The organism is Acetobacterium tundrae (genome assembly GCF_008086615.1).
Taxonomy (GTDB): domain Bacteria; phylum Bacillota; class Clostridia; order Eubacteriales; family Eubacteriaceae; genus Acetobacterium; species Acetobacterium tundrae.
In genome coordinates this window covers 1-57,671 of the sequence record NZ_RXYB01000020.1, presented here as the reverse complement: position 1 = coordinate 57,671, position 57,671 = coordinate 1, and the positions used below count along the sequence as shown (strand labels likewise).

Sequence of the window (57,671 nt, the reverse complement as noted above, 5' to 3'; positions counted from 1 at the left end):
AGGTCATTGCACAAAGTTAATAGAATTTTTCAGATTCCCTAATAAATAAAGAAATGTCGATAATCGTGGATGCATCGGCTGTGAATCCAGCGACGGTTCATTGGCAGCACTCTAAGCGGAAATAAACAAGCCAATAGCCATCGCTCCAATTATCGTGAACGGCGGCGTTGGTGTGACAACTACCGCCGGCGATTCGCAAAAAAGATATCCTTCTTCATTTAAATGGGCTTGTTCGTGAGGGTTTTCAGCATTGGATTACTGATGATGATTGCCCATCGGTACACTGGGGGCTTTTTTCTATTAAAAACTTTCGTTTCAGGCAATTAAATGATACAATAATGCCATTCAAATCGAACACATTATTGCGTACTACCGAAACCTAAAGTATTAGGGGGCGGTGGCCTTATTCATTTGACGAGATCAAAAATGAGGAGCAACATGTTCCTGGCGGAGATTATCAGACTATTTTTGGTCTTGATGTGATACTAAATTAGCGTAATCAAGGAATTGCAGCACAGTTAAGCAATCATTTTTTTACTCAAAGAGAATTGCAGTTCTGGGACGATTCAGTCACAATGGTTTACATCCGCGTTAGAATCTGTTTCGCATCAAAGGACATTGCCGAAAATGTAGATGGCAGTATCACAACAAAACAGATTGAAGAATCAGAAATCAGCTGAACACGGATCAGGAAACTGGTAGAAAGGGGATTTTTGGTAAAATAATTTTGACATAAATTAAGCGTCAGGAAGGTGAATGAATGGGACATATTACAAGTAAAGATGCCTACAAGAATTTAGAAGAAAGAATTAACTGGTTTACCCAGGGTGCTCCGCCGACGGAGAGCCTGTATAAAATATTACAGGTTTTGTACACAGACCAGGAGGCCAAATGGGTTGCCTTGCTGCCGGTTCGTCCATTTACCGCTAAAAAAGCAGCTCAAATCTGGCATATCAATGAAGCCAAAGCGGAAACCTTTTTAGAGCATTTGTGCGAGAAGGCATTGCTGGTGGATTCCTTTTATGACGGAAAACGTGAATTTGTAATGCCGCCACCCATGGCCGGTTTTATTGAATTTGCCTTAATGCGGACAAGAGGCGATATTGATCAGAAGTATTTAAGTGAGTTGTACTATCAGTATATGAATGTCGAAGAAGATTTTGTCAAAGATCTTTTTTTTGCCACCGAAACATTTTTGGGACGCGTCTATGTTCAGGAGCCGGTTCTGACAAATGATAATACGGTTCATATTCTGGATTATGAAAGAGCTAGCCAGATGATCGCGGAAGCATCGCATATCGGACTGGGAACTTGTTATTGCCGGCATAAAATGTTGCATGTCGGACATCCCTGTCAGATCGATGCGCCTTTGGATGTTTGTCTGACCCTCGGAAACGTGGCCCGGTCCCTGGCAGAAAATGGTCAGCATGCCAGGTTAATTGACAAAAACGAGGCGATGGCGGTATTGGAACGTTCTTATGCAGCGAATTTGGTGCAAATTGGGGAAAATGTCCGGGAAAATCCGGCATTTATCTGTAATTGCTGCGGTTGCTGCTGTGAAGCCCTACAAGCTGCAAGAAAGTTCAGCCCCATGCAGCCAGTAGCGACAACGAATTATATCCCGGTTATCTCCGATGCGTGTATCGGGTGCGGTAAATGCGAAAAGGTCTGTCCGGTACTGGCTATTTCCATGAAAAATAAGCAGGCGGGCCAGGACGTCGCTGCAGTGGATCATCAGATATGTCTGGGATGTGGGGTCTGTGTCAGAAATTGTCCGACACATGCGATTCATTTGGAACGACGAGAAATCGAAGTGATCACCCCCGTGAACAGCACCCATCGGTTTGTCCTGCAGGCAATTGAAAAAGGGACGCTTCAGAACCTTGTCTTTGATAATCAGGCCTTTGCCAATCATCGTGCGATGGCCGCGGTATTTGGAGTTATTCTTAAATTACCTCCGGTTAAACAGATTTTGGCCAGTAAACAGTTTAAATCAATTTATCTGGATAAATTGTTGTCTGCTCCCAAGTGATGCTTGGTTTGCCAGCGAATTATAACTGCTAATTCTGTTCAGTATATCCCCTATAATTGCTTTAGCTTATTGTTTTTCATGAACACATTTAAGTGAGACAATCAACAGTTCCGCCGTTATTTAATGCTGTATTTGAATTTTAAATAAAAATACCTCGATATTGTCCCGTTAAGGACATACCGAGGTGAAGCATTAAAATCGATATTCACTTATATATTGCCACACTTTCCATTCCTTTCTCTTATTTTACAACAGGCATAAGCCCATCCTTGGTAAAAAACAATCAATATCTTATTCTATTCATTGGACTGCTTTCTCACTATATTTTCCACAAAGCCAATTTGATCTATTTCCATGCGAATGCAATCTCCATCTTTTAGTAAATAACTATTTTCAAGACCACTGCAATCCGGTATGATCCCGGTTCCCATGAATTCTTCCGGATATATTGTCTCTCCCTTAGAAGCGTAGGAGACAGCCTCACCAATACCATAAAGGAACTCATTCAATTGGCTAGTTGCCACTTTGTCAGATATCCTTAAACGACTTTCATCTCAGTTTCTTTTAAGACGTCAACACACCTGTTTTTACCACGTACCAAAGATAAAAAAAGAGCTACTAATGCACAACCGGCTGACACGATACATACTATCCCCATTGCCTGACTAAAGGCAGCCTGTTGGAGCGCTGCTCCTTCAAGCCCTGTTGCCGCAAAGATGGTCGTTGCATGATCGATATTGTATGACAACAAAGCTGCCGATGTGGCCTCTCCCAGAACCATACCGATATTACGCATTGTCCCCAGGGTGGCTCCGGCAACCCCTCGGCTGGAAGCCGGTACACTTCCCATCACGGCGCTGTTGTTGGGTGTATGAAACATTCCTGCTCCGATCCCGGTGACAGCAAAGACAATCAACAGCAATACCGTTGGTGTGTCCGGATGAAAAGTACTAAAAGCAATAACCGCGATTCCCAAAATTCCCAGTCCCGCACAACTGATGAAACGGCTATCATACTTATCCGAGATTGAACCGCTGATGGGTGCCATAATCATCATTGCCAATGACATTGGGAGCATCATCAATCCCGAAAATGAAACAGAGAGCATCCGCTGTTGTTGCAGATAATAAGGTGAAATAAAAACCAGCATGAATTCACACATATAAAAAAAGATGGCTGCGAAATTTGCCGTGGTAAATACTCTGTTTTTAAAAAGGTTTAAATCGAGAATGGGATGGTCACTTTTCATTTCATAAAGAATGAATGCTCCCAGTGCCACGATGCCTGTAATTAGCGAACCAAAAATCAAAATTGGATTAACTGTTGATTTACTGAGCATATCCAGTGGCAGTAAAATCAGCACCAAAGCCAGTATAATCAGTACGCTTCCAATCGGATCAAACTTTGATCCTGATTTCGGTCGATCTTTTTGAATGTTTCGCATTGCTAAGACCGTTCCTATGATACCAGTGGGAATATTGATAAAAAAGATACTGCTCCATCCCAACCAATCGGTCATGATTCCACCGATGGAAGGTCCGGCACAGGTGGCAACAGCAACGGCAATGGCGGTTACACTCAATGCTTTTCCGCGATTCTCAGGTGATACTGCATTAATAACAATGGCGCTGCCGGTTGACATCAGCATGGAACCGCACAATGCCTGAATGATTCGGAAAATTATTAACATCCCGATATTTGCTGATAGACCACACAACAGTGAACTGACAGTGAAACCGGCAAAACCAATGACATAGATTTTCTTTAAACCATACAGATCTGAAACTCGGCCAAAGGTCAGCTGAGTTGCGCAAAGTGTGAGCAAATAGGCAACTACGACCCACTGCACAATCGCTATGGTGGTATTGAATCCAGACTGGATTAAGGGCAATGCGACATTTGTCGCATTGATATCAAAACAAGTCATAAAGGTACCGAGAGCTACAGTCGCAACGGTTAAGCGGCTATTTTTTTTAATAAGATTCATATTCATCCTTCTTTCATCATAACATGAGTAATTACTCATATTATAAGTACCTTTGTTTTGCTTGTCAACAACAATATGAGTAAATGCTCGTATTATTTGACAAAAACACCCCATTACTTTAAAATAGGGTTAAAGGAGATGATGATATGGCTGAAAGTAAACCCGTGCGTAAACCACAGCAAAAAAGAAGCATCGAAACAAAAGAGAAGATCCTAAGCGCCGCCTACACACTTTTTTGTGAAAAAGGCTATTTCAGTACCACAACCAATGAAATTGCCAAGGTTGCCAAAGTTTCAATTGGCAGTCTTTACGCATATTATAAAGATAAAGACACCATCCTGCTTGATATCTTAGAACGATACAACAATTCATTTCTTAAAGTTCATGATGACTTATCCGCAGAAATTGAGATTTATAAAAACGATCCTAAAAAATGGATTCGTCTACTCATTGAGAACCTGATTGAAGTGCATCAATCGTCAAAAGCACTGAATCGCGAAATGGAAATTCTCTGTTTCACAATGCCAGCAGTTGCCTCGGTCATGGTCAAACAGCGGGAAAAAACATGGCAAACGACCCTCGATAGTTTTCATTCGTCCAGTGAATATATCACCGCGAAGGATCCCGAAGCTGCTGCGATCATCGCTTTCAATTTAATCAGTTCGATTGTCGATCAAATTGTTTTTTACAAAAATGAAATTGAAGTGGAACGTATTTTACAAACCGGTATTGACGCGGTTTATCACTTGTTAATGGGCTGAATCTGTTATTGGGTAAGAGACGGACTATTCTAATGTCGTTTTTTGAATTCTTTTATTTTTCCGCCAGATTTTCCAGCCTCTTTAAAAAACAGAGAGAAGAGAGACAACCTGAGTCCCGTAGAACTCGAATCGTCTCTCTTCTTTCTCTTCTCGCTGTTTCTTTACCCGCAATCTCAATAAGTTAAGTCGAGTAAGTTTCCCTGGCTCACTTTACTTTGTTTCTATTTAAAATCTTTCGTTTCAGGCAATTAAATGATACAATAATGCCATTCAAATCGAACACATTAACCAACTGAGGGGCGGTTCTATGAAATCTTACGATGCATTTTAAAAGGAGGAAATATCATGTCAAGAATTGGAATGATCGGCGGCTTCGGCCCCGAATCAACGCTGGATTATTATCGACTGTTGATAGAAACCCATCGCCAAAAGGTAAATGACGGGAACAACCCGGAAATAATAATCAACAGCATGAATATGAGTATTCTGATGAAACTAATGGAAAACCGGGACTGGGATCAGCTGGTGAAATGGCTGATTGAAGGCATCGATGATCTTTACCGAGGAGGGGCTGATTTTGGATTTATTTCTGCGAATACCCCACATATTGTGTTTGACCGCGTTAGCGAACGGTCACCCATTCCGTTGATCAGCATTGTCGATGAAACCTGCCGATACATAAAAAAAGCAGGGTGTCGCCGGGTGTCACTGCTGGGCACTAGTTTTACCATGCAAAGTGATTTTTATCAGAAAGCTTGTCACCGGGAGGGAATCGAGGCGGTGATTCCCAATGAAACGGAGCAGGCTTACATTCAGAATAAACTGATGACGGAGATCGAGTTGGGTATGTTTCGGGATGAAACCCGGCGGGGATTGCTTGGTATCATCAAACGGATGATGGCCGATGACACGATCGAAGGGGTCATCCTGGGCTGTACCGAGCTGCCGCTGATCCTGCCGGAAAGTCAACTGGGGATCCCGTTTTTTAACACCACCAAAATCCATGTCGAAAGCATTATTGCGTACTACCGAAACCTAAAGTATTAGGAAGCGGTGGCCTTATTCATTTGCCGAGATCAAAAAGGGAGAGCAAGATGTTCCTAACGGAGATTATCAGACTATTTTTAGTCTTAATGTGATACCAAATTAGCGTAATCAAGGAATTGCTGCACAGTTAAGCAATCATTTTTTTACTCAAAGAGGATTGCAGTTGTGGGACGATTCCGTCGCAACGCTCTACATCTGCGCTACCTGTTTCGCATCAAAACCATCCTTTTTAAAATTGAAATTCAGTATCTTAGGTTGACCGGTTGCCTGCTCCGTAACTTATTTCTGGTCTTATTAAGATATCACGAGCATTTCCTGAAAAAAAATTAAAGCATAAGTCTTGGGATCGTTCTGTTTGTCCGATGACAAGTTGTTAGTGTGGGAGATTACAATCGTCAACTTACTTGTCTGCCCACTATTATTCCTTACAAACACAAAAATACGGTTAAGAAGGGAAAGTCGATGTTTCAAAAATTTATATTGGAAACGGATGCGATTGATTTTGGGCATCCGAAAATGATACAAAAATCGCTCCAGCTATTCACACCAAAGATGTCGGATGCTGAAAAGGCAATAATTGCCTATGAATTTGTCAGAGATGAAATTCCTCATTCCTTTGACTGCAATGCCAAGGTCATTACGGCGAGAGCATCGGATGTACTCATCCACAAAACGGGAATTTGCCAGGCCAAAGCAAATTTGCTGGCAGCACTTCTTCGGTCTCAGAATATCCCAACGGGTTTCTGTTTTCAGCACATCACCCTTGCCGATGATGATTCTCTGGGATATTGTGTCCATGCTTATAATGCCGTTTTTTTGGAAGACCATTGGATTAGGCTGGATGCAAGAGGAAATAAGCCAGGTGTGCATGCACAATTTTCATTGAAAAAACCGGTTCTTGCTTTTTCGAATCGAACGGAATATGATGAATACTACTGGCCGGGTATTTATGCCAATCCTCACCGGGATACCATGCTGATGCTAAAAAAGGCTGGCTGTTTGCAGGATGTTCTTGATCACCTGCCAGAGTCGCTCAATGAAAAACCGGATGTTTCGGTTTAGTCTGATCAATCTATTTTTTAGGTAAATTATTACTTCAATAAAAGGAGAAAATCATGTATATCCTTTTATTGAAGTAAATCAATCCCTTGGAGGGGGTTGAATAGGCAATATCTGCCCATATCGTATATTTGGACAAATACTATGATCGGGGTCCCAAATAAAAAAAATCCGGCTGCTTGGGTTCTTTGAACAGGGTGTTCAATCGGATTGATGCATCATGTACCGGGCCGAGTTTGATGGTTCTGGCATGCTGGGGGCATTTTTTGATGCAGGCGCAGCAGGTGATGCATTTTTCTTGATCAATCTGGCGGCTGTTTTCCTTGAAAATCGCTCCCACTGGACAGACTTCAGCACAGATCTGGCATTGATTGCAGTCACTGCCAACGGTGATAAAATCGACATTCCAGAGCTTGGTTGCGCCGCGAAAGGGGAATTCACCAGGTACATTCAGCTTCCCAATTTCATCGACAGATAAAATTGCAGCCAGTTTTTCATTGATTTTGCAGCCAAATGCTTCCGCTTGACTCAAATCTTGAATATTTGGGCGACCGGCGGCAATGGGTATTTCAACACTGGAAAAGGAACGCTCGCCGATAAAAGCCCCTGAGGCAATGGGGAAGCATCCGTCAGCAACGAGAATTTCTGTAAGTTCAAGTAAGGCATCGTCATAGACACGGTTACCGTACACAATAATGCAGACCACGGGAGTTTTTTTGGCTTTAATGGATTGGAGCCATTCCCGGATCACCTCCGGCACCCTTCCCATATAAACAGGTACCCCAATAATCAGCAATTCGTCTTTTCCGGTATGCAATGGTTTTAACCGAGACTCCGGTTTGGTCAGATCAATCCGTTCCACTTCAATTGCATCAATGCCCTGTGCAACGCCTTCAACCACTGCTTTTGTGGTTCCTGTTGGCGAAAAATAAACCAGTTTTGTTGACTTTATTTTCATTTGAAAACCTCCATTATTCTATTTTCTAGAATAAGCATATTACAGATGTTATAATATTACCAGAAGTGTATTTATACTGGTATAAATTATAATAGAAAGAGGCATAACCCTATGCACAGTGAGCAGCAACGATATAAGGAACTTGGTGATTTTCTGAAAACCCGGAGAGCAAAAATACTGCCTTCTCAGGTTGGTCTCTCATCAGGCCAGCGACGGCGAACCCCTGGTTTGCGAAGGGAGGAAGTCGCCCAAATGGCTGGGATCAGTCTAACCTGGTATACCTGGCTTGAACAGGGTCGACCAATTCATGTTTCCACCCCGGTGGTGGAAAGTCTTTCCAGGGTATTGCAGCTTGACCGGGAAGAATGTCATCATCTTTACCGGCTGGCAAACCAGCCCCTGCCTGCCGATATTCCAGTGTCCCGGGAAACATCCACACGGACATCGATGAAAGGAACGAAAAGATGGATCTGTATTTAATGAAATTTATGGCGAAGTATACTGATTTTAATAAAGAAGCATTACAGGAAATAATGGGGCATATGGTGGTTGAAACCTATGAAAAAGGGACAATACTGCTTAGACAAGGGGACATATCCAGTAAGTGCTATCTGGTTTTGAATGGGTGTGTCAGACAATACAGCTATGGGGTGGAAGGCAAAGAAATTACAAATGATTTTTTTACCGAGGAACAATCCGTTACACTATTCAAAAGTTATAAGTTAAGACTGCCATCTGATTATTCGCTATCCTGTGTCGAAAAAACAACCTTGCTAATTGGCGATGCCGATACAGAAGAAAAGATGTATGTAGAATATCCAGCACTCCAAAACATCACAAGATCGATGTTAGAGTTGAATTTGGGGGAAACCCAGGATGCCAGTGCGCGGTTTATGTCGAAAACCCCAGAGGAACGTTACCGCAGCTTGGTAGAACAAAGACCGGGATTGATCAACCGGGTGCCGCAACATCAATTAGCAAGCTATCTTGGAATAACGCCAGAATCCTTGAGTAGAATTAAGAAGCGGTTATCCCAAGACAGTAGTGGTTAGAATTCAGTTGCTTTTTTGGGTCTCTTGCCACCCTTTATCAATAGCCAGATTCCAAAACCCAATTCACCCGCAGTCATCGGCAGGCTTAAGATCTTTTCGATTAGCATTGTTGTGGTTTCATATTGGGGCAGAAACACATACATCGAATGAATAAGAACGTAACTTAAAGCCGCAATGACTAAAAGGATACCCAGGAATTTTGGGATAAAGTCTGACTTTAAAATTAAATAAGCAATGATTAATAAATGGAGACCAAAAATAATCAAGCCCAGTGACCAGATGCTATTAAATGCACTGAGAGAGAACATGACTTGAGCACTCAATTGATCGGCCGGCAGGGATGCCGAATAATCATCGCCGCTGAGTAAAAGCGACACCATCACTAAATTGGAAATGGCAATGCCTAAAATCATTGCATAGATTAGTCGAAACCAGCCACCTAGTAATGACAGATGAGCATCAATCTGCTTCATGAAAATAGTTAAGGCCCCTGCAATAATAATATCGAAGACCAGAATCAGGAACCAACTGAATATTTCCGCCCGAAAGAGGGGGGTGTTTTGTTGGATCTGGCTCACGGTTGCCGCCGCATTCCCTGTGATAACCAGACTTGAGTGAATAAATCCATAGGCAAAACCGGCACATAGTGCGATCATAATCATCGCCACCCCAACGATGACAGCCGCTTTTCTTGGTGATATTCTTTCTGTTTCAAACACTAATATAATTACCTCCTGTTTGTTTGTAATTATGTTAGCATGGCGGATATGGTATTTCATTGACTTAAGTTAAGAACGAATAATATTTTAAAAGTTACAAACCAATAGTTCGGTGTTAACGTTTTTAGGCATTGAAAAATTGTGTCGCTGGAGCCAGGTACCACTTATCTTAACTCCATGGTTTTCTACACCGCCGGACTGGTGCGGGACGGTTCATCAAGAAGCGGTATGGGTTGATAAGGTGGCGAAAGATTTGCTGCTGAAGACTGCGCTGCGACAGGTCGAAGGGCGTATCATCGGTCATATTAAATAGGGTGCTAAATATTTCTGTCAAAAAATACTCTGCAACATACCTGAAAGGATGAGAAATGATAAATCGAATTAATATTATTTGTATGGGAGTCCGCGATATGGCAAGATCCATTCGTTTTTATCGCGATGGTCTTGGTTTTGAAACTGATGAAATGGCTGATAATCCGACAGTTATATTTTTTAATACCGCCGGGACTAAATTTGAACTATATCCGCTGATGCTGTTGGCCGAGGATATTAATCCTGACAATCCGCCGGCATTGAGCAATGGTTTTGCAGGAATCACATTAGCCATTAATGTGAAAGAAAAAAAAGAAGTTGATGAGACCATAAAGATGGCCAAAGCCGCCGGGGCAACGATAGTAAAAGAACCAACCAATGTATTTTGGGGCGGATATCATGCCTATTTTTCTGATCCGGATGGCTATTACTGGGAAGTTGCATGGGGGCCTGATTTTCAATACGATGAACAGAATATGATCGTTTTTTAAAATCTAAAACCGGCACATCTTAAAGACAAGGCAGCGAAGGGAAACTTGGATCAGAATCCGAGCCATTGATGCATCGACCTGTTATAATCGGCTGGGAATTTATGTTCTGGTTAAAGGAAATAAAAGACACTGACGGTGCCAGGTTCTAGGCACACTTAATATAAATCAGAATTTTTTGTTATGGGGTAAAAGATATGGCAAGAGGAATTATTATTTTTGGTTCAGCAGGTTCAGGAAAAACAACATTGGGGAAAATGGTCGCTGATAAGCTTGGCTTTCCATATTTCGACATAGATAATTATATATGGAGAAAAGATACTGATAAACCTTTCACAGTTATGTATACTCGTGAAAAGAAGATTAATAGATTAATGACAGATATATCGAAAAGAAGCTATTTTGTGATGGCTGGCTCAATGGATAGTTTTAATGCACCATTTGTTCCATTGTTCGATTTGGCAGCACATATTACAGCATCTGCCGAAACAAGAATTGTTCGGATTCATAAAAGAGAATATGAAATATTTGGAGAAAGAATCGTCAAAGGCGGAGATATGTATGAAGAACATTGTTGTTTTCTTGATAACTCAGCTAGATATGATTCGGATGGTTCTCCGTGTAAGAAGACACATGAGCAGTGGGCTAATTCATTACCTTGTAAAGTACTACGGTTGAATGGAGAGGAGAACTTAAATAAGAATGTTGATATCATAGTTCAAGAATATTTGAAAAAAGTTTGAAAAAAGATTTAAACTCTGACGGTGCCTGGCTCTCTTAACTTAATGATCTGATAACCTGCAAATATGGAAGGAGAAAAAAATGAAACCTTGTAAAAAATGGGACGAACTGATTGAAAAAACGGTTGAATCGATGCCAGGAACAACCCGGGATTATAAATCGGAATGGGATGCCATCCGATACTTTGTCGGCGATGTGATGTTTGCCATGCGTGGTGAAAACAAAGAAGGGGACGCTCTGCTGACCGTCAAGCTGCCCATTGGCGATGGTGAAATCCTCCGTTTGCACTATCCGGATATTATTCCCGGATATTACATGAACAAACAACACTGGAATTCGATCATCTTGAACGGCGATGTGCCCGAGCAGGTGCTGGTCGACTGCATCCAACTGGCTCATCACACCGTATTCGTCAAATTGACAAAAAAGAAACAGTGTGAAATTGAGGCAAGCATTCACGTTCCTGGAGAATAATTAAGAGGACTCTCCCTCGAAATAAAAATAACGAAGGAGAACTAAAATAGCCTTGGTGCCTGCCCCTTAACTTATTGACTTAACATAATCGATATAGCAAATTAATTTGAATGAGAGGTAGAATTGTGAAGTGGTTTTTTAATAAATTACCTGAATATGAAGATTTTGATCCAGCTAAGCAAGGCTATAAAGGAATTAATGAACCGAGTCGTATAAAGACAGTCACAATGGAAATATTAGTTGCGACTCTCGTTGTAATATTAGATGGATTTATTATAAAATTAATTATTGGGGTTAACTATAAATTTGCTATTTGGGATAACTACATGTGGGTTGTTATTTTGATTGGTATCATTCCAATTCATGAATTCTTGCATGTGATACTTTTCCCGGGAAAATTTACTTCACCTAATATATACATTGGATATTATGGCGGTTCATTTTATGTAGATTACGCAAATGATATAAAAAAAGCTAGATGCTTAATCGTTAGATTATTCCCATTCGTGGTATTGACTTTTTTACCAATCATATGTATTTTGATATTCAACTCATATATTGAAATATTGACGAAAATATCTCTAATAAATGGAATGCTCTCTTGCGGAGATATCTTTTCCTTTTTTGTTATTCTCAAGCAAATACCAAAAGGTGCTTCTGTCAGAAACAAGGGTGATGTTACATATTGGAGGTGAGTAGTTTAACAGAAGGAGAGCATTATTAAAAAGTATTTATCTAAACGATTGCTGTTTATCATACCTGGAGTTGTGGCATATATACTTAATAAATATGCTCAGAATCATCCGGATTGGGCGGAACAATACAGTAGGTCAGGTTATCCGGCATTGTCAAATGCCGTGGGATTTTTACCTTCTCTCGTAAAGTTTTCTGTTAGTGAATGGCTGGTTGTATTGGTTTTGTTGTTTTTGCTATTATATATTGTTTATTATGTGCGTAAGGTTATCATCAGTAAAGGGACTCGTAGGCTAGAATCTTATCGTGGTGTGATGGGAATAGTTGCGATGTGCAGCATGATATATTTTTGCTTTACTGTTTTGAGTGGATTAAACTATTATCGGTATTCTTTTTTGTCTTATACCGAATATCATGCGGAGACATACAGTGTGGAGGAACTGGAGGAATTGTGTCAGTCACTTGCCGATGACATGGGACTGGTAAGAGCGGAACTGGGAGAAGACACTGACCTTTTGGTCCAAGCCCCAGATGATTTTGATTATTATGCACAACACTCAGTGTTGGCGCTGCAAATGTTGTCAGAGAAGTATCCTATTTTGGAGAGATCTTTATATTCCACACCAAAACCAGTGGTGATGTCAAAACTGATGTCTCGTGCAGGTATACAAGGTAATTCTTGCCCTTTTACTTTGGAAGCTAATATCAATGTTGATATGCCAGTTTTCATGATACCTGCCGCGATGACCCATGAATTGGCACATCAGTGTGGTTTTATGCAAGAGGATGAGGCGGGTTTTATATCCTATCTGGCATGCACGCAGCAGGATGAACCAATGATACTTTATAGTGGACTTTTTCTAGCGTTTGATCATTCCATATCTTTGCTCGAGAAAGTTGATTCGGATAAGGCTTTGGTGATAAAGTCCAGTTTGTCCCAGAAGGTGCAGCATGACATGGTACAGAGTGAGCAGTATTGGGGCAAGTATGAAGGTATTATTTCAAATGTTTCAAGGAGTGTCAATGATGTCTATCTGAAGGCGAACAACCAGACAGAGGGTGTGAGTAGCTATGATAAAATGGTAAATCTGTTGCTGGCAGAGCAACGAGATAATCTTTCGAGAACGTCCGTAAGTTTGAGTAAAATAAATTAGAAACGAGAAATTATAATTGGAAAAATGTGATGTAAGAATAAACACACTATTTAATAGCATCAACACAGAAATTGCGGAGGAAATTATTTGAAAAATAAAGTGAGAAGTGTTTGTGACTTGGTCCTCGGTATTTTATTTATTGTCACAGTAATCTGGGGGTATTATACAGATATCAGCTATATGGGCTACATTTTCTAAACAAACTTGTATATAATAAATTATCAAGCCCCGGTGCCAGGCACCGTAAATTATATGTGAAAGGTCTTGCCAGCGGTAAGAATGATAGGGAAAAACAGTGAAAGTAGAAATTTGGTCAGATTATGGTTGTCCTTTTTGTTATATTGGAGAAAGAAAGCTTGCCTTAGCCCTTGAGCAAACAGGAATGACTGCAGACGTCGAGATTGTCTTTAATTCGTTTGAATTAGACCCGAACGCAAAAAAGAGTGTTGAAGAGAACATTAATCAACTGCTTGCCAAGAAGTATGGGATGAGCATGGATCAAGCCATAGCGGCCAATAATAATATTATCAATGCGGCGAAAGAAGTGGATCTGGTTTTCAATTTCGACAAATTGCAGTCAACCAATACCTTTGATGCCCACCGGTTGTCACATTATGCCAAGGATCAGGGTAAGCAGAAGACCTATACCGAAGCCGTGATGAAAAGCTATTTTACTGATTCGTTGAACATTTCAGATTTTGAAGTGTTAACGTCAATTGCCGTAGAAGTGGGATTAGATCGAGTTGAAGCATTACGCATTTTAGAATCATCAGCTTTCGCAGAAGCGGTCCGACAAGATGAGGCTAATGCCTATTCACGCCAGATAAATGGCGTGCCATATTTCTTGTTTAATGGAAAAGAGACAATAAATGGCGCACAAACAGTTGATACTTTTGTGGCAGTGATTGAAGGGTTAAAATAAGTATTGAATCATTCTCGCAGCGAAAATGCACTAAAAAACGCAAATTTACGGTTTTGTTCGTCATTTCAAAAACCAGAACCAAACCAATTAACAGTGAGAAAGGATGGGTAACGATGATTGATTAATGTTGTTAAAATATGCTTTAATTTGAGAGGTAACAATGAAAGATTATATTATTCGAGAAATAAAACAAGCAGAAATATCACTTCTTGGTGATTTTTTATACGAGGCCATTTTTCAGCGTGACGAACAGAATCGCTTGCCACGGGAGGTGATCAATCAGCCTGAACTCATGGTGTATATCGAAGATTTCGGTCGGAAAAATGATCAGTGCCTGGTCGTCGAATGCGATGGTAAAATCGTTGGCGCGGTCTGGACCCGAATACTGTCAGGAAAAATTAGCGGATTTGGAAATGTGGATGATCAAACACCGGAATTTGCCATCTCTCTGGTTCAGGAATACCGCAACAGAGGCATTGGTACCGAACTGATGAAGCAGATGCTCAAGCGATTGAAAACAGCGGGATACCGGCGGGCGTCGCTGGCCGTGCAGAAAGACAATTATGCCCTGAAAATGTATCAGACGGTAGGCTTTAGGGTGATTGATGAATTAGAACAGGAATATCTGATGATTTGTCAATTAGCGGATGACCTGATTTAAAGATATGTTAATCGCGATACACAAGATTGGATCGAAAAACAAGTAACTCACTATCTGAGAGAAAAGCGGATTGCCAAAAATGCAACGACGGTGAAAGTTATATTCTTGAATGAACATTCCAGTGAGAAGATAGATCATCACAAACTAAATTTATCGATAACAGCAGAACCCAACCCTGAAATATGAAAGCGAGGTAAAAATGGAAGCGGATGTATTTTATCAAAACAATGCCAAGGTCTATGATATCCTGGATCGGACCTACTTCAGAAAGCCGGCCACCAGTCCCCGTAATGCGGTCATTTCCGCAATAGGAAATGAATCCTTAACCGTTTTGGATTTATGCACCGGAACCGGGTCTAATGCCATCGCCCTTGCTAGGGCAAAAAGAAAGGTCAGCCTTGTCGGCATTGATATTTCTGGGGCAATGTTAGAAAGAGCTGCCATTAAACTAAAACAAGCGGGGGTAACCACGGTTGAACTGATGCAGATGGATGCTGCAAATCTGCAATTTCCTAATGGCAAATTTGATGTCGTCTTGATTTCGTTGGTTTTGCACGAGATCAAGACGGAGTTGGCGGGACAAATGATTGCCGAGGCTAGAAGAGTGTTAAAAACCGACGGAAAACTAATGATTCTGGAATGGGAAGAACCGGTGAACTGGCTTCAAAAAATTGCGTTTTATCTGGTTAAAAAAACCGAACCCAAAGGCTTTGAGGACTTTCTAAAATGTGATCAGGATCAATATTTCGCCCGATATGGTTTTCAGATAACCCAAACAATCCATTGTGATTACAGTAAAGTAATGATCTTAGCAAAAAATGAGCAGCGTAAACTGGGGGATGATATGGATAAAAATATGCAAATCTGACATTAATGGACATTGGGTTTACTGATTAAGTGGTGATTGTTTGTTGTAAGATAAGAATGCTGAAATAATGATCAAATAATTTAGAATATGGAAGGGGAAAATAATATGAGTATCAATAACGAAATCTTAACTTGCATCCATGAGCGGAGGAGTACCCGCCGATTTACCGACCAACAAGTATCAACTGAACAGTTGGAGGCAATCCTTGATGCTGCAATATGGGCACCTAGCGGTGGTAACAATCAAAGCTGGCTGTTTACGGCGATTCGCAAAAAAGATATCCTTCTTCATTTAAATGGGCTTGTTCGCGAGGGCTTTCAGCGTTGGATTCCGGATGACGATTACCCAGGGAAACTGAGGATAAAAGAACAGTCACAAAAAGAAACCTATAACTTTTATTACCAGGCGCCAACGCTGATCATTGCATCCAATCGGCCAAATTACGAAAATGCCATGGCAGACTGTTCTCTGGCCATGGAAAATATTTTTCTTGCGGCTCACTCTTTGGAATTGGGAAGTTGTTATATCAACCAACTTCATTGGTTGCGGGATGATCCGGATGTCCGGTCATATCTGTTTGAAATGGGAATCCCAATGGAATATACAATCTGTTCTGCGGCGGCGATCGGTTATAAAGGTGCAGCATCGCCGGTGCCTATTCGCAAAGAAAAAACGATAAACATTATTGGATAATGGGTTAGAGAAAGTGTCAGTTATCCGGAATTTTCGGATAACTGCTTCAGATTTACGCCGATGAAAATGATTGTGAAATGAGTACCCGCTGATTTACGGACCAACAAGTAGTATCTGAACAGTTGGAGGCAATCCTTGATGCCCAGGTAATGATGCCCGCTCCTATACTTATTAATAAAACACATGAGTGGAAGTATGGAACTTGGATACTGCAACCGGATTATTGATTACAACGGCGATCATGGCTTTAGGAGCAATCACTTTTGCCGCACTAACAATGGCATTTGACCGAAGTCATAATCGCAAAACCGTCAGACCTTTTTGTAACATCCATAATAAGGTTACTGACACAGAGATAAGAATAAGTATACAGAATGCAGGGATGGGTCCCATGCGGATTCAAAAGATCGTTCTTTTGAAGAATCAGGATGACTTCCTTCACGTGGGTATTCCGTTAGGGCAGGTTTTATCTTTTGAATTAAATTGTGATGTTTTTATCCAGCATACGGATGAATATGTTTTGGCATCATTATGCGAGTTGAACCTGATTCAGGGGATACTTGTACAGAGTGAAATGACGCAATTGAAAGAAAAACTTAACGGCTATTATCTTTGTATTGAATATACCGATGTATATGATGACATCTATGAACAAAGAAGCCTCTTTTCATTATGACCGTGTCTAACACCAACTTAACTTGGTCTTGATGTCTCATTATCTCAATCATTTCATACTATAGAGGCTGAACTATAACAAAAATGAAGGAGCTAGACGGCAAGAATATGAAAATTCATGACGACATTGATATTGCGACATAAGAATATAATACTCAACACGCAACAATAAATTATAAAGAAAGAAGGTGGGGCGATGCTAGAAACGCATCTGATTAAAAGCCGGCAGACTTGTAAGCTGGGATTGATCATTGTCATTAGGCAGCTTTTTCCGCAAGAATCCCTTAAAACCGCTTATTCAATTATGGAGGGCGTGTTTTGCCGGTTTGCCAATTCCGCAATTTCCATCAGAGAAGTCGCTCAGATTGAAAAGAAGCTAAAAGAATGGATTTTGACAAATCCGGAGATTGACTTTTTGAAGCATCAGGACGGCTACTACTATTATCAGGCCGATGGCGATGTAGTTAAAATGATTTATCCCTGCGAAACCAACGTTAAACAGATGGATCCTTTCTGTGTGATTCCCTATGCCGACGGTTTTATTGTTGACTTTGGAGACATTGACCGCGATTTCAACACGCCGCTGATTCCGCCGGATAAACTATCGGCCATGTATGATAAGACCCAGCAATGGCTGAAAAATATTAATATCGAGCTGCTTAATGATGTTAACGACTATAGCGCTAGAAGTGCCAGCCTGAAACTGTTGGGGATGGCCGAAGCCCTACATGAAAAAGAGATATCCGATATTGCCGTAATGATTCTGCAGCAGAAGCGGGCCTTGCGGGTACTGCTGATTTCAGGTCCATCCTCTTCGGGGAAGACGACATTTGCGCAACGGTTATCGACACAGTTGAGTGTGAATGGATTAAAGCCGGTTACGCTTTCGATGGATGATTATTTTGTGAACCGGGAAGAGACCCCGCTTACGGAGGACGGCAAGCCCGATTTCGACTGCCTGGAAGCTTTGGATCTACCCGTTTTGCAGCAGCAGCTGGCCGAGCTGATCGAGGGAAAAACGATTGAAACCCCGATCTATGATTTTATAACCGGCTATCGTTCCACCCAAACCAGGCGGCTACAAGTTGGACCTGATGAAATACTTGTCGTTGAAGGGATCCATGCTTTGAATCCGGTATTGTTTTTGGGGATCAACCGGAACATGCTGTTTAAGGTCTACCTCAGCTCACTTTTTCAATTAAATTTCGACTTGGAAAACAGAGTGCCGAGTTCCGAAGTGCGACTGATCAGACGCATCGTCAGAGGCGACCAATTCCGCGGTACCGATCCCGAGGATACTCTGGATCAATGGGAAAATGTCCGGCGCGGAGAGTATAAAAACGTGTTTAAATTCCAGGAAGAATCGGACGTGATGTTTAATTCGAGCCTTCTTTACGAATTAAATGCATTGAGAACGTTTGCCGATGCCTCCCTTCATAAAATAGCGGATAATAGCCCCTATGCGCAGACCCGGGACCGCCTGTTGAACATTCTATCTTTCTGTGAGCCAATGAATACGGAGAAAGTCCCTTTTAATTCAATATTGCGGGAATTCATCGGCGGCAGCATCTATTTTGACTGATCGGGAACAAAAGGATGATCGTGTCATTTATAAAGTAGAAACAGGAAAAGAGGAGCTATCATATGAACAGCCAATCAGAATTTAATTCCGAATTTTGTAACGTACGGTATATGGAAAGCGACAAAGTGGTCTTGCTGACCTGGAAAAAATTCGCGAGAATCAACGATTACAGGGAACCGACGCACTTCGCATTGCAGTTACTGCGGCAGCATCCGCAGAGCAATTTTATTGTTGATGCCAGAAATGGGTTTGAAGACGATCCGGAGGATGTTAAATGGGGCTTTTCCGAGTTGCTTCCCAGCATGGCAAAAACCGACTGTCAATTCGTAATATTCATCATGGAAAAAGCAGCTGTTATCGAAGACGAAATGGATATGTGGACAAAGGAGTTCGGAAAGTACTTTGCAGTTATCAAGGTGCAAAGCTATCAACAGGCGATCCGCCAAATGAAAGACCGTCTGCTTGTCAATGTCCGCTATACCGTCAAGCCGGGGAAACGGAATGAGTTCCTTGAAGAAGCTAGCAGGCAGGGCATCATCAGCGAATCCCGGGCGGAGCCGGGCAATATCAAATACGAGTATTACATCCCGGTGGAATCGGAAAACGACTTGTTCCTGATGGAAATGTGGGTCAGCAGTGAAGCGCAAGCAGCCCATGGGAAAACAGCGCATTACAAAATGCTGCAGGCATTAAAAGCAGCCTATGTTACCGCCGTCTCCATCGAAAAATACCATACCTGCGCGATATTCAGCTGACATTGCCAGGCAGCAACTGTTTCGTTTTGAAACGGGAAGCGAAAATCGTTTGGAAGAACTCAATTTTTTATCTGATGGCAAAAAAGCGTTTGATTTCAAAATCGGAGAAGATCGTTACCGCAGTTTCCGAGGTACACTTAACCGACGGTGCCAGGTTCACTTAACTTAAGAGACGATTACAACCATTGAAACGCGTTTAAATAAATAATAAACCGGTAAAAGAGTGAATCCAATTGGCATTTCGGGAGAGACATGATAAAATACTCAAAGGAAAAATTTGAATGGGGGAATTTATAAATGAGTGAAATAGAAAATGTCTCGAGTGAAGATCTTCATCGTGGTCTAGAAGAAAGACATATTCAGATGATGGCAATCGGTGGCGCAATTGGGGTTGGTCTATTTTTAGGGTCAGCCATGGCGATAAAGACGGCGGGACCATCGATTTTATTTTGTTATGCCATTGCCGGCGTTATTTTGTTTTTTATTATGCGCGCGCTGGGCGAAATGGCGGTTGAAAATCCAGTGGCCGGATCATTCAGTGCCTATGCCAGTGAGTTTATCGGTCCGCTGGCTGGTTACTTAACCGGCTGGACTTATTGGTTTATGTGGATTGTAACGTGTATGGCAGAGGTTACGGCCGTGGGTATTTATGTTAATTTCTGGTTTCCCAGTGTGCCACAATGGGCTTCCGCACTGGCTGCGGTTGTTTTATTGACTTTGGTGAACTTAATCGCCGTCAAAGCTTTTGGCGAGTTTGAATTCTGGTTTGCCCTGATCAAAGTGACGACCATTGTTGTGATGATTATCCTGGGGATCGTGATGATTACCACGGGCTTTGGTAACGGCGGCGTTCCCATTGGAATTTCGAACTTATGGAATAATGGCGGTTTCTTTCCCAATGGCCTGAAAGGGCCGGCCCTGGCGATGGTCATGGTGGCATTTGCTTTTGTGGGCATTGAGCTGATCGGCGTGACCGCTGGCGAAGCTAAAAACCCGGATAAAGTAATCCCTTCTGCGATCAACAAGGTTTTAATCCGGATTCTGATTTTCTATGTCGGTTCAATGTTTGTCATCCTGGCCCTTTACCCCTGGGCGACAATCGGAACCAGCGGCAGTCCCTTTGTGACGACCTTTGTTAAATTTGGCATCGGTGCGGCCGCCGGTATTGTCAATTTCGTCGTCTTGACGGCCGCATTATCTTCCTGCAACAGCGGTATTTTCACGACCGGACGGATGCTCTATAACCTTTCGCTGCAGGGTTCGGCACCAAAAATGTTTGGTAAACTCAGCAAGGCTCAAGTTCCCAGCACCGCCATCCTCATTTCGGCTGGTTTCATGCTGATTGGTGTTTTGCTTAATTACGTTGTCCCGGCTAAAGTGTTTGCCTATGTCACTAGTGTGGCAACCTTTGCGGGCGTTTTTTCGTGGTTTATGATTTTGCTCGCCCAAATGAAATATCGTAAAACCCTGACGCCTGAACAGGTCAAGAAAATAAAATTTCCGATGAAAGGATACCCTTATTCCAATTACATCAGTATTGTTTTTTTAGTCATTCTGGTCATCATCATGTTCATGAGTCCCGATACGCGCGTGGCCGTTATTGTCGGACCGCTGTGGTTAGGCGTCCTGGTTGCTTATTATTATAGCAACGGCCTTCATAAACGGTCCACTGTGACGGTGAAAGCGCACGTCCCAGAATTTGAAAAAATAGCAAATCCTGCAACGGCGGTCAATGATGCCAATGAAATGTTATAAAAAAACGATTTTGTTTGACCAGCCGCAGGGCCTGGCATCAATCGTTAAAAGCCCTATTTCGAAACCGGCGACAGGGGAATGCGGTTCTCGCAGGGGACGTTAACCTGGCATTTGCCACAGCCATAGCGTGGCTTGAACTTTTCAGCGGTTTCGTCGAGAAAGTCGGAACAGCGCAGATGATTTTTGCCGGCTTCAATTGAGATAGCCGCCACCGGGCACTGTTTTACGCAGGCTCCGCATTGGGTGCAGTATTCATATATTTCAGAATACGGCCGTTCATCCGCCGTCAGCGGCAGGTTTGTGACCAGACTCCCAAGTCTGCCGGCCATTCCCCTGGCGGTGATCAGCCCCTTGGACAGGCCAAAAGTGCCCAGACCGCAGACAAAGGCCACGTGCCGTTCCGACCAGTTGCTGGCAAATGGTTGCTCAATCGGATCTGTGCTTCTGCGGATTTGGAACCGCGGATCCAGCGTTGGAATGACACTTTGATAACCGGCTTTCGCCAGTTCTGACTGTAAATGCTGACCCATTTTTTTCACGACGGTTTGTCCTTCAACCCGGGCATGAAGCCACTCTTCTGCGGGCCAAAAAGGCTCCGTTTTGTTGCCGGCCCGGACGTCACTTGTATAGGGTAGGAAGAAGGAAATAACCGTTTGGGCTTCCGGCAACCATTCTTCTGGTAAAATAAAATGATTTCCGATGATTGTTTCATCTTTGAACAATCTGAAGTAGGGATCCTGTGAATTTCCAATTGCCAGAATCGGAGCATCATAAATTTTTAATCCCACAACATTTTTTGACATGGCAAGCTCGGCTGAGATGGTATTGTCTGGAAGGCTTTCCAGAAAGCTTGTGGCATACATCAACAACTCTTTTTTATTCATCGGTTGGGCCTCCTTAGATTGATAAATATTTATTGGCTGATCATGATAAACTGATATCAAGTATAGCAGGAAAATGTAAAATAGTAATTGCTTAAAAGACATTATTATAGTTAATGTATTATAGAAACGATTAAATTTCTCTATGGCTCTGCAGTATTACTGGCCAGAGACCAAGAGAGAACTCACAGTTTATAGCTGTGTCACTGAAAGATAAAAGCCTGGGAGATATCAAGATGATATCTTTCAGGCTTAATTTTATTTTCCAAAGGTGAAAACATGGCTTGGATATATTTGATAGTTGTAGGTTTTTTGAAGTTATTTGGGCAACTGGCCTGAGGTGCTGGTGACGGTTTACAGCTTGAATAAATCGGTGCTAAGATATTTTTCGCCGCGGTCCGGGAAGATCACCACAATCACCCCGGCATCAATTTTTTTGGCCACCTCGGCAGCAGCATACATGGCTGCTCCACTGCTCATGCCCACAAAGATTCCTTCTTTTTTGACAATTTGACGGGCAAAATCAAAGGCGATTTCCGATTCAACCATGATATGTTCATCAATTTCATCTGGTTGATACAGGGCTGGAACAATAGCTTCCTCCATGTTTTTAAGGCCCTGGATGTAATGCCCAAGCACTGGTTGAGCCTCGACAATTTTCACATCCGGATTAGGATTTAGATGATTAATCCGAACCATTGAGGTATGGCCGATGGTTTCTAAAATATTATTATAAATGAGTTTTTGCAATTGAGTAGTCCTTTCTGTTAATAGGATCAGTGAATTCCTTTATTATAGTACAAAAATAAAGTGACTTACAATCATTTTAATAAAAAGGCAGAAATGAATGGTAAACGTTATGATATTTTGTTATTTCATCTAGTGAATGGTGCAGTTTACTGTGAATCAGACGATCTGAAAGATACAATATCCAAGTTTGAATAATGCTTGAACAAAGCGATGAGATGGTTTACAATGGATGATAAGAGGAAAAAAGATAAACAAGAGGGAGACTCGAGGAATATATATGTTTTAACAAAATGAATTGGTTAAAAATTCAGAACGAAGGGAAGATAAATTATTGAAATTCAGAAAAATAAAGACATCTCTGGCTTTACTCGTAATTCTGATTTTGGGGTTGTTGCCAACGGGAATCACAACAATGGAAAAAAATAAGACAAATCTTGACTTTCAGGGGCAAGAAGACCCGGGTATACTGAAGCTCATTGCGTGGAAGGGTACCATCGTCAATGCAGCGACCGGTGAAACCATTGAAATCAATTCAGAAGATGACAAACAATTGGTGACGCAAAGCGGTGATTCCCAACTTGTTTATTTCAATAATGCTACTGATGCAAAGGATTATTATCAGGAATTCGTGGTGAGCATTCCTGATAATATTGTTCAAAGTGCTCATGGGACACTAATCAGCAGTCCCATGACAGATGAAAACAATGGGATTTCTGTGGTGCTGGGAATAGGGTTCTCAATGGGGGACTCAGGGATTTATAAAGTCATTCGGATTGACGGCGTTTATGTGAATTGGAAAATAACTGATCCAACGGTCCAGTTGACTGATGTACAATTAGGTTACCGTATTATGAACGGCATTGGCGTGGAAAATGGCGCTGTCAATGAGCTGAAGCTATGGAATCTGGAAACTGACGCCAATGCCTATGAAACAGAAAGAATCGCGCCCAGTCCCTGGTTTCTTCGGGTGAAAGATTTTGTTCATGCTAAAACCATTTTCTCGGGAAATTTGACCAATGAAAATGGTGAATCCCAGTCATTGGTGATGGAATTAGATTATAGCAATAGCTATTAAGGAGTGCGACAATGGATGTAAATAAAGATCAGAGTAACAGTAAAATGAAATTGATGCAGTTTGGTTATACGCTTTTAATTTGGGCAACACCATTTTTATATCTGACCATCTTCCCATGGATTTTAAACTACACAAAATTTTTAGCCCGGGATGAATTATCATTTGGACCCAATGCCAGCATGTTCTATCAGACTTTATCGGTATTTATTCTCCCCATTGTATTTAACCTGTTTATTGGCAGCAGTGTATTTATTTTGGGATTTGGTTTTAAAAAATATAAGTCTAAAGCGATCGTAGGGGGATATATGATAGGTGCTATTTACGCCCTGATAATTCTGCTTAGCTATCCCATTTATTTTAATATTAATCTGCCAATTGTTAATCAAATTTTCAGTTTAAGCATATACACTGGCCCGGGAAATTCCAGTTTTATTCTGGCATTCTATGGACTAATGCTCTATCAGATCGTAAAAAGATATCGAGTTGTCCAATCAAATTGAGAAATTTTTATGATGTCGGTATGTTGTGAACCAACAGTATGGAAATCATGCTGCGAACGTTTTTGTTTGAAAACGTTTTGCCCCATCCTGTACTAAAATTATTCAGACACAAATTTATTAGGTGTAACCAAAGATAACAAAGGAGATGAAATGAAAAACAACAAGGGGATTCAAAAGATCGTCCTGGTCATGGTTTTATTATTGACAATTGGCAGTTTAACCGGCTGTACGAATTCAACGGACGGAAAAATGGTTAAACCAAGTGTGTCGGAGGATTATTATGGCGCCATTAATTATGATTTGCTACAGCAAAAGACCATTCCGCCAACTGAAGGCGAATGGACTTACTTCTATGAATTGGACGAAAAAACATCAGGTCAACTCCAGGAGATTATCACCGACTTGTCAAATAGCGGGGAAACTTATCCCAAGGGCAGCAGTGAGCAGAAAATAAGCGATTTATACGCCAGTGCCATCGATATGGACAACCGCAACGCTCAGGGTCTGTCTGCCGTGACACCGTATCTTGAGCAGATTGAGTCCGCCCAGAATCTGGATGAGTATCTGGATGGACTGATCGCATTATCGGGAATCGGCGAGTCCAGCCTGCTTGGTTACAGTTATAATCAGGATGATATGAATTCAGACAAGATGATGATTAGCTTGGATTCCATGAATGATTTAATTGGCAAAGAATACATGGAAAACAATTCAATGCAGGACTATTGTGATGCCTATCAGAAATACATCCAGAATATGCTGGTTCTCAGTGGTGAGGAAAGCGGGACCGCCGAGACAAATGCAAAAGCTATTTATGCCTTTGCCAGCACAGTGGCATCCCAGGAATTGGCACCGGAGCAATTATATGACCCGAGCAGCTATTATAATACCTATAGCTATGATGATCTGCTGGCTCTTTACTCAAACATCGACATGAACAAATATTTGGAGTCTCAGGGCCTTTCCAGCGATGACCACTATATTGTAAAGGAAGTGGATGCGGCAAAGCAGATCAATGCGATGTTTACAGAAGAAAATATGCCGGTTTTGAAAGAATATACAAAATTTGTTGTCTTAAATGATCTGGCTGAGTATGCACCGGCGGCATATCGCGATCTGAAACTCGATATGGCAATGAAACTGTCTGGCTCGACTGAGAAAAAAACCGATCAGCGGCTGGCCTCTGATGATGTGGAAACGTTTCTGGAATGGGAATTCGGAAAGCTCTATGTGGAAAAATACTTTGACGAAAAAGCCAAGCAGGATGTTAAAACTATGGTTGCAACAATCATTGACGAATACAAAGAAATCATCAACGATCAGGATTGGATGAGCCTAGAGACAAAACAGAAAGCTATCCTGAAGCTGGACACCATGGATTTAAAAATTGGTTATCCGGACCAGTGGAGTACCATCGACGATTATCTCCAGGTGACATCGCTGGCAGAAGGCGGCAGTTATCTGGCAAATGCGATTGGACTTCAGCAGGCCGCCAGACAATTTGACTATGATGAATATAAAAAAGGTGTTAACCGGGAACAATGGTATATGACACCCCAGACGGTCAATGCTTATTATAATCCCAGCAATAATGAAATCGTCTTTCCGGCAGCCATCTTACAGACCCCATTTTTTGATGAAAATCAAAGTAGCGGCAAAAACCTTGGTGGGATCGGCACCGTTATTGCGCATGAAATCAGTCATGCTTTTGATAAAAACGGATCGTTATATGATGAGAAAGGCAATTATAATGTCTGGTGGACGGCTGCGGAATATCAAAACTACGATGCATTGTCACAGAAGATCATCGCTTATTATGGGAACTATACCATTTCTACGGGCGATTCGGTTAATGGCACCCTGACTCTGTCAGAAAACATTGCTGATCTGGGGGCCTTGACCACGGTCACGGCGGTGGCCGAAAAACAGGGTATAACCCTGAAAGATGTTTATACAAACTGGGCCACGATCTGGGCACAACTCTCGACCCCGGATCTGGAAAAGAATTATTTGCTGACCGATGTGCATTCACCGGCTCAGGTGCGTGTCAATGCGGTGCTCAGTTCAATCGATGAATTTTATGATGTCTATGGGATTAAGGAAGGCGATAAAATGTATGTCGCACCGGGTGACCGGGTGGCGATCTGGCAGACAAAGCCAACGCAATAAACACCGTATAAAATTTATTTAAAATCTCCAAGAATATGATTTAAATGGAATTAAATAAATATTGACAAATCATAACAGCAGGTGTATTCTTTCTTTATACCCCACCAGGGGTGTGGTTAGGAGTGGTCTTATGAAACAAAAATTTAATGTAATGGGGATGACCTGTTCAGCGTGCTCTGCCAGTGTGGAAAGAAATGTAAAAAAATTAGAAGGTGTGGAACTAGTTAATGTCAATCTCCTCACCAACAGCATGACCGTTGAATATGACAGTAATATCACGGATAACAATAAAATTATTAAAGCAGTTGTTGATGCCGGCTATAATGCTTCCGTATTTATTTCACGGGGCGATGCTGAGGCGAAAAACCAAAAGCCAGTTAATCTGGTGGAAAGTGAAACGAAAGAAATGAAAAAGAGGCTCATCGTGTCTTTTGCATTTCTCATTCCGCTGCTCTACCTTGCTATGCACCACATGCTCAATGAATGGATCGGTCTACCGGTACCGGTAGTTATTGATGAAATATTCCATGGACCTGAAAATGGTATCACCTTTGCATTCACCCAGTTTTTACTGCTGTTGCCGATTGTTTATGTCAATCGAAAATACTTTCAGGTGGGATTTAAAACGCTTTCAAAAGGGTCTCCCAATATGGATTCGCTGATTGCAATTGGTTCGACAGCAGCCATTGTCTATGGGATATTTGCCATTTACAAAATCGGGATTAGCCTGGGAGTCGGGGATTTAGCCACAGCGGACCAGTATCTCATGGATATCTATTTTGAGTCAGCGGGAGCGATCCTCTCACTGATCACCCTTGGTAAGTATTTTGAAACCCGATCCAAGGGAAAAACATCAGAAGCGATTAACAAACTCATTGATTTAGCACCCAAGACAGCAACCGTTGTTCGCGGTGGACAAGAACTGGAAATTCCAGTGGAAGAAGTTGTTATTGATGATCTGATTTTGGTACGCCCCGGGCAAAGCATTCCTGTTGACGGGGTTATCGTTGAAGGTCGTTCCTCGGTCGATCAGTCGGCCATCACGGGGGAAAGTATTCCCGTGGAAAAGAAGGTGGGAGATAAGGTCATTGTTGCCACCATTAACAAAACTGGATTTTTTAAGTTCAAAGCACAAAAGATTGGTCAAGATACAACCCTGGCCCAGATTATCAAACTGGTTGAAGAAGCCAGTTCCTCCAAAGCACCGATATCAAAACTGGCGGATAAAATAAGCGGGATTTTTGTTCCGACGGTGATTGCAATTGCAATTGTCGCGATCATTACATGGCTGCTTTTAGGTCAATCCTTTGAATTTGCTCTATCTATCGGGATCGCAGTACTGGTTATTGCTTGTCCTTGTGCCCTTGGTCTGGCCACGCCGGTTGCCATCATGGTGGGAACCGGAAAAGGCGCTTCCAACGGTATTCTGATTAAATCGGCAGAAGCTTTGGAAACAGCCCATACCATCAATACGGTGGTTCTTGACAAAACCGGAACAATTACTGAGGGGAAACCAAAGGTCACGGATATCGTCACCGCAAATGGTGCTACCGAACAGCAGCTTCTTGAAATTGCGGCATCCATGGAAAAACCTTCCGAGCACCCTTTGTCGACTGCCATTGTGGAAAAAGCGAATGAAAATAATATCATATTAAAAGATGTGAGCGAGTTCTCTTCTATTTCTGGAAGGGGAATTGCAGCCATGATCGATGGACAGCAGTATATTGCCGGGAACCTTGGGATGATGAATGATAATCAAATCAATACGGATATCCTGAAAGATGTTTCCGATACATTCGCGGAAGATGGGAAAACCTCATTGTATTTTGCGGATGATAAAAACCTATTGGGGTTGATTGCCGTAGCCGATGTGGTGAAACCAACAAGTCAGGCGGCCATTGACCAGTTAAGATTCATGGGTATTGATGTGGTTATGCTTACCGGGGATAACAAACGAACGGCAGAGGCGATCAGAAGACAGCTCCATATAGATCGGGTTGTAGCAGAAGTATTGCCCCAGGACAAAGAAGGGGAGATCCGAAGCATTCAGAGTACCGGTAAAAAGGTTGCCATGGTTGGAGATGGTATCAATGATGCACCGGCCCTGGCGAGAGCCGATGTGGGGATTGCCATTGGCGCCGGAACAGATATTGCCATTGAATCAGCAGATATCGTTTTAATGAAAAGTGATTTGCAGGATGTGGTAACGGCCATTCAGCTCAGCAAAGCTACTATGAGAAATATCAAGCAGAACCTGTTTTGGGCATTTTTCTATAACATGATTGGAATACCACTTGCAGCAGGCGTGTTTTACGGTTTACTTGGCTGGAAACTCAGCCCCATGATTGGAGCTGCAGCAATGGGATTGAGTTCAGTAAGTGTAGTCACCAATGCACTGAGATTAAAGTTTTTCAAACCCAGTCATTTGGAAACAAATCAAACCCATGATTTAGATAAAAGTGATTTAAATATAAATAATTCAAAAAAAATAGAAGGAGAACAAAAAATCATGAAAAAAGTAATGGTAATTAATGGCATGTCATGTGGACACTGCAAAGCCAGAGTTGAAAAGGAACTGAATGCATTAAGTGGCATAGAAGCGATCGTCGATCTGGAAAATAAGACAGCAACCCTGGAGATGAAGGAGCCTATTGATGATCAGACCCTGATGAATGTTGTTAATGAAGCAGGCTATGAAGCGGTTTCTGTGACGGAGATAAAAGAATAAACGTTCAGCTGTTAAACCAGGAAATGAAATAGGGGAAAGAAAATGAAAGCAGACAAAGAAAAAGTGACCCGCCTGTTGAAAACGGCCCGAGGTCAGCTTGACGGTCTTCTTAAAATGGTTGAGGATGATCGATATTGTATTGATATATCCACCCAATTGATGGCCACGCAAGCTATTTTACGCAAGATTAACAGTATGGTTTTGAATGCACATCTAGAAAGTTGCGTCGAAGAAGCTTTTGAAAAGGGTGATGCCCATATAAAAATTGAAGAAATTATGAAAGTCATGGATAAACTCTCAAAATAGTTTTTCTATATATCCGTCAATTTCTGGACTGGCAAGTCCATCAACATTGGTAAAGACTTTATTGGGAGCAAATAATTTACAAATAAATGATGATGTCAGGTATCCTTAACTTATTGAGCTCCTTGTGGAAAACACAAGGAGCTTTGTAGATTTCTGATAGTCGATGCATCATTGAAATACGTTGAAAAGAAACGGATAAAGAGATAAAATAAGAAAATACTATATATGGACGCGATAAGCTAGACAGTAAAAAAGGGGAATATTTAATGAATGAAAAACACAAAGATTGGGGTATTGAAGCAGAAAGACTGAAGGAAACCATTGCAGAAGCCAGGGCTCAATTGGATGGCGCGATCAGTGCGAATGAGAAAAACCGGGAAACGATTCAGGAGGCTAAAAATGAAATCCGCGAGAACACTTCCCACTCCATGGGCAATCTCTGGGGTTCCGATGGATTTGAAGCGCTGGTTGAATTGAGTCAGTCGATGAATCCGGTAACCGATATGATGGCACTTTATGAATTTACGGAAGCCAAGATTACCAGACTCCGGGGAATTCTTGAGACGCCCTATTTTGCCCGCATCGATTTTTGCTTCAGTGAGGGGGATCATATCGAACACATCTATATCGGCCGCCATTCACTGAAAAAAGAAAACGCCTATAAACTGCTGATCCATGACTGGCGGTCACCCGTTGCCAGCGTTTTCTACCGATTTTCGCCGGGCGATGCTTTTTATGATGCCCCGGTCGGTCGGATTGAGGGCAAGCTGCTGATAAAACGGCAGTTTGAAATAAAGGCGGGTCAGCTGGTCTATTTTTTTGATGCGGATCTGCAGGTGTTCGATGATTTTCTGCGCAAGCTTTTGTCAAACAATACCTCCCCCCAAATGAAAACTATTGTGGAATCGATCCAGCGGGATCAGGATCTGGTCATCCGGGATATGGAACACGACCTGTTGATTGTCCAGGGCGTGGCGGGCAGCGGCAAAACTTCCATCGCTCTGCACCGGGCGGCCTATCTGATGTATCAGGGCTTATCAGATCGCCTTTATGGCCGGGAAATTTTAATCATCTCCCCTCATAAACTCTTTGAACAGTACATTGCCAATGTGATCCCGGAGCTGGACGCTGAAAATGTGCGGACCATGATCTTTGATGAAATTCTCAAGGATCTGATCGGCAGAAAATTTGAAACAAAGAACATTTTTCTGGAAAGAATTTTGTCAAAGAGTCAACAGAGCCGGTTGAAAATGGAAAGCATGGCGTTTAAAGGCTCGTCGGATTTCATCAAAATCCTGGATCGTTTTATTGATGATATTCCCGAGCACTTTATGAAGATCCAGAATATCAGCTACAAAGGTGAACAGCTTTTTACCCGGGCCGAAATAATAAGCCGCCTGCGGATCAATCCGGACACGCCCCTGAAAACGAAACTGGGCTATCTTGAAGAAGCGATCAGGGAAACAATCAACGAAAAATGGCGCGGCCCGCTTAAAAATTCGCTCCGCAATGAAATGATGCGCTTTGCCGAAATGGATGCGTTCAATCTTTATCAGCAGCTTTTTGAGCACGATGGTTATTTTTTTAAAATGGCCGAAGGGCTTGAGCTGCCTGACCGCATTGATAAAATGCTGACCATTACCAGAAGAAATCTGGCTCAGAAAAACCTGACCTATGATGATGCCGTTGCCCTTGGGTACCTGAACTTACGCTTATTTGGCGCCAAAGAATATGCGCCCATCAAACAGGTGATCATCGATGAAGGCCAGGATTATTATTTTCTTCATTATGAAATCCTGAATCGATTGTTTTTAAAATCCAAGTTTACCATTCTGGGGGATATCAACCAGACCCTTCAAAAAAACGAAGATCTCAGCTTTTACGAACAAATCGCCCGCCAATTGAACCGCAAAAAAAATGAGCTGGTGACCATGAATAAGAGCTATCGCTGCACCAGCGAGATTTTGAATTACAGTACTAAATTTATTGATGATGCCATCCCGGTGGAAAGCTTTAATCGTCATGGGGAAGAACCGATTTTGATGAGAGCGCCCGATGCCAATCATTTGGTTGACATGCTTTGTGAAGCAATCAGCCAGTGTTTGAAGGCCGGATACCAGTCGATTGGGCTGATTTTAAAAACCCAGAAAAATACTACCGCGCTCTTTGAGGCATTAAATAAAAAAATAGCGGTCAATCTGATCCGCCATGATACAGTCGCAGCGATTGAGGGTATTTCGATCATGCCGGTGTATCTGTCGAAGGGTCTTGAGTTTGATGCGGTTTTTATCTGTGATGCCAGTCAGGCCAATTATCGCAGCGAGGCTGACAAGCGGCTGCTTTACATTTGCTGCACCCGAGCTCTGCATCGCCTGGTTCTGTTTTACGAAGGAGAACCGAGTCCTTTGCTTCATGATTAGGAAATGAAGGACTATTTTGTCGCAAAATAATATTTCGCGACAAAATAGTCATAACGCGGTCAGTTGTATTTTCAAGTGGAGAAAGTTGCGTCATAAAAAATCCTGAAGACAATCATGGTTCATTGTCTTCAGGATGGTTGAGATAATAATTGGTTCGTTTTATATGGCAGTTTGCTATAGGGAGGGGGTCCGTCGGCCAACCAGCAGCCCGACGACCTGGTCATTGCTTTTAATGGGAGCCACATCAAATATAACGGGTTTATTGGTGACTTTACTAAGGGTCTCTTCAGAAGTGGCCGATTCTCCTTTGAAGCCAGCTTCATACCAGAATTCGTCCCAGGCATCAAATTCACCGTTATCTTTGACGTACTTGGCGTGTCCGGCAAGGCTCATTACCGCGATATCCTGGTATCCCATTTGGGTCACTTCACCAGCAAGCGTATCCACCTGGGTTTGCCAATCCATGGTGGCAACTGACGATTGTTGAGCCATTTTACCGAGTAAAAGGGCAGCTTTGTTATCATCTTCTTTACTGGTCTGTTTTTGCTGTTTTAGTTTGAAGGTACTGGTCATGTGTTTAAGCATTTCGGCCTGGCCGGAAAGTTCTTCGGCGGATGCGGCACTTTCTTCGGCGGTGGCAGAGTTGGTTTGAACAACAATTGAGACCTGCTCAATGCCCTTAGTTATTTGAGCGATCTCTGAGGCCTGATCATTGGAGGCCTGGGCAATATTGCCGACCAGACCGGTAACCTTTTCAATTTCATTCAGAATTTCAACCAGACTTTCGGCTGTTTCATCGGCAATCTTGGTGCCAATCGCGACCTTGTCGATGGATCCTTCGATCAGACCGGTGGTTTGTTTAGCCGCTTCAGCACTGCGAGCCGCGAGGGTTCGTACTTCTTCAGCAACAACGGCGAAACCTTTGCCATGCTGTCCGGCTCGGGCCGCCTCTACGGCGGCGTTTAGGGCCAGAATATTAGTCTGGAAGGCGATGTCATCAATTACCTTGATAATCTTAGAAATATTTTTGGATGATTCGTTGATTTCGACCATGGCCGATACCATTTTTGACATTTGCGAATTGCCCACTTCAGCGTTGGTCCGAACCTCAAGGGCCCGTTTATTGGCTTCGTTGGCATTCATGGCGTTTCGTTTAGTTTCCGCGGCCACCTCTTCAATGGAAGCGGTGAGTTCCTGGATGGAACTAGCCTGTTCCGTTGTCCCCTGGGCTAATGCCTGGCCGCCGCCGGAGATCTGGATGGCACCGGCATTAACTTGTTCGGCGGCACCATCAATTTCCTTCATCACTTCGCTTAAATGGGTGGTAATATTATTTAGGACCAGCTTGGCGGTATTAAAATCGCCATGATAATAGGCTTTAATTTCCTGACTGAGATCACCATCACCAATGAGTTCAAGTAAGGAAGTAATGTCAGCCACATAATTTTTCAGGAAGATGATGGTACGGTTCATGTTTTCTTTGATTTTGCCATGCTGTCCTTTATAATCACCTTCCATGGTAAAGGTCAGATTACCTTTTGACAGTTCATCCAAAGCGGCCGAGGTGGCCTGGATCGGCTCGATAACAGCATCCAGGGTCTGGTTGAACCCGGAAATAACTTTGGCATATTCGCCCCGGAACTTGGTGGGGTCACCCCGATGATCCAGATCGCCTTCAACGGCTCGTTTGGTCATTATATCGGCTTCGCTGATCAGTGCGTGGATGTTTTCAATCATTTGAATCAGACTTGGAATAAATTCATCCTTGTCACTGCGTTTGCCGATTGTCAACAAGTCGTCATAGTCACTCAAAACACCTTTGGAAACATTATTGACAATGGCGTGAATATAGTTGAGCTTCCCTTGGATGTTATTAACAGAGGTCGCCAAATCGCCATAGATGCCTAAATAGACACCTTCCACGTTGGTTGAAAAATCATTGTTGTAAAGGCGGTGGAGGACATCACCGGTTTCGGTTAAGGCTCCCAGACCGTCAATACAGGCGTTAATATTACTTTTAAGATCGTTGAAATCACCATTATATTCGGTGGTTATTTTTGGTGGAATTACCCCGTTGCCGATGCGTTCAATGGCCTTGTTGGCCACCTTGAGGGGCTTGACAAAGGTGTTAATAACATTATTTAAGGATATAACCATATCTTTGTAAGCGCCGCTGTACTCATTGGTGTTACCGCGATAGTTAAGCTGACCTGCTAAAGCGGCATTGCCAATTTTTACGATGGCATCATGAACGCTGTTCATTGCCTTCCTTACCGCAATCATTGAATCACTGATCACATCATCAGCAGAATGAGGGATGATTTTAACTTCAAAATTACCCTGAGCCATCCGCTGAGCAGTCGCCGCAATGTTCTTATTGTTTTGAATCATGGTTTCAAATGACAGCATTAAATCGCTAAATTCGTCATTGCTGGTCATTTCAATGTCCATATCAACTTTTCCCACAGCAATCTGATCGGCCACTTCTTTGAGCTTGATAATGGGTTTGGCAAACTTTTGCGCCATAACATAAGCAGCGACGCCGGCAATTAAGATAATCAGCAATGAGCATAACAAGATTTGATTGCGCAGATTGGTGATTGAAGCCAGAACATCGTTTTCAGAAATGGCGCCAGTATGAGAAGCTCCTGCGGTGGTTAATGCTTGTGTCGTGGCATTGGCCTGGTTTGTTAGCGCTGATGCACCCAGATTAACGGCAATAATTCCCTGAGATAATACCGCCAAGACAATGAGAGAAACAGTAAACAGCAGCAGTTTAGTAGATATTTTGGATTCGCGGTGATCTTTAGCATGAATGAGTCCAGCCGGATGCCCCGTGATCTCTTGTGCTGCATTTGTAACCGGACTTGTCTCCGGATCCAACATCGTTTCTTGATTTTTGTTCATAATAACCCCTTTCAAAGATAATCCTTTGGTTTAGATAACAAATTTCAATGTCATTCGAAACCGATTCAGAATATTAAGATACTAAAGTATAAATACTTTAGTAAATTCACACCGTAATATTATAGCGCTTTCAACTGCAAATATCTATAGCGGTATCACAAAAATTACCATATTATCCTCGACTTGATTAGTTTTTGAATTAAAAAGTATAAATATATAACGTAATTTTCCAGCTTCGAAATTCAGCTGAGACGTTTAAGTAACACAATCTGAAGCTTCTAAAAAACAGAAGTTAACAGAAAAATGTACCAAACATCTGATATGATGCCAAAGATTGATAAGATGATTAGCGATTTTTAAAGAGAGGAATATTTGATGAATAAAAAACACAAAGATTGGGTATTTAAGAAGAAAGACTGAAGGAAACCATTGCAGAAGCCAGGGTTCAATTGGCTGGCGTGGTCAATCTGATCTGGCAAGATACAGTCGCAGCGATTGAGGGTGTTTCGATCTTGTCGGTGTATCTGTCGAAGGGTCTGGAGTTTGATGCGGTTTTTATCTGTGATACCAGTCAGGCCAATTATCGCAGCGAGGCTGACAAGCGGCTGCATTACATTAGCTGCACCCGAGCCCAGCATCGCCTGGTTCTGTTTTACGAAGGGAAACCAAGTCCCTGTCTTCGTGACTAGAAAGTAGCGAGGACACGCAACCCATTCAGCAGGATATGTTGTTGCGGGGGATCAATCCTCAGATTTATATGAGCGGGTCATCTTTTCACAATCCCAAAGAAATATTATGCCATAGATGATTGCAGCACCAAAAACAGTTTGCGTCTTAAACTCAAAAGGAAACCGATAGGCATTAAACACTAAATAGGATGAAAGATAGGCGCCTGGCCCAAAAATCGCCAGGGGAATTAAACAATGACAAAAATCATAAAAGCGATAGATGGTGACGCACCTGACAAACATCGCATTAAGAGTTATGATGATTGCACGTTTCAACTCTTTGAGAAAGAGAACGGTATGGTAGGTGTAGGCAATGGTTGAGATGCAGCATAAAGATAGGAAGATCAAATTCACCACCCATGTGGAAAAAGGCATTAAAACTAATAATAGTTGATCCATATTGAGGACCTCCTTTAAGAAAAAGTGAAGCCAGCCCCTGATCTGCATCTAAAAAGATCAGGATAAAAAAATCTGACATGAACAATATTTTACCCTATTTTTAAAAATCCGTCAATTTTCACGAGTGGTTCAAGCAATCTTTACCCTGACAAGAACGATGATAAGATGGATAAGATCTTTGCGATTGGTTATGTCTGAAAAAGACAAATATTTTAGCATATTTGCGAGGAAAAGTCTATCAATTTCATTGAAAAAAAATCATGGAATTTGACAAGGTGTAAACAATATGTTATGATAGTAAAATAATACAATTTAATTGGACTTAATTGCAAGCGAATTTACTTAAATTAATAGCGCTATGAGGACAGCGCTATTAAGAAGCTGGGAATGGTAATATAACTCGCTGCTTTCTTGTAAATTGAGTAAGAATACAGTAAATAAAATACACGTTTAAATAATATTATTCTATTTAAATTAAATATTAAAGCAATGGCTAAATGGTGTTAGCGGCGATTAAATCATGAATTGGTTTTTTTAATTACAATATCATGAAGCTGTTGCTTTTTATATTATTTTAAATAATATAATATTTTAGAAAAAGCCGATAATCGGAGATGAAGAGAGGTAATGGTCATGATACGTTTTGAAAACGTAAAGAAAAAATTTGGGGATACAGTCGTTTTGAATAATATCAGTTTTAATATTGAACCGGGAGAGTTCATTGTTCTTATTGGTCCCAGTGGTTGCGGGAAAACAACAACACTAAAATCAATTAACCGACTGATTACACCGGAGGAGGGAAAAATATTTGTCAATGGACAGGATATTTCAAAAGCAAACCCAGTTAAACTCAGACGTAAGATTGGTTATGTCATCCAGCAAATTGGTCTTTTCCCAAATATGACGATTGAACAAAATATTGGACTTGTGCCAAAACGTCTGAAATATTCCAAGAGCGAAATTAAGAAAATTACCAAAGATTTGATGGAAATGGTTGATATGTCCTACGATGAATATGCCCATAAGTATCCGACAGAACTTTCGGGTGGACAACAACAAAGAATTGGGGTGTTACGTGCGTTAGCGGCATCACCGCCAATTGTGCTAATGGATGAACCATTTGGAGCACTCGATCCAATGACGCGAGCGACGCTTCAGGAGGAAATTGTCAGATTACAGAAAAAGTTAAAAAAAACCATTGTTTTTGTTACTCATGATATGAATGAAGCCCTGGATTTAGCAGACAAGATTATTTTCATGGAACATGGTGAAATTGTCCAGATGGCCACTCCAGATGAAATGCTGGCTAATCCTGCCAATGATTTAATTCGTGATTTTATGCGAAAATCGTCTGCGACTTCGGATCCTTCAAATTTAACGGCAGCAGATTTTATGAGGACGAATGCCATTAGTGTTTATAAAAAAAGAAGCATTCGTGAATGCACGGATTTGATGGCCCGGCAACACATTGATTCCCTCTTAATTAAAAATGATGATGATACGTATGTCGGTATCATTACAATAAAAGACGTAAGAAAGCATGGAAAATCGTCAGGTTCGATTGGCGAGATAATACCCAACGAAAACATTACGTCTGATGCTGGCGAAAATGCAAAAGACGCCTTCGATAAGCTTTATAATTCTGGGGATAATTATGTCGTTGTTTTAAATAATGATAAAACTATCGCTGGGATCATTTCCAAAACAAGCATGGCAACAGCTATGGCGGATACGTTGTGGGGTGATATGCAATGAGCTTTTTTGAAACATATGGTGACCGCCTGATTACCGCTATCCAAGTACATTTATGTTATGTGTTGACTTCTGTAACGATTGGATTTGTCGTTGCACTGATTCTGGGTATTCTTCTATCTCGCATTCCTCAATATGCAAAAATCATCATGCCGATTCTTTCAATCTTTCAGACAATTCCAGGTATTGTTTTCATTGGAGTATTATTCCTATACTTGGGGATGATTCCAGCGACGGTTATTATCGCGTTAGCTGTTTACGCGATTTTTCCGGTACTTAAAAATACGTATACCGGATTATTAGATGTAAAACCCGAATATATCGAAGCGGCGAAAGGCTGTGGGATGTCACCGTTACAAACGCTTTTTGAAGTAGAGTTGCCTTTAGCATCGCCGTCTATTATTACCGGTCTGAGGATGTCGACCATTTATACAGTTAGTTGGGCTGTATTAGCGGCGATGATCGGCTTAGGAGGTCTTGGCGAATTTATCTATATTGGCATTGCATCAAACAATAACGAATTAATCTTAGCGGGTGCGATTCCATCTGCGATTATGGCAATTATTTTGAGTTTATTAATTGATGTATTAGGTCGATTTATTATTCCAAAAGGGTTAAGGGGGGCGAAATAATGGATTTTTCATTAGTATTTGAACATCTTTATCTTGTATTGATGACGGTTTTATTTTCAGTTATCGTGGGACTGCCTTTGGGCGTTTTAGCTTATATAACACCATCGGTTCGAAAAATCGTATTGTGGGCAGTTGAAATATTACAAACAATTCCAGCGTTAGCTCTTCTTGGTTTGATCATCATCGCACTTGGCCCGGGAAAAACAACTGTTATTGTAGGACTTGTACTTTATTCACTTTTGCCGATTGTTCATAACACCTATATTGGTCTGGAATCTGTCGATAGTGGGATTAAAGAGGCTGGAAAAGGAATGGGATTAACTCAATTTGATCGTCTTATTTCAGTTGAAATACCATTGGCATTACCGATGATTTTTACCGGCATTCGCATTGCAACAGTTACCACAATAGGGGTTGCGGTATTCGCAACTTCAGTTGGAGGAGGTGGTTTAGGAGCAGTAATTTACAAGGGAATTCGTACGCAAAATATGGAGTTGATTCTTTTTGGTACAGTAGCATTGATGATTATGGCGATATTGTTTGATGTTTTAATGATATGGATTAATAATCGTCTCACTAAACGAACGTCAAATTAAGAACATTTACCAAATGAAAAGAGCATGTGTAAAGGCGTGTGGTTGAAAAATTCATGTTGCGCAGGTAACCATACAGAAATTTTGTAATGATACAAATTGGTATTACGATATGAAAGGGAAAAACATGAAAAAGTTAATGAGCTTTATTGTTGTAGTATTATTGGCGCTCGCTGCTACAGGTTGTAGCACAGGCAAAGACGAGGCTTCAATCATTATTTATGATGGAACGTTTTCGGAAATGAAAATTGTTCATCAAATGGTTAAAATGGTTGTTGAAGATCATACGAAGGCAACCGTCGATATTCGAGATGAAATGGATGAAGTGAATACATTTAAAGAAATGGTCGCTGGACATGTGGATATATTAAATACCTATGATGGAACATTATTAACAACATTCTTGAAGTTAGATACATCGGATATACCTGAAGGAATGTCGCTTTATGACTATGCGAATGGAGTTGCCTCAAAGGAAAAAGGGGTTCATTTGCTTAATAAATTAGGATCAGAAAACACCTATGCAGTTGGTGTGTTACCAGAAACTGCTGAAAAATATAATCTAAAAACAATATCTGATTTAGCCGCTGTTTCTGATCAACTTATTTTTGGAGCTGAACATGGTTTTTATACTGAAGAAGGTAGTATGAAATATACACCATTCATAAAGTTTTATGGTCTTAATTTTAAAGAAAATAAACCGATTGATTTGTCGTTAAAATATGCAGCGATTAAAAATGGGAGTATTGATGTTACGATTGTTTATACAACTGATGGCTTGAATAAAGAAGCCGGCTTGGTTATTTTGAAAGATGATCGAAATTTCTTTCCGGAATATAATGATGCATTACTTGTGAGAAACGATTTGTTTGAACGATTCAAAGATATTGCGCCGAATTTAGAAGAAGTATTAAATAGTTTAGGAGGACAGTTCACAGATGAAATCATGACCGATCTTACTTATGAAGTTGATGTTAATGGCAGAACGCCAGAAGACGTCGCACATGAATATCTGTTAAATAAAGGCTTAATATCAAAATAGTTAAACTTTCCATGGCATGGGTTGCCATTTATATTTTTACAAATGGTTGTACCGTTGAACCAGGAGCTGCTAACCCTTTTGGGAGCTCCATTATTTTAATGGCTTCCAGTCTTAGTGCAAAACCTTCGGTACCCGCGCTTTCACCATTATTTGTCCAGCCCTCCTCGCAAACCGCTTTTCATTTCTTGCTTTTTTCGTAATTTTGAACTTTTCAAACATAACCGAATCAATACCAAAAAAACAGACCCGACAAGGGTCTGTTTTGATCTTTTTATTAATGAACATCTAGGTTTAAATTGAGGTTATTTATTTCGCATCCAATTCTTTTTAAGTTCCGTTGCCTCAAAATTTATTCCATCAACAGTTCTTTTAATAATACATTTTAATTTATTTTCATCTTGATTTATATTTCTTTTGTTAGGTTTTAATCGTTTCTTCATCATTTCAGTTAAGTACCCGCCGCGAAACATCTTTGGCTCAAAGGCCATGATAAAGGCTTCAGGTTCATACTCATGAATTATTCCTAACAATTTGGCTTCTTTTTTTCGTTTTGTTAATATATCCAGATTAATTCGTTTACCATACTTGCCTTCTCCCAAATAAACGGTAACGCCAAACCCTTCATCTCGGAGAATATTGACTAATACTTCATTGTCATGGGTAATGTTAACTTGCATACTAGCAAAGCCAATGGCCAACTTTTCTTCAACTAAAATTCCCACTACCAAACCTAATGCGAATCCGAATGCATAGACAATCATTTCAACGATGTTTCGCTCTCCGGATAACACTATTGTTAAGCCAAATATATAGACAAGCGTTTCTAAAAATCCAAATATTGCTGTTAGGATTTTTAAATTCTTTACCATACAAATGGTACGCAAGGTAAGCATTGGTACATATAACAATTGAATGAAAATGATTAATAATAATTCTAACATATTTCCTCCCGTGTTACTCTATTAAAAGTTATTGCCGATTATCAATCATGTATTCGGAATAACTAATTTGCTTTATGTCAAGTGTAACATGCATTTTACTAAATAACAAAAATGAATAGGCTTTCTTAATTGTTTTAAATGGATTATTGTTATATAATAGCTAAAAGACTAAACAACTTATAGGCAGTAGCTGGGGAATTGCGGTGGTGAATTTTGACAAGTAAATCCCTTGAATTTAGGGCGTTAAACGCATCTGTTAAAAAAGAACGTGTACTCAATACCGGGTAGCGTTCTTTGTTTATATTAAGACGGTCGTTGGGGTGACCAGTGTCGGCCCAGCGACACGAACAAATTAATTTTACAATCCGAAAATATTGAATGGAGGAACTTTTTTGAGCGAGAATAATATAGCTTTATTGATCGATGTCGACAATGTTAGTGCAAAATATGTAAAAAGCATCTTTGATGAGCTAAATGCTTTTGGTACCGTGTCAATTAGAAGAATTTATGGTAACTGGAAAAGAACTTATGGCTGGAATGAAGATATCTTGCTGGAATATTCCATCCAGCCAATTCAGCAATTTGATTATACCAAAGGAAAGAATGCGACGGATATGGCCATGGTTATTGACGCCATGGACATTCTGTATACGCATCATATCGATGTCTTTTGCATCGTCACCAGTGACAGTGATTTCACGAAATTGGCGATGCGGTTGCGAGAATCACAAGCATATGTGATTGGCATGGGGGAATCGAAGACACCGATGGCGCTTACTAAAGCCTGCAATAAATTTTTGCATCTTGATTTGATCGCCTCTGATGAGCCAAAGGTTGAAGAAATTAAAGAGAACGTGCCGAATGAAAAAAATGTTGAAATACCAGAAACGATGGAATCAAATGTCACCCCGATCAGTCAAATTCAGGAATCAATCCTCAATATGATTGCGGAATCAGATTGTCTGACCTTAGGTGAAGTTGGCTCTTCGCTGGGTAAACTATTTACTGATTTTGATGTCAGAAATTATGGTTATTCGAAACTCAATGTTTTTATTCGGGAAGAATTTCCGAAAATTCAAATTGAAGAAAAGGACGGGTCTTTCTTTGTAAAGATGAAAAATGATGTTGATATCATTACAGTTAAAAGGGAAATAATCGAGATCATCAAAAGTAACCACGGGGTTGTGGGAAACCTATCGATCATCCATAATGCTTTGAAAACGAAACATAATCATTTCAATTTAAAAGATTATGGATACAGTCGCTTTTCAAGCCTGTTGAGAAGCATTGACGAAATATCGGTGGATGGCAACAAAGTCAAATTGAAAGAAAAAAATAAAAAGTAAAATTAAGGTTACCGGTTTCAGCTTAACTTAATACAGTACCATCATAAAAAAACCGACCTTCTTGTCGCCGGCATTATAGATCATCCCAAGCTTTCTTGACATGGAAACAATATCCATGCCGCTGCCTTCCATGGAATAGCGCTTCTTTTCCGGAAAACGACAGGGCTCAGATGTTTTGGCGGCACACTCTTTGCAAAGATTGCAGCCGCCGGGACCAGCAATCATTACCAGTTCATCTTTGAGTTTTTGGCGCAGTTCATCTAATCGTTCAAAGACTTCAGTCATACTGTCTTCCATCTTTTCATAGTATTCCCCGAGAAACATAATTTTATTCAGGATAATGGCATGATCATAGTTTAAGAAGCGTTGCTTATTTTCTTCCATATCGCCGGAAAGTGGTGGGCACGCGTAGTTTAGACCGTAATTTCCACAGGTGTTGGCTTTGCAGCTGGCAAAAACAGCGTCAGCAAAAATAATATCGGCTGAAGAAATTTCCTTGTATTCGTCGAAACCGACTTCATTGATGGCGTTGATAATTTTATCTCTTAACATTGTTCCTCCAAAGATTATTTTAAGATTAAAACACGAAATCGTATTTAAATAATCAATCGTTTTTTTTTTAATAGTTACGTTTCATTTTATAACATAAAACGCGGATCGGCTACCAATTAATTAAATTTATTTTTACCTCATCTTACCTGTGACAGGGGTATGCCTCACCAGGCCCAAGATTCTCTGGGCTGTTTTGTTCGGGCCGTTTCAGTTGCGTTCCAGAATCAGCAGGGACAAGCCCAGATAAAGCAGTTCGTCGTTGGAATCAAAGTCAATTTTAAACAGTTGCTGCATCCGCTCCAGCCGGTTGAGGAAGGAACTGCGATGGATAAACAGCTTTTTGGCCGCCGCGGCCGCATTGAGCCGACAGTCAAAATAGACCAGCAGGGTTTGGTAATACTCCGTATGCTTATTGGCATCATGCTGTCTGAGCGCCAGCAGCTTTTCACTGCAGATCTGATGCCTTTCAAAGGAACCGGGGCTGTTTTTCAAAAGATAACTGAAGGCGTAGTCGTCAAATTTATAAATCCAGAACATCGGTTGATTGCGGGTGCCGAAATCCAGTGCGATTTCTGTCTGTCGATAGGCTGCCCGCAAATCAGCCATATCTGAAAAAACCCGGCTTAATCCGGCAACCAGCAGACTTTCCCGGAGAAAATAGGGGAGTTGGCGATAAAAGTCTTTATCATCCGCGGATTTGAACTGATCCAGATTAATCAGCATCAGCAGACGTTCCTGGAAATTCAGACACACGCAGCCCTGCCATTGATTTTCAATTTCGGTACTGAGATAATCCGTATAGACATTTTTGGAATACCGGGTGTTGGACCGAAACTGGATCAGCTGGAGATGATCGGTATTTTTCCAGCCATTTTCCAGAGCTGCTTTTTGCCATTGTTCAATGGCGTTCTGATCATTCCGGAGCAGCTGCCCCAGCGGCTCCCGCAGACTGTTCAGAGCCACTTCCTTTAAATCAAAGGACTGATATTTCTGATACAGCTTATCCGCCGTGATAAATAAATGGGCCAGAATGCTCCGGACATAGATTTTCACGAATTCCGCACTGCCGCTAACCAGCAGAATGACAAACCGTCCCACATATTTATTCTCGTCAAAAACATTTTTACAGATCATTTCGTCGGCACCTGTTGCCGAAACAGCGACATAATCAAAAACTTCCGGGACCTCATAAAGCAATTCAAAATCCGCATCGCTGATGAAATCATTGACCACTTCAGGCAAGGCATTGTTATTTTCGTCCATATAAAGTTCATCGCTGTTGGCCGAAATGGATTTGGAATAGGCTGTGTAATGAAATTTCTTATCAATCAGGAGAATCTGCTCCGCGAGAATCGGATCACAGCTGTCAATCAGGTCTTGAAAGCTGCCGTTTTCATAATAGATCTGGCTGAGTCGTTCATCCCACTGGTCGAACTGGTTGTAGACATCCTGAAGATAATTGAAAAGTGCTGCCTTGGAAAGTTCGGCTTCCATCACCAGAACCGTCCCTTCAATCATCTTCAGCGATCGGTTTGGTTTTTCGGTGCATAAAAAGAGGGAATCGGCACCATGGTTGCGGCTGTCGATCAGAGCTTTGAGCCCATCGCCATCGATGATGACCACGGCCGCGGAAAGATCCAGGCCGGTTTCATAAAATACCGGACGCTTAAATCCAATTTCAGTTTCACTCTTTTTTTCATATCGCACCGGCAGAATTTTGGCCAGCCAGTAATAGATCATATCCTGAGAAAGTCTCATAGTCACCTCTCAATTTTAAATTGCCAGATAAAGTTTTTTAGAAATGTCATGGCTGTTTCTTCATTCTATGTCATTCAAAATCATTTTGCAAGAGCGTATTCCTATTTTGAATCGTTATCCTACAACATGTCGGGTATGCGACCGCCATTACCCTCCATTGTGCCGTATGTACATTTCGTAAAAATATCGATATAATCAAACTATGTAAACGGTTATAATTGAAAATTAACATTAAATTGGCATATATTGATAAAATTCAGGAGGAAACAGCATGTTAACACCAAAAGAAAATTTTTTAATGGCAGCAGTCGAACACAAAAACCCGGAGTGGGTTCCCAACGAAATGAGTGATGTCATTATGGTTGGCGGTGCGTTTGAGAGTTTTGAAAACGGGCCGGCCGGCGGGGGCCTGGACGGATTCGGGGTGACCTGGCATGCCACCGAATCCGCTGGCGGGCAACCGGTTCCCGGTGGTAAACCGGTACTGGATGATGTTACCCGATGGGAGGAGGTAGTTAAGTTTCCGAATCTGGATGAGTTTGACTGGGAGGGCAGCGCCGCCATGCAGTTTGGCATCATGGGCGCCGATCGCGATCAGCGCGTGGTCGAATATGGCATTTGGAATGGTCAGTTTTTACGGTTGACGCATCTGATGGGTTTTGAAAATGCCCTTTGCGCCATGCTGGAAGAACCAGAGGCCTGTGACGCCCTGTTTAGCGCGATCACCGATTATAAAATTGAACTGGTCGAACGGGTGGCCCAACACTTCAAACCGGACATCATTACCAACTATGACGATATTGCCACCGAAAGAGGGCTGTTCATGTCCCCGGGTAATTATCGGTCGCTGATTAAACCGCATCATAAACGGTTGAATGAGGCCATTAAAGCGCAGGGAATTGTCCCCTTTATCCATACCTGCGGGAAATGCGAAGATGTGATTTCGGATTATATTGAAATCGGCACAGCGGCCTGGTCTTCGGCTCAACCGATGAACGACATTGCCGGTATTTTGCAAAAATACGGCCGCCAGATCGCCGTGGTCGGCGGTTACGATACCAATGGCCGGGCTGGTTTGGAAGCTGCGACCAATGAAGAAATCGATGGGGAAGTCAAGCGCTGTATGGAAACCTACGGACCTTATGGCAGCTATGTATTCATGGGCTTTAGATTGGTCAGCGGTTCCGATATGATGGCTTTTCTGGGTGCCCTGGCACCGATTAATGCCGCGGTCGAAAAATACAAAAAGCGCTAATCGCGAATAAGCAATTCCACTTGAATAGAGCTAAGGATGGCATGAAAGCCCCTGACGATTTTATCTGTCGGGGGCTTTCATGATTATGCGGCAATTGCCGGTTTTCCAATTGCTCAAAGGTCTAATTGTTGTTTGACAACCGCAGCTCGCCTTCTGAAAAAAATACACCGGCTGAACTGTCATTTGAGTATTCCGTTGACAGAAAAATATGGATAGAATATAATATTTATAATTTAACCGGTAAAGCTATTGATGCGACTGATGAATTGATCGGACGAAAAACGCTATTATTGTTAGGAGAAAATTTTGGATAAGAAAAAGATTAAAATTGCGATTCTGTCGATATCATCACTATTGATGATATCGATGACAGCTTCTGCCGTTCTGGCGGATATGCAACGCTATTTTGTGGGTGTTGATTCGTCGCTGATTCAGATGGTAGTAACCATCCCCTCATTAATGGCGATGGTGTTTGCCTTTGCATCCGGGCCCCTATCCCTGCGGATGCCAAAAAAAAGCCTGGTCATTTTTGGCCTGGTCTGCGGCTTAACCGGTGGGATGGTGGCGCTGCTTTTCGGTACCATCAGTATTTATGTGCTGCTGGGCTGCAGCCTGTTGTTGGGGATTGCCCAGGGGATTAATTCGACCATGTCGATGGCCTTGATTGCAGATTATTTTGTGGCTAATGAAAGCGGCGCCCTGATGGGCCTGCAGTCAGCTTTTGTCAATGGCGGCAGCATGGTGCTGCTCTTTACTTCCGGGATGCTGGCCGGGATTCAATGGCAGATGTCCTATCTGGTTTATCTGGTTTTTATTCCGGTGATCGTGATTGTCATGAAAAATCTGCCCAATGATCAGCCTCAGACCCATGCCGATGAAAAGCACCCTGAAAAAAGTGCAAAACTGAATGCCCGGGTTTATTTCACCGCGCTGATCATGTTCCTGTTTGGCGCATTCCTCTTTGTCTATCAGACCAATGTCGCCATGTATGTTGCCGCAAAAGGATTTGGCGATGCGTCAACCAGTGGGCTGATCAACACCGCCATGTCGGCCGCCGGGATGCTCACCGGGGTTCTGTTTGGACGGATGCAGCGTGTCCTCAAGAAGCTGGTCATGCCCGTTTCGTTACTGGTAGGCAGTCTGGGGATGCTGTCGATCTTTGTGATCGGCTCGCTGCCATCGCTGTTTGTCGGCGCCATGTGCTGCGGCTTCTGTCTGGCGACGATTAACCCAGCGGGAACATTTGTGGCCGCCAATGCCGTTCATTCATCCATCAGTTCATTGGCGATTGCCGTTGTCACCGCCGCCACCAGTGTGGGAATCTTTGTCTCGCCAATTCTGTCCAATGCAGTGGCCAACGCCGCCGGAGGCAATATTTCTGTCAAGTTTCTGATGGCTGCCGTCGGACTATTTGGAACGGGTGCCCTGTCCTGGATTGGCAACATGGTGCTCGATAAAAAACAGGAAATAGTTTAAAAAAAGCATCATCATAATGATCAGCATTAAAGAATCAGACAGTTCCCCGGCGCAGCATTGCCGGGGATTTTTTTCATAATTTTCAGTCCTTTCCAGTTGGCGTATCGTGATGATGTGATCGGATAGATACAGTCACAAGAAAATTTTAATCGCTGGTTTTATTTCACGAGCACATTCTAACGGGTGTGCTTTTTTGTGTTACTCATCGGCAACCAGAAAGTGAAAGTAAAGAAGCAGCGTGGCGAAAAAGGATGATTTATTCTGGCTATTTATGTGCTTGGAGCGTATAATAAAATCATCTGAAAAATATTGATTCGATTCGGAATGATTCATTTTAAACGTGCCCGGCAGCGCTTAAGCCCGGTGACATAAAAACGCATACACGGAGGAACAATGGAAAACACAGGCAACATCGGATTTGAAGAAACACTTTGGAAAGCCGCAGACAAGCTCAGAGACAGCATGGACGCCAGCGAATATAAGCACGTCGTGCTGGGGCTGATCTTCTTAAAATATATCTCGGACAAATTTGAAACCAAATATAACGAACTGACCGCAGAAGGGGAAGGCTTTGAAGAAGATCGGGATGAATACGAATCCGAGAACATCTTCTGGGTCCCCAAAGAAGCCCGCTGGACCTTTATCATGGATAATGCCAAGGACACCAAGGTGGGGCAATACATCGATGACGCCATGATCCTGATTGAAAAAGAAAACACCTCCTTAAAAGGTGTTCTGGATAAACGTTATGCCCGTCCGGAAATCGATAAACGGCGGTTAGGAGAACTCATCGATTTAATTTCCACCATTAAAATGCATGACAACAGTGAAAAAGATTTACTGGGCCGAGTCTACGAATATTTTCTGGGCCAGTTTGCCAGTGTCGAAGGCAAAGGCGGCGGAGAATTCTATACGCCCACCAGCATGTTAAAACCCTGGTTGACATGATCGAACCCTACCAGGGCCGGGTCTATGATCCCTGCTGCGGTTCCGGCGGGATGTTTGTTCAAAGTGAAAAGTTTGTGGAGGATCATCAGGGTAAAATCGAAAACCTGTCCATTTATGGCCAGGAAATGAATGCCACCACCTGGAAGCTCTGCCGGATGAATCTGGCCATCCGGGGCCTGGATGCCAACCTCGGCACCCACTATGACGACACCTTCCATAACGATCTCCACAAAACCTTGAAGGCCGACTTTATCCTGGCCAATCCGCCCTTTAATATCAGCGACTGGGGTGGCGACCAGTTAACCGACGATGTCCGCTGGAAATTCGGGATTCCTCCCACCGGCAACGCCAACTACGCCTGGCTCCAGCACATGGTCTACCACCTGGCTCCCAACGGCGCCGCCGGGATTGTTCTGGCTAACGGATCGCTTAGCTCTAACACCTCCAATGAAGGGGAGATCCGCAAGAACCTGCTGGAAGGGGACATGGTGGACGCCATTGTGGCCCTCCCGGACAAGCTGTTCTATTCCACCGGGATTCCCGTTTCGCTGTGGATTCTCAACCGCAATAAAGCGGATAACTCTGGCTTTAGAAGCCGCTACCATGAAGTGCTTTTTATTGATGCCCGTCAGTTAGGTGAAATGATCGACCGCCGACACAAGGTGCTAAAAGCCGACGATGTGGCCAAAATCGCCGACACCTACCACCAGTGGCGAAACCGTGACGGCCACTATGAAGATAGCAAAGGCTTCTGCAAATCTGCCAACCTGTCAGAAATCCGAGAGCATGAATACGTGTTGACCCCGGGCCGCTACGTGGGGATTGAAGACGCGATAGATGATGGCATTCCCTTTGAAGAAAAAATGGAAAACATGACTGCCAATCTGGCCGAACTGTTTGCCAAATCCCGGCACCTGGAAGATGAGATCCGGAAGAATCTGGGGGGGAATTGGGTATGAGTTTTAGGCTAGCGGTAGTGGCGGAATTTCAAAAGGGTTTTGCATTTAAATCAAAAGATTATGTTGATATTGGTGTGAAAATTATAAAAGTTTAGAATTTAACAGATGATTCTATTAATTTTGGTTCATGTGTTTGTATTAACGAAAGTGTTGCCAAAGATTTAGAAAAATATTCATTAAAAATGGATGATATCATTATAACTACTGTTGGTTCATGGCCAACTAATCCAGCATCTGTTGTTGGCAAAGTTATTAGAGTTCCCCCAAAAAAAAGACGTGTTTACTTAATCAAAATGCGGTTCGTATTAGAAGTAGGGAAAATTTTGATCAAAAGTATTTATACTATCTGCTTCGTAATAATGATTTCAAGGAGTATATAATCAATACTGCACAAGGGAGTGCAAATCAGGCAAGTATAACTCAAAAGGATATTAAAAAATATACACATATGTTTAGAGAAAAAGGGGAACAAAAAGCCGTTGCCCATATCCTCTCAACCTTGGACGAAAAAATCGAAGTCAACAACCAGATCAACAAAACCCTGGAGAAAATGGCCCAGGCTATTTTCAAGCAATGGTTTGTGGCTTTTGAATTTCCCAATGAAGAGGGCGAACTCTACCAGTCCAGCGGTGGGGAAATGGTTAAAAGTGAGCTGGGGTTGATACCGAAGGGGTGGAAAGTAGGTTCTCTAGGCGATATTCTGACGTTGAATTATGGGAAATCATTACCTGCTAAAAACAGATTGGAAGGTAATGTGAAGGTTTATAGTTCAGCAGGCTTAACTGGTTTGCATAATAAAGCTTTAATTTATGAACCAAGCATAATTGTAGGAAGAAAAGGAACGATTGGAACGGTTTATTTTTCCACAGTACCTGCCTTTTGCATTGATACGGCATATTATGCGACACAAACAGATAGTAAATACCCATTAATATTGATGTATCAATTCCTTAAAGAAATAGATTTAAAACAATATAACGAAGACAGCGCTGTTCCAGGATTGAATAGAAATACGGTTTACGCAATAAAAATAGTAATTCCGTCATTAGAAATTCAAAATAGTATAAGCGTTCAGATTTTAGCGATTTATAATTTTATTTTTGAAAATATAAAGCAGAATGAAAACTTAAGAGCAATCAGGGATTTACTTCTACCAAAACTGATGGCGGGGGAAATACGTATTCCCTTAAATGAAGTAAATTAAATGACTCAACAAAAACAAATTTTAGAAAACTGTTATCACTGTGGAAACAAGGGTCTTTTGCAAATTTGGGGTTTAAAGAAACATTGCTTTTCTGTTCTAATAGTGGATTTTTGTGGAAGTTTGTACCTGACACCACCTTAAAATTTTTGCGTTGGTGGTGTCTGTCACTCAACTTGTTAAAGAGAACAGTGAATAAAATAGAAACAATGTTTAAAATACAAATCAAATGATGAGGTAGTTAATCAGATTAAACTGGTGGATTTTTTACACAATGTATCGATACTGAGTTACATAGGAAATTAAAAGGTGTTATCAGTTGCCAAAAATTTATATTTATGGAGAATGTAAAATGAACAATGGACTAGTGTCTACAAACAATATAAACCTTCCGAACGCATTAGATGCAACACTTCCGCAAATTAATGAAATTATGAAAGCTTTTAACCTTCCAAGAGACATACTTGCCAGTGACGCTGAAATCGCTTATGCTTGGAGTGAATTACCGAGAGAAATAATGAGAATCCCACCTGAATTAAGAGATGGTTTAATTGTGAGAATGTGTGTTGCCACTTCAGTTGGGTTATTTGATGGAGCGATCAATTACATATGGAATTCTGTCATAATAACATTGAAACAGAAAGTTAAAAATTTTGGTCTTTCATTAGTTGCAAGCACATTAGGAAAAAGTTTTGATGAACAAGATCTAAACAACTATATGGATTCCCAATTGCTTGATATGTGTTACAAACTGGAATTGCTTTCAGAAGATGGTTATTTCTTTTTAAATCAATGTCGCGACATACGCAACAACTTTTCATCCGCACATCCGAGTATAGCTCAAATTGACGATAGAGAATTAATCAACTTTATTAGCAGATGCTGTAAATACGGAATTACAAATGATTATTTGTTACAAGGCGTACATGTCTCAGATTTCTTATCATCAATAAAGGGTAGAAAGCTTGATGAAGACGAATTAGAAATATGGAAGCAACGACTTATTGAAACTTTCCCGGCACAGAGGCAATTGTTAATACCAATGCTTATGGGAATCTACTGTGACCCTGATTCGTCTGAAACTACTAGACTAAACGCTTTAAAAATTTGCTTATTAATCATTGAATATATTGATGACAAAACAAAATCGTCAATGATAGAACAATACAATAGGTATTTTGTCAAGGGGGATACAGACAAATGTACTGCTGCAAAAAGATTTTTTGAAAAGCTCAAAATGCTTAACCTTTTAAGTACTTCTGAACAACATTCAATTGTAAAAAATGCATGTAAGAATTTATTAAATGCTCATCTTGAATTTAATAATTTTTATAATGAGCCACCATTTGCACAAAGATTATTAGAAATAACTAGCTCACTAAAAACCCCTGAAACAGTCCAAAACGAATATGTGTATACAGTTTTAATGGGGTATATTGGTAATCCATATGGTGTATCAAACGCAGCAATATATTTTTATGAGGAAATGATAAGAAACTTTTCACCAAGGGAAATAGATTATTTGCTTAAACTAAACAATTTAAAATCACTCTTTACAGAAAAAACAAAAAACTATAAATGTTGCAGAGAACGATATGTAATGGCATTAAAAATGATTGACAATTATAGTATGAATACAACGCAACTTGCACAATATGACAAACTCATCAAAATGTTAGAGTAAAGAATTATATATTATATTTCGGATCCAGTGCTAGGCACTGATAAATTAGGATCAGATTATATTTAGTAATATGTGATCTTTTGAGGTAGTTTGACGAATGTTGCGGAAATTAATCGAGTGATGTTTTCAGAACGCATCCTGTGAAAATATAGTAAAAATTAATCTGCGTCTTCTACATCTTGAGTGAAACGAAAGGATTGGTAAAAAATGAAAAACAACGGTGATATCGTACCTTTTATCAAACAAAAAGACTATATAATGGTTAACAATGTATTTGGAGGTGGATCATTTGCGAAAACGGTACTGTTACAAGATCCATTCATTGATGAATTATTTGTAGCAAAAAAATATGAGCCCTTATATGAGGGCCTTAAGGAAAAGTTTTATAAAAATTTTCTCGATGAAATTAAGATTCTATATAAACTGAACCATCGAAATATTGTTAGGATCTATAATTATTATGCTTATGAGGATGTTTTTACTGGCTATATTTTGATGGAATATATTGATGGAGCAAACATTGAAGAATACATAACTGAATACACTGGCATCGGCGATCCTGTAACATTGGATGACTTGTTTATGCAATTAATCGATGGATTTTGCTATATTGAAGAACATTCTATTATACATAGGGATATAAGAGAAGGAAATATTTTAATTGATAAGTTCGGTACTGTAAAGGTTATTGATTTTGGTATTGGTAAAATTTTCGAAAAGTCAACTATGGGTTTTGATAGTTTAGTTACAGAAATTAATCGAAAAGGGTCCGATACATTGCCGCAGGAATATTTTGAAGGTTTTTATACATCTCAAACGGATATGTTTTATCTTGCCGAACTAGTAAATCGTTTACTCAAAGGTGCTAAAATACAGGAGATGTTAGATTTTTCTTATCAGGATATTTTAAATAAGATGATGGAAAAACTGCCGGTAGATAGATTTGAGAACTTTGTAGAAATTAAAGGAGCAATGGGGAAACATGATTTTATAAACATGAAAATTTCCAAAGAAGATAAGGTGGTTTATCAAAAATTTGTTAATCTAATTTATAAAGCCCTTTCTTCCTTTACTGATGAGCAGAAATTCAATTATGATTCAGAAATATTCATAGCTAAACTTGAAAAGGCATTAAGAGACAATCTTTTTGAAGAGGTTATTCACAAAAATGCAGACGTAATCAATAGTGTGGTTTCTGGCAGTTATAAGTACAATAATCACGTTGATATACCGTGTACTATCGTAAAAGATTTTCTTGATTGGTTTAAAAAATCGATGCCCCAATCACAGAAACTGATATTAACGAATATAATTTCCAAACTATCTATGATTGATGTTGTAGAAGAAGAATCAGAAGTCCCATTCTAATCAAAAATGACGTGGGGTCGCTTCAATCGTCAAATGCTGAAGTCTTTCCTGCAAATGGAGCACATGGGGTCGGCACCCTTAACTAAAATACTGGATGCATGGACGCTTCGATCAACATATGTAGTCGTTTTTAGGATATTTGTCACTAAAACATAGCTGTGTTTTCCAATGCATATACTAAGATTTTAAAATAATTAAAACTCGGAGGGTAACAACGATGCAGGAATCGATTTTCGATTATCCAAAGGCATATATACCAACAGATAAACGTGAGGCAAAGGAAGACTATTTTATGCAGCTATTTGCATGGCTTTTGCAGAATGTGGATCATCTTGCTCACAAGTATTGTAAAAAATTGCTTTTAAGATTAGAACAAACTAATAATCATATCATACAACAGAATGATTTTATAAATGTCGAGACGCAAGTGACGGTAACGAGTGGAAGAATTGATTTAGTCATAAAAATAAATGATACAATTGGGTTTATTTGTGAACATAAAGTCAATTCATTACTAAAGTGAAGATCAGATTGATAAATATTTGAAAAGCCAAAAAGAATTAGGGAACCATACTTTTTATTCGGTAATTGTAACGTTAGATCAGTTTTAACATACACAACAAGATGTATTTCCAGTTTGAAATTTAATGTTTCTACCCATTTGTATTTTCCATTCTTGATAACGACAGCATAATTGATCGGAAGGAATTGCTGTTAGAGACTGGACAATAAGGATTCAAGAATTTATGAGGTTAAGGATGATTAGAGAAATCGAACAGAAGGATTCAAAAGAAGAAGACAACAAGAGCTTTGAGATGACCAAGGGAGAAAGATATCGGTTTAAATTAAGATATGGAGGAATATTCTTTATAACACTGACGGTGCCTGGTTCAAATTAACTATAAACGATCTTAAAATATAAGGAGAAAAAAGATGAAGCAAATGAAGCAAATGAAGCAAATGAAGCAAACTGAATCCTATAACAAACAGGATGCCATTTTATTCGCGGGTTTCTGTTATCAGACCTATCCGTTTTTTGATCAAAATAAATTAAATCTGCCAATGGAGTTTGAACTTTGCTGCTCATTCTGTGGTATGGCAGGGGTGACTGAAAAAGCAGAAGAAAAGTTTGGCTTCATCGCGGAGTCTGAGAATCGGATTGTACTGGCTTTTCGTGGATCGGATTCGACTCTGAATCTGGATTCTGATCTCGATCTTTTTCAGACTCCATTTCCCTATGTGGAAAATGTCGGCAACAGCCATAGAGGAATTACCCGGGTTTATCAGTCGATGCGCGAAGAGTTGATCGAGATTGTACAGAAACTTCCGGAAGGCAAAAGACTCTATCTAACCGGCCATAGTCTGGGAGGGGATCTTGCCATCATGGCAGCTCTGGACTTTGCTGTCAATATACCGAATAAAGACCTTGTTGTTTACACTTATGCTGCGGGTCGACCGGGAGATCCGGATTTTGTGGGCGCTTACAACACGCATGTTAAAAATAGCTACCGAATTTTTAATGTTCATGATTTTATCCCAACCCTGCCGGCATCTGAATATCCGCCGCCTTTTACGGAAAAGGGGTTATTTTATGAACACGTTGATTTTTCGGTGCCGATTAGTTTTCAGATGAATAACCTGTTCTTAAATCACCGGATAAACTGTTATTTTCAGAAGTTGGGTGAGTTGGATATCGATTATATGAACACTTTGCGTAAAAAGAACCCGGAGTTTTGTCCTGAGGCCATTAATTTACAGGAATTGGCAGTTTCAATAGCAAATGAGACCCGTGAAACACATGCCTGACACTAATTTATAATATCCTCACGCCGTTTAAGGATCACGTTGGGATGTACGCAGACGCCCTCTATGCCAACGGCATCACGCCTGACCTGGAGTATTCCCGGGAAAAGGCCATGGCCGAGTTGATGATTATGAAATTATTTGACCACGAAATCGGTAAATACGCCTTGGCGAGGATCTGAGTAGGAACATGTGAAGAAAATTTTCAGGGATTAAGAAGGTGGGAGCATCGGTGTCAGATAAAAATAAAAAATCAATGAGAACGGACTATCAAGTAATTTTTGAAGAAGCATATCATTTGATGGATGAAGCGATCATAGCGGGTAATTGTGGTGAATGTTGTGGCTATCATTGTTGCCGCCGTAACGACGCCGATGGTAAGCGATTGGGTATGTATTTATTACCCCTTGAATATGAATATATGCAATGTGAGATCGTTACAGATTACGATCTGCACAGTCATCTGCAGTATAATATGCCTTCTAAAATTAAGAAATATTATTATATCTATTGCCATCTAGCAGAAGGTTGCCTAAGAGACCATCGTCCCATTCAATGCCGGACCTACCCCTTTGAACCCCATATCGAAAATGGTAAATTCTCAATTGTGATTGAAAAAGAGCAGATTCATGGCTGTGTACTGATTGAACGAATGCCAGAGTGGCGCCAGGCCTTTATCGATGGTGTTTATGATGGTTGGCTTGAACTGATGAAGATCCCAATCATTAAATATAACATTGAATATTTTTCAAAAGAGCGAGTTGCAGCAAATAACATTATGAAACAATATATTTCAAATACACACGAGGACGGAGGTTTTGTGTCCCTGAGTCATTTCTAAATGATTGGTTTTTATCATCAGGGTACAGGCTCTTAATAATCAACCTTGATTTCCTTTGCACAAAGCATGTGTTCGGTGTGCAGCATACCGATATTTGTAACCATCACTTGGCCTGCAGTAGCCGGGTAATTCATAAATATGGCAATGGTTACTGCCATTGCCAACCCGTCAAGTGGAATATTCAGGAGGTTGAAAATAATAGTGAACAGAAAAGGACCAATCCCTGGAGACGGTGGTACTGCAACAGAGAGAATCATACAGAGGATGACCACGGGAATGATTTCCGCCATGGTAAACGATATCCCATAAAGGTTGGCTACAAACAGGGATATTAATAGCCATATGGGGATTGCAAACTGTTTGTTAAAGAGTGCACCGACCGGAATTGAAAAACTAACCACGTAATCTCTGACTTTCTGTTTGACAGAAGCGATCAAGGTATGGCTGGCAAAGGTGGCACTTGAGCTACCGGTGGAAAAGGCAATCAGTAAAATTGAACCGGCTGATTTAAAATATGTAACGGGGTTCATTTTTTCAATCAATGCCACACTTAGCAGCATAATCACCACTAGGGCAAGAAGTGGCACTAACATCATGGCAATCAAACCGATCGATCCCAAAAGAGCACCACCGTTACCGGCGATCATCATATTTAAGATGTTGATAAATATAATCAAGGGCATCATGGCACAAACGGCATCTAATATGGTTGTGAAAATCAAATTGCCTTCTGTAATAATTTTGGTTATAAAGGGAAATCGCCCTTTAAGGGTGAGCATTACAATTCCGCTGACAATGGCGAGGAACATAATTTGAAGGGTGTTGCCATCTAAAAAAGGCTGGATGATATTGCTTGGGATAATGCCAAACACCATCGTTCCGATTTGGTTCCATAAGTCACCAGACCCTCCACCTGATGAAGCGGAACCCTCACCCACGAAGAATATCCAGGCGGTTAAAAGGGCAATTGCGGAGGACACCAAAATGATTCCCAGCGACCAAATCAATAAGCTCCGAAAAATACGCTTCATCTGAGCCATATTATCCATGTTGAAAATGCTGCCGATGGTGGAAAGAAACAGCACGGGAACCACCAAGGCGTTAATGAATCCAAAAAAAGTTCCGATTAGCGGTTTTAGGATGTAAGTGCCTCAAAAGATGGCGTATAGCAAGTTCAATCCAAACCTGCTATACTGAGCACATCATTATTTGAGGCACTTTTTGTAGTTATGCTTGAGTCTGCAAACCTCGGGCAATTCCTGAGACCAT

55 protein-coding genes and 3 pseudogenes (1 of these 58 running past the window's edge) are annotated in these 57,671 nt (G+C 41.2%); 45 read left to right on the top strand and 13 right to left on the bottom strand.

The annotated features are described in order from the left end of the window. Together FZC40_RS13885 and FZC40_RS13875 are read left to right on the top strand one after the other, a co-directional pair. Positions 1 to 20: the end of an alpha/beta fold hydrolase gene (locus FZC40_RS13885; protein WP_243135824.1), read on the top strand. 325 nt of this gene lie to the left of the window's left edge; the window shows 20 of its 345 coding nt (coding positions 326-345); its start codon lies beyond the left edge, outside the window; it ends in the stop codon at positions 18 to 20. Positions 21 to 760: 740 nt separating this feature from the next. After that, a complete protein-coding gene (locus FZC40_RS13875) occupies positions 761 to 2,032 on the top strand; it encodes a 4Fe-4S dicluster domain-containing protein (RefSeq protein ID WP_148605377.1) in 1,272 nt (423 codons plus the stop codon). A gap of 296 nt (positions 2,033 to 2,328) precedes the next feature. On the opposite strand, the gene FZC40_RS13870 is transcribed toward FZC40_RS13875, so the two are convergent. After that, positions 2,329 to 2,556 (bottom strand): fumarylacetoacetate hydrolase family protein, encoded by a 228-nt coding sequence (locus FZC40_RS13870; RefSeq protein ID WP_186843824.1) that lies wholly within the window; start codon positions 2,554 to 2,556, stop codon positions 2,329 to 2,331. A 14-nt stretch (positions 2,557 to 2,570) separates the two neighbouring features. Continuing rightward, positions 2,571 to 4,019 (bottom strand): MFS transporter, encoded by a 1,449-nt coding sequence (locus tag FZC40_RS13865; protein WP_148605373.1) that lies wholly within the window; start codon positions 4,017 to 4,019, stop codon positions 2,571 to 2,573. Positions 4,020 to 4,165: 146 nt separating this feature from the next. On the opposite strand from FZC40_RS13865, the gene FZC40_RS13860 reads away from it, so the two are divergent. The 3 genes from FZC40_RS13860 to FZC40_RS13850 all read left to right on the top strand — a co-directional run bounded on the left by FZC40_RS13860 (position 4,166) and on the right by FZC40_RS13850 (position 6,889). Continuing rightward, on the top strand, positions 4,166 to 4,780 hold the full coding sequence (locus FZC40_RS13860) for a TetR/AcrR family transcriptional regulator (protein WP_148605371.1): 615 nt from the start codon (positions 4,166 to 4,168) through the stop codon (positions 4,778 to 4,780). Positions 4,781 to 5,125: 345 nt separating this feature from the next. Next, positions 5,126 to 5,827 (top strand): aspartate/glutamate racemase family protein, encoded by a 702-nt coding sequence (locus FZC40_RS13855; protein WP_148605369.1) that lies wholly within the window; start codon positions 5,126 to 5,128, stop codon positions 5,825 to 5,827. A 462-nt stretch (positions 5,828 to 6,289) separates the two neighbouring features. Beyond that, positions 6,290 to 6,889, top strand: coding sequence for a transglutaminase-like domain-containing protein (locus FZC40_RS13850; RefSeq protein ID WP_148605367.1), 600 nt, complete (start codon positions 6,290 to 6,292; stop codon positions 6,887 to 6,889). A 139-nt stretch (positions 6,890 to 7,028) separates the two neighbouring features. Here the strand turns inward: FZC40_RS13850 and FZC40_RS13845 are convergent, their stop codons facing one another. Beyond that, positions 7,029 to 7,844, bottom strand: coding sequence for a 4Fe-4S binding protein (locus tag FZC40_RS13845; protein ID WP_148605365.1), 816 nt, complete (start codon positions 7,842 to 7,844; stop codon positions 7,029 to 7,031). A gap of 111 nt (positions 7,845 to 7,955) precedes the next feature. On the opposite strand from FZC40_RS13845, the gene FZC40_RS13840 reads away from it, so the two are divergent. Both FZC40_RS13840 and FZC40_RS13835 read left to right on the top strand, forming a co-directional pair. Further along, positions 7,956 to 8,324 carry a helix-turn-helix domain-containing protein gene (locus FZC40_RS13840; RefSeq protein ID WP_148605363.1) on the top strand — a complete coding sequence of 123 codons (369 nt, stop codon included), beginning with the start codon at positions 7,956 to 7,958 and terminating at the stop codon, positions 8,322 to 8,324. Beyond that, a complete protein-coding gene (locus tag FZC40_RS13835) occupies positions 8,309 to 8,896 on the top strand; it encodes a Crp/Fnr family transcriptional regulator (RefSeq protein WP_148605361.1) in 588 nt (195 codons plus the stop codon). Before FZC40_RS13840 ends, FZC40_RS13835 begins: the two co-directional genes overlap by 16 nt. Here the strand turns inward: FZC40_RS13835 and FZC40_RS13830 are convergent. After that, complete coding sequence (locus FZC40_RS13830) at positions 8,893 to 9,615, bottom strand: DUF4386 domain-containing protein (RefSeq protein ID WP_207706732.1); 723 nt, start codon at positions 9,613 to 9,615, stop codon at positions 8,893 to 8,895. The two genes, FZC40_RS13835 and FZC40_RS13830, sit on opposite strands and share 4 nt — an antisense overlap. A 139-nt stretch (positions 9,616 to 9,754) precedes the next feature. Between FZC40_RS13830 and FZC40_RS17180 the strand changes: the two genes are divergently transcribed. The 14 genes from FZC40_RS17180 to FZC40_RS13765 all read left to right on the top strand — a co-directional run bounded on the left by FZC40_RS17180 (position 9,755) and on the right by FZC40_RS13765 (position 21,388). Next, positions 9,755 to 9,928 (top strand): hypothetical protein, encoded by a 174-nt coding sequence (locus FZC40_RS17180; RefSeq protein ID WP_186843825.1) that lies wholly within the window; start codon positions 9,755 to 9,757, stop codon positions 9,926 to 9,928. A 55-nt stretch (positions 9,929 to 9,983) separates the two neighbouring features. Then, a complete protein-coding gene (locus FZC40_RS13825) occupies positions 9,984 to 10,418 on the top strand; it encodes a VOC family protein (protein WP_207724276.1) in 435 nt (144 codons plus the stop codon). Between the two features lie 194 nt (positions 10,419 to 10,612). After that, positions 10,613 to 11,158, top strand: coding sequence for an AAA family ATPase (locus tag FZC40_RS13820; protein WP_148605359.1), 546 nt, complete (start codon positions 10,613 to 10,615; stop codon positions 11,156 to 11,158). A 79-nt stretch (positions 11,159 to 11,237) separates the two neighbouring features. Continuing rightward, the gene (locus tag FZC40_RS13815) at positions 11,238 to 11,630 is read left to right on the top strand and encodes an MmcQ/YjbR family DNA-binding protein (protein WP_148605357.1); all 393 of its coding nucleotides are present in this window, start codon (positions 11,238 to 11,240) and stop codon (positions 11,628 to 11,630) included. A gap of 125 nt (positions 11,631 to 11,755) precedes the next feature. Then, entirely contained in the window at positions 11,756 to 12,325 is a 570-nt protein-coding gene (locus FZC40_RS13810; RefSeq protein ID WP_186843826.1) for a DUF3267 domain-containing protein, read from the top strand. Positions 12,326 to 12,397: 72 nt separating this feature from the next. Continuing rightward, positions 12,398 to 13,477, top strand: a complete 1,080-nt coding sequence (locus tag FZC40_RS13805; protein ID WP_243135823.1) for a DUF3810 domain-containing protein — start codon at positions 12,398 to 12,400, stop codon at positions 13,475 to 13,477. A 295-nt stretch (positions 13,478 to 13,772) separates the two neighbouring features. Beyond that, positions 13,773 to 14,399 carry a DsbA family oxidoreductase gene (locus tag FZC40_RS13800; protein WP_148605352.1) on the top strand — a complete coding sequence of 209 codons (627 nt, stop codon included), beginning with the start codon at positions 13,773 to 13,775 and terminating at the stop codon, positions 14,397 to 14,399. A gap of 160 nt (positions 14,400 to 14,559) precedes the next feature. After that, positions 14,560 to 15,060, top strand: coding sequence for a GNAT family N-acetyltransferase (locus FZC40_RS13795; RefSeq protein WP_148605350.1), 501 nt, complete (start codon positions 14,560 to 14,562; stop codon positions 15,058 to 15,060). A gap of 199 nt (positions 15,061 to 15,259) precedes the next feature. Further along, positions 15,260 to 15,928, top strand: coding sequence for a class I SAM-dependent methyltransferase (locus FZC40_RS13790; protein ID WP_148605347.1), 669 nt, complete (start codon positions 15,260 to 15,262; stop codon positions 15,926 to 15,928). Positions 15,929 to 16,033: 105 nt separating this feature from the next. Then, positions 16,034 to 16,621 carry a nitroreductase family protein gene (locus FZC40_RS13785; protein ID WP_148605345.1) on the top strand — a complete coding sequence of 196 codons (588 nt, stop codon included), beginning with the start codon at positions 16,034 to 16,036 and terminating at the stop codon, positions 16,619 to 16,621. 202 nt (positions 16,622 to 16,823) lie between these two features. After that, positions 16,824 to 17,297, top strand: coding sequence for a hypothetical protein (locus tag FZC40_RS13780; protein ID WP_186843827.1), 474 nt, complete (start codon positions 16,824 to 16,826; stop codon positions 17,295 to 17,297). Between the two features lie 195 nt (positions 17,298 to 17,492). Continuing rightward, entirely contained in the window at positions 17,493 to 18,878 is a 1,386-nt protein-coding gene (locus FZC40_RS13775) for a uridine kinase family protein (protein WP_148605341.1), read from the top strand. A gap of 62 nt (positions 18,879 to 18,940) precedes the next feature. After that, positions 18,941 to 19,633 carry a putative quinol monooxygenase gene (locus FZC40_RS17670; RefSeq protein WP_148605339.1) on the top strand — a complete coding sequence of 231 codons (693 nt, stop codon included), beginning with the start codon at positions 18,941 to 18,943 and terminating at the stop codon, positions 19,631 to 19,633. A gap of 297 nt (positions 19,634 to 19,930) precedes the next feature. Continuing rightward, complete coding sequence (locus FZC40_RS13765) at positions 19,931 to 21,388, top strand: amino acid permease (protein WP_148605337.1); 1,458 nt, start codon at positions 19,931 to 19,933, stop codon at positions 21,386 to 21,388. Positions 21,389 to 21,441: 53 nt separating this feature from the next. Here the strand turns inward: FZC40_RS13765 and FZC40_RS13760 are convergent, their stop codons facing one another. Beyond that, a complete protein-coding gene (locus FZC40_RS13760; protein ID WP_148605335.1) occupies positions 21,442 to 22,272 on the bottom strand; it encodes a 4Fe-4S binding protein in 831 nt (276 codons plus the stop codon). A 351-nt stretch (positions 22,273 to 22,623) separates the two neighbouring features. After that, entirely contained in the window at positions 22,624 to 23,019 is a 396-nt protein-coding gene (locus FZC40_RS13755; protein WP_420534740.1) for a pyridoxal-phosphate dependent enzyme, read from the bottom strand. A gap of 331 nt (positions 23,020 to 23,350) precedes the next feature. On the opposite strand from FZC40_RS13755, the gene FZC40_RS13750 reads away from it, so the two are divergent. From FZC40_RS13750 to FZC40_RS13725, 6 genes are all read left to right on the top strand, one after another. After that, positions 23,351 to 24,094: a hypothetical protein gene (locus FZC40_RS13750; protein WP_148605331.1), complete on the top strand. Its 744-nt coding sequence runs from the start codon at positions 23,351 to 23,353 to the stop codon at positions 24,092 to 24,094. 11 nt (positions 24,095 to 24,105) lie between these two features. After that, positions 24,106 to 24,594 carry a hypothetical protein gene (locus tag FZC40_RS13745; RefSeq protein ID WP_148605329.1) on the top strand — a complete coding sequence of 163 codons (489 nt, stop codon included), beginning with the start codon at positions 24,106 to 24,108 and terminating at the stop codon, positions 24,592 to 24,594. Between the two features lie 150 nt (positions 24,595 to 24,744). Beyond that, a complete protein-coding gene (locus tag FZC40_RS13740; protein ID WP_148605327.1) occupies positions 24,745 to 26,763 on the top strand; it encodes a M13-type metalloendopeptidase in 2,019 nt (672 codons plus the stop codon). Positions 26,764 to 26,893: 130 nt separating this feature from the next. Next, a complete protein-coding gene (locus FZC40_RS13735; protein WP_148605325.1) occupies positions 26,894 to 29,491 on the top strand; it encodes a heavy metal translocating P-type ATPase in 2,598 nt (865 codons plus the stop codon). 42 nt (positions 29,492 to 29,533) lie between these two features. After that, entirely contained in the window at positions 29,534 to 29,797 is a 264-nt protein-coding gene (locus FZC40_RS13730) for a metal-sensing transcriptional repressor (RefSeq protein ID WP_148605323.1), read from the top strand. Between the two features lie 266 nt (positions 29,798 to 30,063). After that, positions 30,064 to 32,217, top strand: coding sequence for a HelD family protein (locus FZC40_RS13725; protein WP_148605321.1), 2,154 nt, complete (start codon positions 30,064 to 30,066; stop codon positions 32,215 to 32,217). A 174-nt stretch (positions 32,218 to 32,391) separates the two neighbouring features. On the opposite strand, the gene FZC40_RS13720 is transcribed toward FZC40_RS13725, so the two are convergent. Next, positions 32,392 to 35,124, bottom strand: coding sequence for a methyl-accepting chemotaxis protein (locus FZC40_RS13720; RefSeq protein WP_148605319.1), 2,733 nt, complete (start codon positions 35,122 to 35,124; stop codon positions 32,392 to 32,394). A 458-nt stretch (positions 35,125 to 35,582) separates the two neighbouring features. Here FZC40_RS13720 and FZC40_RS17475 point away from each other — a divergent pair, with 458 nt between their 5' ends. Beyond that, complete coding sequence (locus FZC40_RS17475) at positions 35,583 to 35,813, top strand: ATP-binding domain-containing protein (protein ID WP_279233345.1); 231 nt, start codon at positions 35,583 to 35,585, stop codon at positions 35,811 to 35,813. A 51-nt stretch (positions 35,814 to 35,864) separates the two neighbouring features. Here the strand turns inward: FZC40_RS17475 and FZC40_RS13710 are convergent, their stop codons facing one another. Continuing rightward, on the bottom strand, positions 35,865 to 36,251 hold the full coding sequence (locus FZC40_RS13710; RefSeq protein ID WP_148605315.1) for a hypothetical protein: 387 nt from the start codon (positions 36,249 to 36,251) through the stop codon (positions 35,865 to 35,867). 633 nt (positions 36,252 to 36,884) lie between these two features. Between FZC40_RS13710 and FZC40_RS13705 the strand changes: the two genes are divergently transcribed. The 4 genes from FZC40_RS13705 to FZC40_RS13690 all read left to right on the top strand — a co-directional run bounded on the left by FZC40_RS13705 (position 36,885) and on the right by FZC40_RS13690 (position 40,270). Further along, the gene (locus FZC40_RS13705; protein ID WP_148605313.1) at positions 36,885 to 38,006 is read left to right on the top strand and encodes a betaine/proline/choline family ABC transporter ATP-binding protein; all 1,122 of its coding nucleotides are present in this window, start codon (positions 36,885 to 36,887) and stop codon (positions 38,004 to 38,006) included. Then, positions 38,003 to 38,635 carry an ABC transporter permease gene (locus tag FZC40_RS13700; protein WP_148605311.1) on the top strand — a complete coding sequence of 211 codons (633 nt, stop codon included), beginning with the start codon at positions 38,003 to 38,005 and terminating at the stop codon, positions 38,633 to 38,635. Before FZC40_RS13705 ends, FZC40_RS13700 begins: the two co-directional genes overlap by 4 nt. Further along, positions 38,635 to 39,231, top strand: coding sequence for an ABC transporter permease (locus FZC40_RS13695; protein ID WP_148605309.1), 597 nt, complete (start codon positions 38,635 to 38,637; stop codon positions 39,229 to 39,231). Before FZC40_RS13700 ends, FZC40_RS13695 begins: the two co-directional genes overlap by 1 nt. Before the next feature lie 124 nt (positions 39,232 to 39,355). After that, complete coding sequence (locus tag FZC40_RS13690) at positions 39,356 to 40,270, top strand: glycine betaine ABC transporter substrate-binding protein (RefSeq protein WP_243135822.1); 915 nt, start codon at positions 39,356 to 39,358, stop codon at positions 40,268 to 40,270. A gap of 28 nt (positions 40,271 to 40,298) precedes the next feature. Here the strand turns inward: FZC40_RS13690 and FZC40_RS13685 are convergent. Together FZC40_RS13685 and FZC40_RS13680 are read right to left on the bottom strand one after the other, a co-directional pair. Continuing rightward, positions 40,299 to 40,424: pseudogene (locus tag FZC40_RS13685) on the bottom strand (hypothetical protein); the annotation flags it as partial. Positions 40,425 to 40,572: 148 nt separating this feature from the next. Beyond that, the gene (locus tag FZC40_RS13680; RefSeq protein ID WP_148605305.1) at positions 40,573 to 41,211 is read right to left on the bottom strand and encodes a DUF2179 domain-containing protein; all 639 of its coding nucleotides are present in this window, start codon (positions 41,209 to 41,211) and stop codon (positions 40,573 to 40,575) included. Positions 41,212 to 41,603: 392 nt separating this feature from the next. On the opposite strand from FZC40_RS13680, the gene FZC40_RS13675 reads away from it, so the two are divergent. After that, positions 41,604 to 42,557: an NYN domain-containing protein gene (locus FZC40_RS13675; protein ID WP_148605302.1), complete on the top strand. Its 954-nt coding sequence runs from the start codon at positions 41,604 to 41,606 to the stop codon at positions 42,555 to 42,557. A gap of 27 nt (positions 42,558 to 42,584) precedes the next feature. On the opposite strand, the gene FZC40_RS13670 is transcribed toward FZC40_RS13675, so the two are convergent. Together FZC40_RS13670 and FZC40_RS13665 are read right to left on the bottom strand one after the other, a co-directional pair. Then, complete coding sequence (locus tag FZC40_RS13670; protein WP_148605300.1) at positions 42,585 to 43,109, bottom strand: DUF2284 domain-containing protein; 525 nt, start codon at positions 43,107 to 43,109, stop codon at positions 42,585 to 42,587. Positions 43,110 to 43,316: 207 nt separating this feature from the next. After that, entirely contained in the window at positions 43,317 to 44,867 is a 1,551-nt protein-coding gene (locus FZC40_RS13665; RefSeq protein WP_148605298.1) for a PucR family transcriptional regulator, read from the bottom strand. Between the two features lie 271 nt (positions 44,868 to 45,138). Between FZC40_RS13665 and FZC40_RS13660 the strand changes: the two genes are divergently transcribed. The 12 genes and pseudogenes from FZC40_RS13660 (at position 45,139) to FZC40_RS13615 (ending at position 56,402) form a co-directional block, all read left to right on the top strand. Next, the gene (locus FZC40_RS13660; RefSeq protein ID WP_148605295.1) at positions 45,139 to 46,122 is read left to right on the top strand and encodes a uroporphyrinogen decarboxylase family protein; all 984 of its coding nucleotides are present in this window, start codon (positions 45,139 to 45,141) and stop codon (positions 46,120 to 46,122) included. 306 nt (positions 46,123 to 46,428) lie between these two features. Next, complete coding sequence (locus FZC40_RS13650) at positions 46,429 to 47,598, top strand: MFS transporter (RefSeq protein ID WP_148605291.1); 1,170 nt, start codon at positions 46,429 to 46,431, stop codon at positions 47,596 to 47,598. Positions 47,599 to 47,991: 393 nt separating this feature from the next. Beyond that, a pseudogene (locus FZC40_RS17815) lies at positions 47,992 to 49,512 on the top strand (class I SAM-dependent DNA methyltransferase). 273 nt (positions 49,513 to 49,785) lie between these two features. Further along, a pseudogene (locus FZC40_RS17810) lies at positions 49,786 to 50,043 on the top strand (restriction endonuclease subunit S); the annotation flags it as partial. Positions 50,044 to 50,055: 12 nt separating this feature from the next. Then, entirely contained in the window at positions 50,056 to 50,709 is a 654-nt protein-coding gene (locus FZC40_RS13640; protein WP_186843828.1) for a restriction endonuclease subunit S, read from the top strand. A 349-nt stretch (positions 50,710 to 51,058) separates the two neighbouring features. Further along, a complete protein-coding gene (locus FZC40_RS13635) occupies positions 51,059 to 52,390 on the top strand; it encodes a hypothetical protein (protein WP_148605287.1) in 1,332 nt (443 codons plus the stop codon). Between the two features lie 207 nt (positions 52,391 to 52,597). After that, positions 52,598 to 53,758, top strand: coding sequence for a protein kinase family protein (locus tag FZC40_RS13630; RefSeq protein WP_148605284.1), 1,161 nt, complete (start codon positions 52,598 to 52,600; stop codon positions 53,756 to 53,758). Positions 53,759 to 53,975: 217 nt separating this feature from the next. After that, positions 53,976 to 54,281 carry a hypothetical protein gene (locus tag FZC40_RS13625; protein ID WP_148605278.1) on the top strand — a complete coding sequence of 102 codons (306 nt, stop codon included), beginning with the start codon at positions 53,976 to 53,978 and terminating at the stop codon, positions 54,279 to 54,281. A gap of 235 nt (positions 54,282 to 54,516) precedes the next feature. Beyond that, on the top strand, positions 54,517 to 54,657 hold the full coding sequence (locus tag FZC40_RS17170) for a hypothetical protein (protein WP_186843829.1): 141 nt from the start codon (positions 54,517 to 54,519) through the stop codon (positions 54,655 to 54,657). Positions 54,658 to 54,691: 34 nt separating this feature from the next. Beyond that, entirely contained in the window at positions 54,692 to 55,564 is an 873-nt protein-coding gene (locus FZC40_RS13620) for a lipase family protein (protein ID WP_243135821.1), read from the top strand. Positions 55,565 to 55,608: 44 nt separating this feature from the next. Further along, complete coding sequence (locus FZC40_RS17610) at positions 55,609 to 55,743, top strand: hypothetical protein (RefSeq protein WP_279233343.1); 135 nt, start codon at positions 55,609 to 55,611, stop codon at positions 55,741 to 55,743. 50 nt (positions 55,744 to 55,793) lie between these two features. Next, the gene (locus FZC40_RS13615; protein WP_148605275.1) at positions 55,794 to 56,402 is read left to right on the top strand and encodes a hypothetical protein; all 609 of its coding nucleotides are present in this window, start codon (positions 55,794 to 55,796) and stop codon (positions 56,400 to 56,402) included. A gap of 32 nt (positions 56,403 to 56,434) precedes the next feature. Here the strand turns inward: FZC40_RS13615 and FZC40_RS13610 are convergent, their stop codons facing one another. Continuing rightward, entirely contained in the window at positions 56,435 to 57,529 is a 1,095-nt protein-coding gene (locus FZC40_RS13610) for a dicarboxylate/amino acid:cation symporter (RefSeq protein ID WP_279233344.1), read from the bottom strand. Positions 57,530 to 57,671 lie beyond the last annotated feature (142 nt).

Excerpts from the sequence above, each read along its gene's own strand:
- FZC40_RS13660 (WP_148605295.1), top strand. The coding sequence starts at position 45,139 with ATGTTAACACCAAAAGAAAATTTTTTAATGGCAGCAGTCGAACACAAA.
- FZC40_RS17610 (WP_279233343.1), top strand. The coding sequence starts at position 55,609 with ATGTACGCAGACGCCCTCTATGCCAACGGCATCACGCCTGACCTGGAG.
- FZC40_RS13625 (WP_148605278.1), top strand. The coding sequence starts at position 53,976 with ATGCAGGAATCGATTTTCGATTATCCAAAGGCATATATACCAACAGAT.
- FZC40_RS13690 (WP_243135822.1), top strand. The coding sequence starts at position 39,356 with ATGAAAAAGTTAATGAGCTTTATTGTTGTAGTATTATTGGCGCTCGCT.
- FZC40_RS13820 (WP_148605359.1), top strand. The coding sequence starts at position 10,613 with ATGGCAAGAGGAATTATTATTTTTGGTTCAGCAGGTTCAGGAAAAACA.
- FZC40_RS17170 (WP_186843829.1), top strand. The coding sequence starts at position 54,517 with ATGATTAGAGAAATCGAACAGAAGGATTCAAAAGAAGAAGACAACAAG.
- FZC40_RS13845 (WP_148605365.1), bottom strand. The coding sequence starts at position 7,844 with ATGAAAATAAAGTCAACAAAACTGGTTTATTTTTCGCCAACAGGAACC.
- FZC40_RS13860 (WP_148605371.1), top strand. The coding sequence starts at position 4,166 with ATGGCTGAAAGTAAACCCGTGCGTAAACCACAGCAAAAAAGAAGCATC.
- FZC40_RS17670 (WP_148605339.1), top strand. The coding sequence starts at position 18,941 with ATGAACAGCCAATCAGAATTTAATTCCGAATTTTGTAACGTACGGTAT.
- FZC40_RS13705 (WP_148605313.1), top strand. The coding sequence starts at position 36,885 with ATGATACGTTTTGAAAACGTAAAGAAAAAATTTGGGGATACAGTCGTT.
- FZC40_RS13630 (WP_148605284.1), top strand. The coding sequence starts at position 52,598 with ATGAAAAACAACGGTGATATCGTACCTTTTATCAAACAAAAAGACTAT.
- FZC40_RS13850 (WP_148605367.1), top strand. The coding sequence starts at position 6,290 with ATGTTTCAAAAATTTATATTGGAAACGGATGCGATTGATTTTGGGCAT.
- FZC40_RS13680 (WP_148605305.1), bottom strand. The coding sequence starts at position 41,211 with ATGTTAGAATTATTATTAATCATTTTCATTCAATTGTTATATGTACCA.
- FZC40_RS13855 (WP_148605369.1), top strand. The coding sequence starts at position 5,126 with ATGTCAAGAATTGGAATGATCGGCGGCTTCGGCCCCGAATCAACGCTG.
- FZC40_RS13875 (WP_148605377.1), top strand. The coding sequence starts at position 761 with ATGGGACATATTACAAGTAAAGATGCCTACAAGAATTTAGAAGAAAGA.
- FZC40_RS13710 (WP_148605315.1), bottom strand. The coding sequence starts at position 36,251 with ATGGATCAACTATTATTAGTTTTAATGCCTTTTTCCACATGGGTGGTG.
- FZC40_RS13765 (WP_148605337.1), top strand. The coding sequence starts at position 19,931 with ATGAGTGAAATAGAAAATGTCTCGAGTGAAGATCTTCATCGTGGTCTA.
- FZC40_RS13620 (WP_243135821.1), top strand. The coding sequence starts at position 54,692 with ATGAAGCAAATGAAGCAAATGAAGCAAATGAAGCAAACTGAATCCTAT.
- FZC40_RS13670 (WP_148605300.1), bottom strand. The coding sequence starts at position 43,109 with ATGTTAAGAGATAAAATTATCAACGCCATCAATGAAGTCGGTTTCGAC.
- FZC40_RS13760 (WP_148605335.1), bottom strand. The coding sequence starts at position 22,272 with ATGAATAAAAAAGAGTTGTTGATGTATGCCACAAGCTTTCTGGAAAGC.
- FZC40_RS13785 (WP_148605345.1), top strand. The coding sequence starts at position 16,034 with ATGAGTATCAATAACGAAATCTTAACTTGCATCCATGAGCGGAGGAGT.
- FZC40_RS13775 (WP_148605341.1), top strand. The coding sequence starts at position 17,493 with ATGCTAGAAACGCATCTGATTAAAAGCCGGCAGACTTGTAAGCTGGGA.
- FZC40_RS13700 (WP_148605311.1), top strand. The coding sequence starts at position 38,003 with ATGAGCTTTTTTGAAACATATGGTGACCGCCTGATTACCGCTATCCAA.
- FZC40_RS13790 (WP_148605347.1), top strand. The coding sequence starts at position 15,260 with ATGGAAGCGGATGTATTTTATCAAAACAATGCCAAGGTCTATGATATC.
- FZC40_RS13695 (WP_148605309.1), top strand. The coding sequence starts at position 38,635 with ATGGATTTTTCATTAGTATTTGAACATCTTTATCTTGTATTGATGACG.
- FZC40_RS13825 (WP_207724276.1), top strand. The coding sequence starts at position 9,984 with ATGATAAATCGAATTAATATTATTTGTATGGGAGTCCGCGATATGGCA.
- FZC40_RS13815 (WP_148605357.1), top strand. The coding sequence starts at position 11,238 with ATGAAACCTTGTAAAAAATGGGACGAACTGATTGAAAAAACGGTTGAA.
- FZC40_RS13740 (WP_148605327.1), top strand. The coding sequence starts at position 24,745 with ATGAAAAACAACAAGGGGATTCAAAAGATCGTCCTGGTCATGGTTTTA.
- FZC40_RS13835 (WP_148605361.1), top strand. The coding sequence starts at position 8,309 with ATGGATCTGTATTTAATGAAATTTATGGCGAAGTATACTGATTTTAAT.
- FZC40_RS13840 (WP_148605363.1), top strand. The coding sequence starts at position 7,956 with ATGCACAGTGAGCAGCAACGATATAAGGAACTTGGTGATTTTCTGAAA.
- FZC40_RS13635 (WP_148605287.1), top strand. The coding sequence starts at position 51,059 with ATGAACAATGGACTAGTGTCTACAAACAATATAAACCTTCCGAACGCA.
- FZC40_RS13640 (WP_186843828.1), top strand. The coding sequence starts at position 50,056 with ATGGCCCAGGCTATTTTCAAGCAATGGTTTGTGGCTTTTGAATTTCCC.
- FZC40_RS13665 (WP_148605298.1), bottom strand. The coding sequence starts at position 44,867 with ATGAGACTTTCTCAGGATATGATCTATTACTGGCTGGCCAAAATTCTG.
- FZC40_RS13865 (WP_148605373.1), bottom strand. The coding sequence starts at position 4,019 with ATGAATCTTATTAAAAAAAATAGCCGCTTAACCGTTGCGACTGTAGCT.
- FZC40_RS13720 (WP_148605319.1), bottom strand. The coding sequence starts at position 35,124 with ATGAACAAAAATCAAGAAACGATGTTGGATCCGGAGACAAGTCCGGTT.
- FZC40_RS13745 (WP_148605329.1), top strand. The coding sequence starts at position 24,106 with ATGGATGTAAATAAAGATCAGAGTAACAGTAAAATGAAATTGATGCAG.
- FZC40_RS13795 (WP_148605350.1), top strand. The coding sequence starts at position 14,560 with ATGAAAGATTATATTATTCGAGAAATAAAACAAGCAGAAATATCACTT.
- FZC40_RS13735 (WP_148605325.1), top strand. The coding sequence starts at position 26,894 with ATGAAACAAAAATTTAATGTAATGGGGATGACCTGTTCAGCGTGCTCT.
- FZC40_RS13725 (WP_148605321.1), top strand. The coding sequence starts at position 30,064 with ATGAATGAAAAACACAAAGATTGGGGTATTGAAGCAGAAAGACTGAAG.
- FZC40_RS13730 (WP_148605323.1), top strand. The coding sequence starts at position 29,534 with ATGAAAGCAGACAAAGAAAAAGTGACCCGCCTGTTGAAAACGGCCCGA.